General features: G+C 35.8%; 38 protein-coding genes, 3 pseudogenes and 1 riboswitch (2 of these 42 only partly in view). Of the genes and pseudogenes, 22 read left to right on the top strand and 19 right to left on the bottom strand.

Going from position 1 to position 57,671, the window contains the following annotated elements; translation table 11 throughout:
* From LEP1GSC049_RS211665 to LEP1GSC049_RS211705, 9 genes are all read left to right on the top strand, one after another.
* Nucleotides 1-70 carry the final stretch of an LIMLP_04285 family protein gene (locus LEP1GSC049_RS211665; RefSeq protein WP_004755734.1) on the top strand. The gene continues 245 nt to the left of window position 1, outside the view, so only the last 70 of its 315 coding nucleotides appear in the window; the start codon falls outside the window, past its left edge; its stop codon occupies nucleotides 68-70.
* Between the two features lie 155 nt (nucleotides 71-225).
* Nucleotides 226-1,611, top strand: coding sequence for an oxidative stress response protein LipL48 (lipL48, locus tag LEP1GSC049_RS211670; protein WP_004755882.1), 1,386 nt, complete (start codon nucleotides 226-228; stop codon nucleotides 1,609-1,611).
* Between the two features lie 73 nt (nucleotides 1,612-1,684).
* Complete coding sequence (locus LEP1GSC049_RS211675; RefSeq protein ID WP_004782217.1) at nucleotides 1,685-2,383, top strand: LA3241 family PerA/PerB upregulated protein; 699 nt, start codon at nucleotides 1,685-1,687, stop codon at nucleotides 2,381-2,383.
* Complete coding sequence (locus tag LEP1GSC049_RS211680) at nucleotides 2,380-5,340, top strand: TonB-dependent receptor (RefSeq protein WP_004761126.1); 2,961 nt, start codon at nucleotides 2,380-2,382, stop codon at nucleotides 5,338-5,340. The genes LEP1GSC049_RS211675 and LEP1GSC049_RS211680 overlap by 4 nt, the downstream gene beginning before the upstream one ends.
* A 920-nt stretch (nucleotides 5,341-6,260) precedes the next feature.
* The gene (locus tag LEP1GSC049_RS211685) at nucleotides 6,261-6,794 is read left to right on the top strand and encodes a DUF1564 domain-containing protein (RefSeq protein WP_016560964.1); all 534 of its coding nucleotides are present in this window, start codon (nucleotides 6,261-6,263) and stop codon (nucleotides 6,792-6,794) included.
* A gap of 131 nt (nucleotides 6,795-6,925) precedes the next feature.
* The gene (locus LEP1GSC049_RS211690) at nucleotides 6,926-7,729 is read left to right on the top strand and encodes a MotA/TolQ/ExbB proton channel family protein (protein WP_016560935.1); all 804 of its coding nucleotides are present in this window, start codon (nucleotides 6,926-6,928) and stop codon (nucleotides 7,727-7,729) included.
* Nucleotides 7,730-7,755: 26 nt separating this feature from the next.
* Nucleotides 7,756-8,175, top strand: coding sequence for an ExbD/TolR family protein (locus LEP1GSC049_RS211695; protein WP_004755726.1), 420 nt, complete (start codon nucleotides 7,756-7,758; stop codon nucleotides 8,173-8,175).
* A 3-nt stretch (nucleotides 8,176-8,178) separates the two neighbouring features.
* A complete protein-coding gene (locus tag LEP1GSC049_RS211700) occupies nucleotides 8,179-8,589 on the top strand; it encodes an ExbD/TolR family protein (protein WP_004755781.1) in 411 nt (136 codons plus the stop codon).
* 3 nt (nucleotides 8,590-8,592) lie between these two features.
* Complete coding sequence (locus LEP1GSC049_RS211705; protein WP_004770213.1) at nucleotides 8,593-9,183, top strand: energy transducer TonB; 591 nt, start codon at nucleotides 8,593-8,595, stop codon at nucleotides 9,181-9,183.
* Between the two features lie 574 nt (nucleotides 9,184-9,757).
* Here LEP1GSC049_RS211705 and LEP1GSC049_RS211710 read toward each other — a convergent pair.
* The 5 genes from LEP1GSC049_RS211710 to LEP1GSC049_RS211730 all read right to left on the bottom strand — a co-directional run bounded on the left by LEP1GSC049_RS211710 (nucleotide 9,758) and on the right by LEP1GSC049_RS211730 (nucleotide 17,401).
* Nucleotides 9,758-11,293, bottom strand: a complete 1,536-nt coding sequence (locus tag LEP1GSC049_RS211710) for a YceK/YidQ family lipoprotein (RefSeq protein WP_016560988.1) — start codon at nucleotides 11,291-11,293, stop codon at nucleotides 9,758-9,760.
* A gap of 769 nt (nucleotides 11,294-12,062) precedes the next feature.
* On the bottom strand, nucleotides 12,063-12,830 hold the full coding sequence (locus LEP1GSC049_RS211715) for a DUF1554 domain-containing protein (protein WP_004762579.1): 768 nt from the start codon (nucleotides 12,828-12,830) through the stop codon (nucleotides 12,063-12,065).
* Nucleotides 12,827-13,645 carry a fibronectin type III domain-containing protein gene (locus tag LEP1GSC049_RS211720; RefSeq protein ID WP_004755715.1) on the bottom strand — a complete coding sequence of 273 codons (819 nt, stop codon included), beginning with the start codon at nucleotides 13,643-13,645 and terminating at the stop codon, nucleotides 12,827-12,829. The genes LEP1GSC049_RS211715 and LEP1GSC049_RS211720 overlap by 4 nt, the downstream gene beginning before the upstream one ends.
* 4 nt (nucleotides 13,646-13,649) lie before the next feature.
* On the bottom strand, nucleotides 13,650-15,197 hold the full coding sequence (locus tag LEP1GSC049_RS211725; RefSeq protein WP_004755826.1) for a hypothetical protein: 1,548 nt from the start codon (nucleotides 15,195-15,197) through the stop codon (nucleotides 13,650-13,652).
* Nucleotides 15,194-17,401 (bottom strand): adenylate/guanylate cyclase domain-containing protein, encoded by a 2,208-nt coding sequence (locus tag LEP1GSC049_RS211730; RefSeq protein WP_004757058.1) that lies wholly within the window; start codon nucleotides 17,399-17,401, stop codon nucleotides 15,194-15,196. Before LEP1GSC049_RS211730 ends, LEP1GSC049_RS211725 begins: the two co-directional genes overlap by 4 nt.
* A 179-nt stretch (nucleotides 17,402-17,580) precedes the next feature.
* On the opposite strand from LEP1GSC049_RS211730, the gene LEP1GSC049_RS211735 reads away from it, so the two are divergent.
* Nucleotides 17,581-18,591 carry a mechanosensitive ion channel family protein gene (locus tag LEP1GSC049_RS211735; protein WP_016560942.1) on the top strand — a complete coding sequence of 337 codons (1,011 nt, stop codon included), beginning with the start codon at nucleotides 17,581-17,583 and terminating at the stop codon, nucleotides 18,589-18,591.
* Between the two features lie 37 nt (nucleotides 18,592-18,628).
* A complete protein-coding gene (locus LEP1GSC049_RS211740; protein ID WP_004757018.1) occupies nucleotides 18,629-19,465 on the top strand; it encodes an LA_0991 family prenyltransferase-like protein in 837 nt (278 codons plus the stop codon).
* Here the strand turns inward: LEP1GSC049_RS211740 and LEP1GSC049_RS211745 are convergent.
* A complete protein-coding gene (locus LEP1GSC049_RS211745; protein ID WP_004755809.1) occupies nucleotides 19,458-20,156 on the bottom strand; it encodes a fatty acid desaturase CarF family protein in 699 nt (232 codons plus the stop codon). The two genes, LEP1GSC049_RS211740 and LEP1GSC049_RS211745, sit on opposite strands and share 8 nt — an antisense overlap.
* A gap of 543 nt (nucleotides 20,157-20,699) precedes the next feature.
* Here LEP1GSC049_RS211745 and LEP1GSC049_RS211750 point away from each other — a divergent pair.
* Nucleotides 20,700-23,216 carry an extracellular matrix-binding protein Lp95 gene (locus LEP1GSC049_RS211750; RefSeq protein WP_016560925.1) on the top strand — a complete coding sequence of 839 codons (2,517 nt, stop codon included), beginning with the start codon at nucleotides 20,700-20,702 and terminating at the stop codon, nucleotides 23,214-23,216.
* 264 nt (nucleotides 23,217-23,480) lie between these two features.
* On the opposite strand, the gene LEP1GSC049_RS211755 is transcribed toward LEP1GSC049_RS211750, so the two are convergent.
* Together LEP1GSC049_RS211755 and LEP1GSC049_RS211760 are read right to left on the bottom strand one after the other, a co-directional pair.
* Nucleotides 23,481-23,699 carry a hypothetical protein gene (locus tag LEP1GSC049_RS211755; RefSeq protein ID WP_004769232.1) on the bottom strand — a complete coding sequence of 73 codons (219 nt, stop codon included), beginning with the start codon at nucleotides 23,697-23,699 and terminating at the stop codon, nucleotides 23,481-23,483.
* A 98-nt stretch (nucleotides 23,700-23,797) separates the two neighbouring features.
* Nucleotides 23,798-24,376, bottom strand: coding sequence for an LBF_2127 family putative lipoprotein (locus LEP1GSC049_RS211760; protein ID WP_025186077.1), 579 nt, complete (start codon nucleotides 24,374-24,376; stop codon nucleotides 23,798-23,800).
* Between the two features lie 533 nt (nucleotides 24,377-24,909).
* Between LEP1GSC049_RS211760 and LEP1GSC049_RS211765 the strand changes: the two genes are divergently transcribed.
* From LEP1GSC049_RS211765 to thiC, 6 genes and pseudogenes are all read left to right on the top strand, one after another.
* A complete protein-coding gene (locus LEP1GSC049_RS211765; protein ID WP_004755848.1) occupies nucleotides 24,910-26,058 on the top strand; it encodes a DUF4303 domain-containing protein in 1,149 nt (382 codons plus the stop codon).
* Between the two features lie 352 nt (nucleotides 26,059-26,410).
* Nucleotides 26,411-28,384, top strand: coding sequence for a WGR domain-containing protein (locus LEP1GSC049_RS211770; protein WP_004755900.1), 1,974 nt, complete (start codon nucleotides 26,411-26,413; stop codon nucleotides 28,382-28,384).
* A 643-nt stretch (nucleotides 28,385-29,027) separates the two neighbouring features.
* Nucleotides 29,028-30,521, top strand: a complete 1,494-nt coding sequence (locus LEP1GSC049_RS211775; protein WP_004755788.1) for a WGR domain-containing protein — start codon at nucleotides 29,028-29,030, stop codon at nucleotides 30,519-30,521.
* Nucleotides 30,522-30,715: 194 nt separating this feature from the next.
* Nucleotides 30,716-31,633, top strand: a pseudogene (locus LEP1GSC049_RS0206745) (tetratricopeptide repeat protein); the annotation flags it as partial.
* Between the two features lie 519 nt (nucleotides 31,634-32,152).
* Nucleotides 32,153-32,998 carry a hypothetical protein gene (locus LEP1GSC049_RS211785; protein ID WP_004763284.1) on the top strand — a complete coding sequence of 282 codons (846 nt, stop codon included), beginning with the start codon at nucleotides 32,153-32,155 and terminating at the stop codon, nucleotides 32,996-32,998.
* Between the two features lie 527 nt (nucleotides 32,999-33,525).
* Nucleotides 33,526-33,624: riboswitch (TPP riboswitch) on the top strand.
* 120 nt (nucleotides 33,625-33,744) lie between these two features.
* Nucleotides 33,745-35,229, top strand: a complete 1,485-nt coding sequence (gene thiC / locus LEP1GSC049_RS211790) for a phosphomethylpyrimidine synthase ThiC (protein WP_016560896.1) — start codon at nucleotides 33,745-33,747, stop codon at nucleotides 35,227-35,229.
* 126 nt (nucleotides 35,230-35,355) lie between these two features.
* Here thiC and LEP1GSC049_RS2000000225175 read toward each other — a convergent pair.
* A pseudogene (locus LEP1GSC049_RS2000000225175) lies at nucleotides 35,356-36,361 on the bottom strand (hypothetical protein).
* Between the two features lie 400 nt (nucleotides 36,362-36,761).
* Nucleotides 36,762-37,742, bottom strand: coding sequence for a hypothetical protein (locus LEP1GSC049_RS211800; RefSeq protein WP_004757076.1), 981 nt, complete (start codon nucleotides 37,740-37,742; stop codon nucleotides 36,762-36,764).
* A gap of 3 nt (nucleotides 37,743-37,745) precedes the next feature.
* Between LEP1GSC049_RS211800 and LEP1GSC049_RS211805 the strand changes: the two genes are divergently transcribed.
* Nucleotides 37,746-38,273, top strand: a complete 528-nt coding sequence (locus LEP1GSC049_RS211805) for a hypothetical protein (RefSeq protein WP_016560921.1) — start codon at nucleotides 37,746-37,748, stop codon at nucleotides 38,271-38,273.
* 13 nt (nucleotides 38,274-38,286) lie between these two features.
* On the opposite strand, the gene LEP1GSC049_RS211810 is transcribed toward LEP1GSC049_RS211805, so the two are convergent.
* Nucleotides 38,287-39,714, bottom strand: a complete 1,428-nt coding sequence (locus tag LEP1GSC049_RS211810; protein ID WP_004755842.1) for an Lcl C-terminal domain-containing protein — start codon at nucleotides 39,712-39,714, stop codon at nucleotides 38,287-38,289.
* A 371-nt stretch (nucleotides 39,715-40,085) separates the two neighbouring features.
* Here LEP1GSC049_RS211810 and ppnP point away from each other — a divergent pair, with 371 nt between their 5' ends.
* Complete coding sequence (gene ppnP / locus LEP1GSC049_RS211815) at nucleotides 40,086-40,406, top strand: pyrimidine/purine nucleoside phosphorylase (RefSeq protein ID WP_004755798.1); 321 nt, start codon at nucleotides 40,086-40,088, stop codon at nucleotides 40,404-40,406.
* Nucleotides 40,407-40,596: 190 nt separating this feature from the next.
* Here ppnP and LEP1GSC049_RS211820 read toward each other — a convergent pair whose 3' ends face one another.
* The 6 genes from LEP1GSC049_RS211820 to LEP1GSC049_RS211845 all read right to left on the bottom strand — a co-directional run bounded on the left by LEP1GSC049_RS211820 (nucleotide 40,597) and on the right by LEP1GSC049_RS211845 (nucleotide 51,806).
* The gene (locus LEP1GSC049_RS211820) at nucleotides 40,597-41,466 is read right to left on the bottom strand and encodes an SDR family NAD(P)-dependent oxidoreductase (protein WP_004755887.1); all 870 of its coding nucleotides are present in this window, start codon (nucleotides 41,464-41,466) and stop codon (nucleotides 40,597-40,599) included.
* Between the two features lie 9 nt (nucleotides 41,467-41,475).
* On the bottom strand, nucleotides 41,476-42,237 hold the full coding sequence (locus tag LEP1GSC049_RS211825) for an ABC transporter permease (protein WP_004755724.1): 762 nt from the start codon (nucleotides 42,235-42,237) through the stop codon (nucleotides 41,476-41,478).
* Nucleotides 42,234-43,169 (bottom strand): ABC transporter ATP-binding protein, encoded by a 936-nt coding sequence (locus LEP1GSC049_RS211830; RefSeq protein ID WP_016560975.1) that lies wholly within the window; start codon nucleotides 43,167-43,169, stop codon nucleotides 42,234-42,236. Before LEP1GSC049_RS211830 ends, LEP1GSC049_RS211825 begins: the two co-directional genes overlap by 4 nt.
* Nucleotides 43,170-43,451: 282 nt before the next feature.
* The gene (gene recD / locus LEP1GSC049_RS211835) at nucleotides 43,452-45,305 is read right to left on the bottom strand and encodes an exodeoxyribonuclease V subunit alpha (RefSeq protein ID WP_025186076.1); all 1,854 of its coding nucleotides are present in this window, start codon (nucleotides 45,303-45,305) and stop codon (nucleotides 43,452-43,454) included.
* Entirely contained in the window at nucleotides 45,287-48,427 is a 3,141-nt protein-coding gene (locus LEP1GSC049_RS211840) for a UvrD-helicase domain-containing protein (protein ID WP_016560947.1), read from the bottom strand. Before LEP1GSC049_RS211840 ends, recD begins: the two co-directional genes overlap by 19 nt.
* Nucleotides 48,417-51,806: an exodeoxyribonuclease V subunit gamma gene (locus LEP1GSC049_RS211845; RefSeq protein WP_016560943.1), complete on the bottom strand. Its 3,390-nt coding sequence runs from the start codon at nucleotides 51,804-51,806 to the stop codon at nucleotides 48,417-48,419. The genes LEP1GSC049_RS211840 and LEP1GSC049_RS211845 overlap by 11 nt, the downstream gene beginning before the upstream one ends.
* Nucleotides 51,807-51,910: 104 nt before the next feature.
* On the opposite strand from LEP1GSC049_RS211845, the gene LEP1GSC049_RS211850 reads away from it, so the two are divergent.
* Entirely contained in the window at nucleotides 51,911-53,359 is a 1,449-nt protein-coding gene (locus LEP1GSC049_RS211850) for a RecQ family ATP-dependent DNA helicase (RefSeq protein ID WP_004757025.1), read from the top strand.
* Nucleotides 53,360-53,860: 501 nt separating this feature from the next.
* Complete coding sequence (locus LEP1GSC049_RS211855; RefSeq protein WP_004755771.1) at nucleotides 53,861-54,403, top strand: SRPBCC family protein; 543 nt, start codon at nucleotides 53,861-53,863, stop codon at nucleotides 54,401-54,403.
* Nucleotides 54,404-54,765: 362 nt separating this feature from the next.
* Here the strand turns inward: LEP1GSC049_RS211855 and LEP1GSC049_RS211860 are convergent, their stop codons facing one another.
* Nucleotides 54,766-55,806 (bottom strand): DUF3800 domain-containing protein, encoded by a 1,041-nt coding sequence (locus LEP1GSC049_RS211860; RefSeq protein WP_004763281.1) that lies wholly within the window; start codon nucleotides 55,804-55,806, stop codon nucleotides 54,766-54,768.
* 795 nt (nucleotides 55,807-56,601) lie between these two features.
* Nucleotides 56,602-57,671, bottom strand: a pseudogene (locus tag LEP1GSC049_RS211865) (thioredoxin domain-containing protein); its annotated part runs 808 nt beyond the window's last position; the annotation flags it as partial.

Below are 57,671 nucleotides of genomic sequence, written 5' to 3'. Positions count from 1 at the left end.
CAAATCAGATCGTTTTCTTGCTCTGGGATCAATGAGTTTACTTTTAATCTTATTCTTTATACTTCCATAAAAAACCATGTCATTCTACGTTTTTATTCTACAAAAAAACTTCCTTTTAAATTTGACGAAAGTTACGCGAATTATATCAGTTTGTAACTTATACGTAACTCCTTCCCTCTACCTTTGTTTCAGACCTTCTACGGTTTATTTTCAAGGAGTTATAAAATGAAATCAACTTTCCTACAAAGGGCTTTGCTTTTAATCGTAAGTGCGGCCTTATTACTTTCTTCTTTTATCAATTGTAAAGAAGACAAAGACGATAACAGTATGTTGTTGCTTCTTGCTCTCTTATCGGGAGGAAATAGCGACGCCGGAGCCGCTATCTGCGACGGTGCTTCCGTTCAAGGTGGAAACACGGTTCTTTCGGGTAACATCACTTCTAGTCAAAATCTTTCCGCCTACTCTTCTTCTTCGTTAAGTGGAATTGTTAGAGTTAAAAATGGCGCTACTCTTACTTTTGAAAGAGGTTCTGTAATTTTCGGAACTGCTGGTTCCGCTTTAATCATCGAACAAGGAGGAAAGATCGTTACAAACGGAGACGCTGCCGCACCCGTATGTTTTACTTCTTCTAAAGTTTCCGGAAACAGAGCCCCAGGCGATTGGGGTGGTATCTTGATCGTAGGAGACGGTATTGGTTCCAGAGCAGCCGCACAAAACACGGAAGGTGGAACCGGTCTTCAATACAATAGCGGTGCCAATGATAACGGAAGTTCGGGTAACCTTACTTATACGATCGTTGAATTTGCCGGAAACGAAGTTTCTCCCGGTGACGAGTTAAACGGACTTTCTATGTATGTGGTAGGAAGTGGTACTACTTTAGATCACGTTCAAGTTCACAGACATTTGGACGACGGTATAGAAGCTTGGGGTGGCGCTTGGACTGGTAAATATCTTTTGATGACCGGTGGAATGGACGACGATTTAGATTTAGATGAAGCTTTCACTGGAAAAGTTCAGTTCTTAATCGCTCATAAATATCCTACTAGTTGTGGTGGAACCGCATCCACCGACCCACACGGTTTTGAAATGGACGGAACTCATAGCGGTGGTACCGCATCCGCGACTTCTAAAACGGCCACAAACGTAAAACTTTCCAACTTTACTCTTCTTGGAAAAAGCGTTTCCAACGGATTTGGAGCAAGACTGAGAGAAGGACTTCAAGGTAAATTTTCGAACGGAGCCATTTACGGTTTTCAAGCCGGAAACGTTGATTGTGTAGCGAATGCAAGCGTAGGTGGTCCAGTGACCTCTCCTACTTTTGCAAACGTCTTAGTAGAAGCTTCTAAAGGAAACGGAAATACCGCGGCTTGTTCGTTACCTACAAACGGACTTTCTTCCACTCCTGTAATTTCCTTAGGTTCTGGAGATTCGGATAACTGCGAATTTGCGACCAAACCGGATTATCAACCTTCCGGAGAAGCCGCGGCTTTAGCCGGTTCCGCTCTAAGCGCTCAATCCTCGGATTCGTTTTTTACCGATAACACCACTTACGGCGGTATGGTAAACGGTTTGAACTGGGCTTTCGGTTGGACCGTTTATAGAGCAAGATAAACTTATACATTAGGATTCCCTAATTTGGGAATCCTAATTCAAAATTTTTAATCTATTTTAAAATCATTAGAACATGTTTCAAAAAAAATTCGAAAATAAAATCCTCCAAAAACTGTCTTATTGGACAAAAAAAGTAAACGAGGTTATTACATACAATCAATATCATTTTGTTTTTTTTAATATTCTAATATTTATATTTTTATCAGCTTTCTCGTTTGATTGTAAAAAGAGCAATCCCGAACCAAATTTAAATAAAGAACTTACCGACCCTAAATACAAATTAGAAATCCTAAAAGATCAAGAAATTCTAAAATCGGAAATTAAAGAATCTTATAAAATTCAAAACTCTTCTCCTTCGGTTGAAAAAGCCATTCAAATCGCTCTGACGGAAATTAGAGACAACCCAAATAGACAGGACGATTCACTTCGTTATTCCTGCAGCCCAGAAGAAATCAGAAAAATCTATCTTCCCAATAACGTAAATCAAAACAATATAACAGCAAATTCTAAAATAGAAGATTCTATGTATCTGATTCGTTTAAGAAGAACCGCCGGTTTAGATAAAATCAGAAAACAGATTCAAAATACAAATGGGAATTTTAAAATTCTCCCGCTTAGTCAGCCGTATAACATACGTAAGCTGACTAATATCAACGGATATATCATCGGTGAATTCGATCTACAAATAGGATCCAAGACGATCCGAATCGAAGAGATCAAACTCGTTATAGAACATAAAAATCAATTTAAAGTTTGTACGTACGGAACATGAAACATAAAATTCTAAGCTTATTCTTTTTTCTCTCTCTGATGACAAGTCCTGTATTAGGTCAATCCACCGGTAAACTGGTTGGTAAAATCGTGGATTCGGAATCGGGAGATCCTGTTTTTGGAACTGTGATCATCGTTCGATCGATCAAAGCTGCTACTCGAAGCGACTTCGACGGTAAATACGAATTGAATCTTCCACCAGGCGAACATTCTGTAGAATTCCAAATGATAGGATTTGCCACTCAATTTAAAAAAGTTACGATCTCTCCGGGTGCTCGGGTTTCTATGAACGTAGTGATGGGAGCTCAGGTGTTGGATACGGTAGAAGTAAAAGGTAGAGGTCTTGAAAATTCTGAATCCGCCTTATTGGCTTTACAAAGAAAAAGCGGGGTTGTTTCCGATGCGATCAGCGAAGAAGCGATTAAAAAAAGTCCGGATTCTTCCGCTGGAGACGTTCTTAGAAGAGTAACGGGAATCACTCTTGTGGGTGGTAGATTTATTTTCGTACGAGGTTTAGGAGAAAGATATTCAAATACCATTTTAAACGATTCCGTAATACCTTCTCCCGAGCCAGATAAAAGAATCGTTCCTTTAGATTTATTTCCTGCGGGTGTGATTAAAAACATTAGAGTTATTAAAACCGCTTCCGCAGAAGACTCGGCGGAATTTTCCGGCGGTATCGTTAAAATCGAAACCAAAGAATATCCGGACACTCTTTCACTTTCCGTTTCCTTAGGTGTGGGAAAGAACACTCAGGTGGCCGGTCATAAATTCAAAACGTTTGATACCGGAGAAATGAACAATAACTTCGGTTTGGTTTCTAAAAAACAAGAGCTTCCAGATATGATCGCAGGTTTGCCAAAAGTGATTCCATTTGTGGAAGGAGATCGTTTTGGAGGAATTCCTACCAGTCTGATAAAAGTAGGAGCCTTGTCTTTTAACCAAGAATGGTCTCCAAAAGAAGAAGATTCCCCTTTTAACAAATCCTTTAGTATTTCCGCAGGAAATTCGTTTAAGACTGAAAAGTGGGGAAGATTTGGAATCCTTGCAGGAACCACGTATAACAGAAGTTATAACTATAGAGAAGAAGCAAATGCTCGTTTTCAAGCCTCCAATCCTATTTCCATTTATTTAAAAGATTCTAATATGTTACGTCCTCTGAATCAAAACAATCTCAAAATTTACGGGGAGGAAGTTCTTTGGGGTAACAATTTAAATTTAGCTTATGAACCTAAAATCGGACAACAGTTTTTTATAAAAACGTTATATTCGGTGCAGTCCGATAAAATTGTCCGAGAAGGAGACGGCTCCAATTACATTGACAACTTTAATTTTAAATCCACAAACCTAAACTTCATCAGTAGAACCATCTTCAACAACACATTAGGCGGAGAACACGAAGTCAGAGCCTTTAGCGCAAGACCTCATAAAGTGGAATGGAACGTCAATTACGCGTTAGCCGAAAGAGATGAACCAGACGCAAGAAATCAGGCTTGGTCTCAAGGTGGAACCGATCTTGCAAACGGTTATAGAAGATTGGGGAACAATCCGGACGGAACCAGATATTTTTCTAACACCGCAGATACCGTCAGAAGCCAGTCTTTGAAATACGAAATTCCTTTCAATCAATGGGACGGACTTCAAAGTAAGTTGAAGTTCGGAATCAGCAACTTAGATCGTTTTAAACATTTTGAATTTAGAGAAATCGCACAAAGAAACTTCACCGGTAGCGATAGAGACGTGATCTATCCGATTCCTGGAGAAGTAATTTATAATCCTTTGGCCTATGCAAATGGAAATAGAAAAATTTACGAACGTGCGTCCGGAAACAACGCATACGACGCTTCTCAAGCGTTACGCGCCGCTTTCGCTCAGTTAGAAGTTCCGATTCTTGCAAAATTAAAATCGATTGTAGGAGTCAGATACGAAGACAGTTATCAAAAAACCAAAACCTACGATCTTAAAAACAGTTGGAACGGCTTTAATACCAGCTACGGATGTAAAACTAATTCCGAAGAAGAAAGACTATTGTTAGTCAGGGCTAATATTTGCGATGCGACTAATGTTGGAATCGGGGAACTAAGGACAAAGGACAAACTTCCTTCTGCAAACGTGGTTTGGGAATTTGCAAAAGACATGAATCTTAGATTAGGTTATTCTCAAACCCTTACAAGACCGGATCTAAGAGAACTTTCTCCTTTCGGTTTTGCCGCCTACTTTCAAGCAGACAGAATTTTTGGAAATGCAAGTCTTCAAAGGACTTACATTCATAACTACGATCTTAGATGGGAATATTATATTACAAATACAGATTATATCGGAGTCGGTGCCTTTTTTAAAAATCTTTCCAATCCGATCGAGCTGATCGGTCTACCAGTTGCGGGAAGCGCAAGTTTAGTGTATAAATACGCAAACGCCCAACAAGCAACAATCCGAGGAATCGAATTAGATTATCGTAAAGAACTTCTTTGGTGGTTAAGAGTAGAGGCAAACGTTTTCTTTATCAAGTCAAGAGTGGACGTAATCGATTCTAAAATCTACGGTTTGATCACCACTGGACAAGTGGACCCTCTTTCGACATACGCGGCCTACTCCCCTACTACCCTCAATCGACCTCTACAAGGTCAATCTGACTTTGTAGCCAATTTGAAAGTAGACATGTTCGTAAGTAAAAGCAAAAAACATAATGTAGGATTTTATTATAATTACTTTAGCGATAGAATCGCACTGGTAGGATCAGACGGAGTTCCAAACGCAATCCAAAAAGGAACCGGAACCTCCGATGTGGTTTACACTTACAGACATAACGATCGTCTTGATTTTAGATCTTCCGTCAGAAACGTCATGAACACACAATTTAAAATCACACAAACAGATCCTTTAACAGGACAAGAATATGTATTTCAAAAATATAGAACCGGTTTGGACGTTTCCTTTTCCGCAACGTATAAATTATAAATTTCACCAAAGGCGATTTTCTCTTCGCGTATGCGAAGAGAAAATAATTCTGGGACAGACCAAAACACCGAGATGAAATTTGCTTCGTATATATAATTTTAAATTCTATTGATCCTGCTATCTTTAATTTTGATTGCAAAGCGTTGTTTGAATGTAAGCTATTTTGCACTTTGTCATCTAACTTACTACTCGGACGCATGAAAATAGTACTAAGTTATTAACGGCCGAATTTACGAAAAAAATAGTATTACTTAAAAAATACCACAAATTCGGGATTTACTGCATTTTAAAGCAGGACCAAAATATTCAAATTTTTGAAACAATCTAACCCAAGTATTCTATTCATGCGTCCGAGTAGTAACTCTGAACAACTTAAGAACTTGTCTCAAAACCTTATAATGGCATAAGTAAATACTTTATAAATTTATAATAAACTGCTCGAGTTCACTGTCATATCCGGATATTTACAAATTTTTCAGTTATTTTTAAATTCTAAAATAATGTGAGTTCACGTTAAATAAACCTGGGCGAATCCGGTTTGCCACAGGCAGCAAGACCGGACTCTTTAGCTCTGTCAATAAATTGCATTCAGAAAACGTTATATAAGAATCGTCTTTAGTTTTAATATAAAATGCGATCTGTCGAACGTTATGATGGAGAGTGAGACGCTGAGTTTCCAGAGCGACCGAGCGATGCATTGAGTTTCAGGAAAACGTTTTGCTGAGTTACTTCGAGCGCCCGTAGAACGAAACGCTGAGTTCAGAGAGCGAGACGGCCTTAGTTTGAGAGAACGTTCTACTAAAGTTCCCTCGCATTTGATCCCTTTCGCGCTCACTCACGTTAAATTAAAATTTTGTGTTTAGTTCGAAAAAAAATTGATAAAACGCTCCGTTTAGAAAGTTCGAAGAACCGTTTCTGGTATGGATATTCTTTTATTGAATGACTGTCAAAAAATTGAGTCTGCTTTGGTAGAAAATTCTGTTGGAACGGATTCCCTTTTGGTCCCGGATGATTATTGGAATCGTTTGAATTCTCAAGAGAGAAAAGCTCTTCGGAGCAAACTTCCCATTTTATTGAGAAAGTATTCTAAGCGGATCGCTTCGATGGAACGTCTTCATTATAAGGCAGGGAAAATCAAATACAATCGTGGCGTTGGCAAGATGAAAAAGTTTAGCATTCGTGTGAATACTGGGGTTTGGGCGAACTTGGGTGTGTTAGCGGCCGCCCATGGGGTTTCGAGATGTTATCTTTTCAATTACATGCTTTGGTTGGAGGACCTGGGTGGAGAGGAAGATTTTTTTGTGAAAACTTTGAACCAAGGAGTTCCTAGCTTTCATTGGACTTACAAAATGATCTGGAAGATAAACAGGAGACAAAATCTCATTTCGAGAGAATTACAATTCGAACCAAACCCAATGACGAACAAATATCCGTATTATCTTCATACGTCCTAGCAGTAAACATTGGAATACGCCTTGTTTATCATACACAAAGTGTCCTCTAAATCTTAGATCCGTAATCCTTTTGTAATCACTTAGTAACAAATCAAAGATATATTACAGAGACATTTTAATCGGAGACGTCGATGAAATTTTTCTCTATAAAAAAAGAATTCAAATGGGTGTTCGTAGCACAGATCCTTTCTGGAATGATTTCAATTTCCACATCTGTAATATTCGCACAAGATAAAACACCGGAACAAACACAAACCACTCCCACAACTGAAACATCTAAAACCGAAACTCCCAAAGCAGACAAAAGCTGGGGATTTGTAGATCTTTTTCTCTTAGGCGGTTGGACCATGTATCCTTTAGCACTTTCTTCAATCGTAGCGTTAGGAATCATATTTGAAAGAATTTATTTCCTAGCTACAGCAAAACTTCTTCCCAAAGGATACAACATAGACTTAGGCGAAACCATGGACTCAAAAGGTTTGGACTCGGTTCGCGGATTTCTAGACGAAAGAAAAGACTATAAAATCACTCAAGTTTTAGCGGGTGGAATCGAAGTATCTTCCGGAGACGCTGAAATTTTCGCAAAAGGTGTAGAAAGAGAAGCGGCGGAAGTAATTACCGTATTGGAAAGAGGACTTGTAATCCTTGCTGCAGTTTCTACGATCGCTCCTTTGATCGGATTTTTAGGAACCGTTTCCGGTATGATCAACGCATTTGACGCAATCGCAAACGCGGATCAAGTAAACGCAAAAGTAGTCGCTGGTGGTATTAAAGAAGCGTTAATTACAACTGCTGCGGGTTTGATCGTTGCGATCCCTGCAATGACATTCCATCAATACCTGACTTCTAGAATCGACGGTTTTACTTCCGAAATCGAAGAAGCAGCAAACAGGATATATAAGGAATTCTTAAAAAGAAATTCCCAAAAAGTATAATCGTTTTTTTGAATGAAGGTATCCTTATGATCCGAATCAAAAAGAAACGCACCTTAGAGGAAATATCCGCGTCTTCAATGTCGGATATCGCATTTCTATTATTGGTGTTTTTTATGGTGACCGCCGTATTCTTCGTAAAAGAAGGATTGAACATTCAACTTCCCAGAAAGAACTCAAACCCTACGTTGATTTTACGAGAAAACATCTACGAAATTTTGGTAACAGGCGATTTGGTTAAGATGAAAAATAAATCGATTGGAACTAAAGAATATAGGAACCTAATCGATTTTAGACAAGAACTCAATCTGATGGAAATCCCAGATATAGAAAACAAAGTCGCATTAATAAAAACGACCGGAGATACAAAATACGGCAACATGTTAGACGCGTTATCCGCCGTTCAAATTCGAGGATTTAAACAGATCTCCGTAAAAAGGCTGAAATAAAATATGAGTTTAAAAAAGAAAAAAAATCCACCTTCGATCCCAGTCAGCTCAATGGCGGACATCGCATTTTTACTTTTGGTTTTTTTTATGGTTACTTCCGTTTTAGATACGGACCCGGATCTACCGATTGCTCTTCCAGACGTTCCAGGTGGAGAACAGTTAAATAAAAAAATAGCAAACCTATATCTAGGCGCGGATAAAGCGGTATATTTCAATCAAGTCAAAATGCCTTTGAACGAAGCGATTAATCACGTAAGAGCCAAACTTACTACTACTCCCGATCTTAAAGTTCTGATCCACGCAGATAAAAATTTACCATATGCAGAATTAGACGGCACCTTTGAACTTTTGAAAGAAGCAGGTGCATTGAAAATATCCCTAGTCACAAAAACCACTCAAGGCGGAGGCCTTTGATCGATGGTAACATCTAACTCTACAATTACCATCGCGAAAAAGAGTAGGTTCAGAAGATGGATTGATCGTTATCGGATGGAATTTTTTCTTTCCGTCTCCTTTCTTCTACAAATATTCATTCTATTTTTTTGGTACACACCTTCCGTTCAATTCGATCGATTGGATCGGCTTGTAGATGAAGTTGCATTTGTAGACAACTTAGTCATTCAAGAACCAAACGTTGGAGAAGCAGCAGACGACGGAGAATTTGAAGTAACCGATACAATTAAAAAAAAGGAAGATCCTAGAATTGCAGGCGCACAAGACGCAATCATTTCCGGCGCAACCGCTCCGGTAGATCTAACTCCGAATATCACTCCAGATTATCCCGACGAAGCCAGATCTGCAGGTATTACCGGAACCTCTACTTTAGAGGTAATCATTGCAGAGAATGGACAAGTGTTAAGAGTTCGTTCTGTCGGAAAATCCCTTGGGTTCGGTTTAGACGAAGCAGCAATCGAAGCATTCTACAAAAAAAGATATTCTCCTTCCATTTTGGACGGCAAGCCGATCACAGTCAAAGTTTTGATTCCGGTTCGATTTAGTCTTTACTAATATATATAAATTAGAATATTCTATAAAGCAATACAACGGAAACAGATCAAGAATTAACTTTTCAACAACTCTAATGAACAAAAAATATAAACCGCCTTTATTATCAGCTCAGAACTATATAATACAGTACCGATTCAATAGTTTACGCTTTAATAATGTGACTTGGGTATAAGAAAACACGGACTAATGCCTCTCTAAGGATCGGCGTTCAGGGAGTCGTTACATTGAGTTTTATACGCCAAGATTTTCAACCATCGAATTCACGTTGATTTAGGTTCTAAAAAAACAGATAAAAGTAAACATAGTCAACCAACCTTTTTTCTATTTTTTCAAATCTAACTCAATTTGTGTCAAGAACACAAAAAGTCTTGTCTTTATATATTAGAATATCTTATTTTTTTAAAATATATATAAATTACAAAAATGTATTCCGGCAACAATCAGAAACGTTGAGCTTCCAGAACAAACGTATAACTCGTAGCAGCTCGTGATCCGAACCCATTCAATCCTACATTGAAAGACTCTAAAATTTGCGGAGACACGTTTTGTTACCTTTAAAAAGGTAAAACTCACGTTATTTAAATTTCTTTTTCATCCACTCTGTAAATATCTTACGTTTAAGAGAAGAATTAGAATTCTCTAAAGCAGCATGAGGATTGTATAAATATTCTTTTCCAAGAGAATATCTTTTTACAGCTAAATCCGTTTTAGCTCCGTACTTCAATAATAATTGCAATGAATTTATGGATGTTTCTTTACTGTCCTCTAAACAAAGTATTAAAAAAGTATCTTCTTCAATCCCATCGATCCAGCGACCGTTGACGAATACGCTTTTTTTAAATCCATAGATCCGATTGGGATCCAATCCCGCTTGTAACAATTTTTCAAGTATCTTAGAAGATCGGAGCACGGTAAGGATCATCTTTCGATCAGATGCAAAATATATACTAAAATCGGAAATATACTCTCCTACAAACTGTACAGAATCGGGATTATCACTATCTATTGCTTTTTTAAATAAATTTTCGATGGAGATTTTTGTTTCTTTCGGAAATTCTCGAAACACTTTTTCCAAAGCAGTATAATGATAAGATACAACTCCGGATGAAATCGCTTCTTTCCAAACTGGATCCAAACTTTTTTTTAAATGAGTAAAATCCTTACGAATCATTCTATCTAGTTCCAATAAAATTTGAATTTGGTTTTTCCAAAATTCTTGATTTGTTTTTGGAAGTCCTAAGTTTGAACGGACTTCGAAAGATTCAAAAGTACTTTGAGAACTAGGGCTTATGACAAAATCAGGATAAAGTCCATCTCGACTCCGTTCCGAATAAAAAGAAGCAATCTCCTGGAACAAAATGGCTGTGTCTTTTGGATCTGAAAATTCATCTAAAATTTTCTTTAAAACGTCCGGATTACGAATGAGTCCCCCTTTAGAAAAATAATTTCTCCATACGATTTCAAAATAATTTTTCCATAAATCTTCATCATTTATAGATTTTAATTTTGGATGTTCCCTAAATTGTTCATAGACTATACCTACAATTTCAACGTGTTGTTTCAATTGTAATCCTGGGTCTATTTTACCGTTATACGAAACTGACATCAAATATTCTAAATCTTTATTGAGAGCAATTCCTTTCTTTTGTAAATGTAAAACTTTTTCTTCTAAACGTGAGATAGACATTAGCAACTTTATATATATGTATTTACTATCTTTTTCTAGAATTTCTAAAGTCAAACTTAGAATGTCGTTCGAAGAATTCTTTGCTATAAAAGTATAAAGTTTTTCTTTCCGCGTGTTATAATACCAACTTTTAGATCCAGGTGAACCGGATTCCACATATAAGTAATAAGGAAAAGATACCGGTAAAAGAATGGTATCGAACACTAAGGTAAAAGGAAGATCGATTAGAATCAATACGTCCCAAAAACTTTTTGAAAATGGCTTAGGAGGACATGTTTCCCAGATCAAACGTTCAAAAGCAAGTACCGCTCCAGAATACGGATAAAATTTTTCTTTCCCTTTAAAAGTATATACAATAGCCGATGTACTATTGCAACTGAATTGTAATATAATGAAAACCGATACAATAAACTTAATAAACATAAAAAAACCAATTTATCCTATATTATAAAAATAAAATTTAACTCGTTATAAAACTCTATTACTGAGAATTACACAATACGTTGTTGAAAATTTAGCTTCCAAGTAACGATTTGTCAAAAAATTCAAAATTATCCTATTACTCAGACATCTGTAAAAATCTAAAAACAGTTTGGAATCTCCCTAAAATTCTTTCAAAGAAATACGCTCATTCAAAATATATTCAACAAATTGAAAATAAAAACATTGAATCTATTTAAGTTCATTTTCATACTATAAGTCATAACGCGAAAGGGATCGATGCGGGGGAACTAAAGCAGAACGCTCTCTATGGATCGCGTTCTAAATTGTAAATTAAGACGATATATTGCATTACGTTTCTTTTATACAATTTATTGACCAGAGCTAAAGAGCCCGGTCCGGTTTGCTTGTGGCAAGCCGGATTCGCCTCGATTTTCTTACGTCGATCTCACTTACATTAGAATTATCACAAAATCGGCCCTCTTCCGTTTTTTTCATCAAACCGAATCAACAGTTAATCGTAGATACGTTTTTTCAAAAACTCCATTTATACACAGTTCATTCTTAATCTCAAATAACATTCAAAAAAAATATAAAGAACCTAATATGTTTTTGTTTTATTCATCCTATTGCTGATCTCTATAAAAATAAGCATCGTTAATTCTATCACAAAACGCCGATTCCATGTAAAACATTAGGTACTTATTATATAGTTATGAGTAATATCATTGTTCCAAGTTCGTTTGTTTTTTTATTGCCTAACACAGACTAGTTTTCTGGAAATACTACAATCCAAAGTGAATCCTGACCCGATAGAAGCATTAGAAATGGTATTTCCGATACCGAACTGTCCATTACTAACGGCAGTTCCATCCGTCCAGTTAGCACAGTGATCCGGACTGGAAATCCAATCGTTTTCTATTCCCGTCCACCAAGTAGTAGCAGCATTAGAATCAATCGAACTAAGAGATGGAAAAATTACAATCCCCGCAGGATTAGTAGTAAATACTTTTACAGGAGAAGTGACCGTTCCCTTATAATATTCTTGATTAGGCAAAAGAACCCAATTTGTATTTTCCACAGAGTTGGTACAATTAGGAGTAGCATTACAAGCTCTTCGTATAGGAGCCACCGTCGAAGCAATCAAAGCCTTATAGTCGGTCCCGTTTCCGGGTAAAGAAGTAAAGTTCGTGTTTTTTTCGTTCGTACAAATGTTGTCCGCCCCGGTCACGGCCCCCGCACCTAATTGTCCGGTTGTTCCTGTAACGGTGACAAAAATATATTTCAATTCGAGATTAGGATCAGAAACGTTATTTGTATTGTTTGCATTCAACAAAGGTAACAACAAAAGGCTCGAATTAAAATCCGGAAACGGAACCGAACAACTCGATAAGAAACAAAACATAATCAAAAAAGAATATATTATTTTTTGAATGTTTTTAATCCAATTACTAAAAATATAAATTTCATTCCACAAAGAGGGAACCTTTTTTAAGAAATCGATTTTTTGTGCGATCATTCTAATTCCCTCCTAAAACTGATTTCAAACCTTCCCAAAGAAAACAAAACGTTTGGTTGTATATAAGAATCGTTTCCTCTGAATATACTTTCCGGTTTGGATTCTATCAAAACGGTAGTAGAATGAAAAGAACGTTTTTCCAACCATACATTTAAACCGTAACTCAAAATAGCTAAAAGACCTATACTCACCTGATTATTTTGATGTCTTTCATATTCCTTTTTATCTCCGTCTCTTTGATGAAGAAAATAGATCGATAACGGCAAGGGCGCATAAAAAGAAACTAATGTTAAAAACGTGGGATCATTCGTGGCGGATTGTGCAAAAGAATTACCTGCGACTCTTTCCGCGTTACCCGCAACTGCGAGCGCACCAAACCACAAAAAGATCAAAGAGGTCTTGATATATTCTTTTCTTTCGATCGGTAACAAACCAGGAACCCATACCTTCCAAGTGGAAACACCCGTGGCAGCCAATTTTTTTTCCGCCTCCACAACACTCTTGGGCCTGTCTTGTTCCACTTGAAAAGAAGACCACTGACTCCAAGAAGACGGTTTTCCGAAACGGTTCAGAGCCGAAATTCTAAATTCGTATTCACCCGCAGGAATTAAAAATTCCAAACTACTAGTAGCCGTTTTTTCTTCGGCTACAAGGGTTTCAGGACTGGAAACCTTTCTGACTTCCACCTTATAACCGTTATTCCCTTTCACTTCGTTCCATTCTATGTAATAGGTATACTTTCTTTCTTCTGAATATGCAGAATAACTAATAAACAAACAAAAAAGAACCAAAATTTTTAAGACTACAGATCTCAATCCGTCACTCTCCTTTTTTACCAGTTGTTTTCGTTTCGGGAGTCGCTAAGTCCTCTCTCAAAACGATCGTAAATTCCGCCTTGTTTTGATTGGATTCGTTTCCTTCTTGAATCAATGCCCACCGAAATTTTCCAACGTCTAAAATACTTAGATCCGTTAAGCGAAAAGATTCTCCATTTACAGATCTTTTGAATATAGGCTCCCCGTTTTTTCCATAAAGATTTAGATTCCATTTCTCCGTTTTAGAATTAGAGTTATGTTTCCATCTAAATACGATCGAATTTCGTCCCGTCATATCCACGGTCCCACCGTGAATAGGATATACCAATTTAGGAATTCTCTCTATCTCATTTCCGTTAAAATCATCTTTATTTTTTTGAACTGCTTCAATAGAAATAGTTTCAGAACTTATAATAGACTTTATATCCTCTATAGAAAAAGATCTAACTTCGGATACAGAAGACATATTTGATAAATTAGAAAAAGTTTTTACTCTCCAATGATACCTACCTACGGACAAAGGAATAGAAATCGAAGTTTTAAAAACCGTAATTTTTTTGAGTTCAGATTTAAAATCAGAAGATTGCGAAATTTCTAAAATATAACCGGTAGCCAACTGTGAAGGTTTCCAACGAAAAGATTGTAACGCGCTTCCTTCCAGAGTTGTATTTTTCAAAGGAAACAATAAGGTCACGGGAGGATTAGGAAGAATTCTGAATTTACGAACTTCGGAAAATTTTTTCCTATCAGAAGAAACGAGTCTCCAATAATAAATCCCTTCCGGAAAACTTTCCTCCGTAAAATCCCCTTTAATTTCCTTTTTAAAAATCAAAGAATTAAAATTTCGGTTTAATGAAATTTCTAATAAACCGACAAAGCCAGAATCGGATTTCCAACGAAACCTAATTTTGGCATCTCCGGTTTCCGGAAAAAACCGATTATTATCCACGGGCTCCAATAATTTCCATTCTTGCTGGATCGGTATAACTGTATCCTTCCCTACTCTGACAGATTCTCCTTCCCGGATCAAACCCATATGTCCTTCGGAATCGGTCCATCTTAGATTTCCTTTGGTGGATTCCACAACGTCGTTATCATTTCGCGTTATACGAAATATACCGTGTTCGTCGCTGGACTTTAAAACGGTTTTTCCGGAAATCAAACTCATGGAATGATCGGTTTGTATTTTTACAGAACCTTCTTCCAGTTTTAAAAGTTCCTCTTCTTCCTTAAGATGAATCACGATCATAGATCTAGGATCTAACTCAAACTTAGTTCCAGATTTTAAAGTAACGATCGCTTCCGAAAGTTCGTCGGTTCTGACAGAATCCTGATTAAAAATAGGAAAGTTTTGTTCCACATCTTGCCAGATCATATGATCCGAAAATTTTCTCTGAGCGGTTCTGTATTTAAAAGTGATGTTTCCGACCGCCTCTCTTTTTCCGAAATCCACGGCACCTTCTTTCCAAAAAAGAAAAAAAGAACCTCCTAAAACAAGCAGAGACAGAATCCCTACAAGAATTTCCTTGTTGAATTTAGAATAAAAATTCATGCCAAAGACCGAGAAGGATTTTCAGGGTCCGGAATTCCGCATAACGTTCGTAATTCTTCTAAAGACTTAGGACAATCCTGATCTTCTTTCCAGCCTAACACCGCATAGACGATCTGTGGTTTTTCCTTGCCTCGGATCCAAACGGCCGGAAGTTCCACAAAATTAAAATGATCCTTTGCTTGTTGATACGTACTTTCTGAAATTAAGATGTCCGTACCAAATTCCTTATTTAAATATTCGATTCTAGAGGCGAGATTGACCGTATCTCCGATGACCGTAAATTCTAACTTCTTTTCGGAACCAATCTGCCCAACGATCACCGGTCCGGAATTGATACCACAACCAAAACGAGTAAAAGGGCGACCGATCTCTTTTCCTTTTAGATTAAATTCTATCAACGCCCTTCTCATCAACAAAGCGGCGTTAATCGAATTTTTAGCCTCATTTCCATCGTGGACCAAAGCTCCCCAGTGAGCCATCACGGCGTCGCCTATAAATTTATCCACAATTCCTTGAGTTAGATAAATACATTCCACCATTTCAGTGAAGTACTGATTTAAGAATTCAACCACCTCTTCCGGTTTCATCTTTTCAGACATTCCGGTAAAATTTCTAAGATCGGAAAAAAATACCGTAACTTCCCTATTTTCTCCTCCCAATTTTAAATCGGAAGATAACGCGCGTTCGGCGATCTCTTTATTTACAAATTTTCCGAACGTATTTTTAATTTTTTCCCTTTCTTCCAATCCTCTCGCCATTCTTAAAAACGAATTGGTTAAAACTCCCACTTCGTCGTGTGTAGTTGCACGAATATCCACGGCATAATTCCCTTGTTCTACCTTCTTAGTCGCGGAAAGAAGTTGAATGATCGGAATCGTAAGAGTTCTTGAAAAAATGAACACTACAAAAAACGCAACCGACAAAACAGAAATCATAATCAAAAGATTTTGTCTTCTGATCTTATACACCGCTTCAAAGGCAATATCAGCGTCTAACGTGGAAATAATCCCTAAACCACCTACTTCCAATTGTTGATAAGAACCTAATACTTCTCTACCTTCGAAATCGAATCGTTGAGAACCGTTGTCCGAAGGACTACGTAACATATTTTCCACAAGAGGATGTTTTTTATAATCCTTTCCAGAAACCGCCTCCTTATCGTTAGAATGAGCGATCAAGTTTCCGGAAGAATCCACTACGATCATTTGAAAAAAATCGGTTTGTCTAACACTGAGAAAAGAACCTAAAAATTCGGAAGCGGAAAAAACCAAACCTGAAATTTCGGCTCCCACTGGAAGTAAAACGGCAACCGCGGGAAAACCAAACTCAGAAGAAACATTCAATATTTCTAATGTATTAGGTAAACGGGAAAAAGATTTTTCCAACGTTTTTTTTAGATTTGTAGGATCAGGTGCAACCGAATTAGACTTTAAGAATTTTGAATTCCAAAAAAGGGAATCGATCTCCAAAGTGGAATTTAAGGTTTTGTTTTTAAAACGTACATATGCCACCGCGTTGGAATTGGTTCTAAAAAACTTTTCGGAATCTTCGGAACGAAAATCCTGAATTTTACGTGTGGTTTCTTTCAATTGTCCGCTCAACTGAATACCCGTCATCCTAGCAAGAGATAGATTGTATTCCTGAATGAGAATTTCGCTGTATTTCCTAAAAAAATACGTGGCCATCGTAATCATCAGACTCATACTAAGAGTGATGATCGCGGAAACGATAGAAAGTAGTTTTACACGAATCGTAAACCTGGATGGGCGAAACGGTTCGAATTCGTTACCGTGTATCTGTCGGAAATGATTTAGAAAATCATAATATTTTGATTCGATTTGGGAAAGTTCCGGACCTTCGGTCCAAACCAAACAGTTTGCGTTTCTGGAACGGCTTTCCAGATAACGAAAAAATTTAGAAGAAGATTCTACGTTTGTGGAAAGTATTTTATCCTTGTCCGCGGATGAAATAGTAAAACCGGCTTGTTTGAAATCTTTTATAAGTTTTAAAAAGTCTCCAGACTTTTTTAGAGATAGAGCTTGTTCCGCAGAAAGACAAAAAATGATTTCTCGAATTCCAAAAGAAAGTTTTTCCGAAATCAGACTTCGTATGATCAGATCCAGATCCTGCAAATCGGAATGAAGATTTGGTAGTTCTTCCCAACGAACCGATTTGTCACTTTTATTTTTCCACCGATTCAACATCCCAGTCTGGAGCAGAATAAGAAGGTTTTATCTTCTGTCATTCTAAAATCTAAAATTTGAATCAAAGACCTTGGAAAGAATTTGAACGAAATAGACACGATACTCCTTAAACCTTATATCAAAATGAAATCAAACGATTTGATCTTGCATGATTGGGATTTTACATAAAAAATGTTCTCATGAATTGGAACGAAGTTCAAGACTGGTTTTCTGAAGACTTTCTCTGGGAATTAGGAAAAGCGACCGGAGTTTTTATTTTCGTATCGTTTTTGGGTTATTTATTAAGCGACAGAATCAGCCCTAAATTGTTCGGAGTTTTTTTCGGAAATAAAATTCTAACCTCTCATCCTATTTACAAAGCAGGAAGAAAAATCATCCGTTTATTTTTCTTTTTACTTTCTTTGTTTTTATTTCTTAAATTCTTAAAACTCAATTCGGTAGAATCCGTTTTTTTAAGTTTCAAAATTCTTTCGATCGTACTTTGTACGATTTCACTCTCTCATCTTTTTTCGGCGATATTAGAAACCAACACAGAAGGAATGGTTTCCTCCGCTTCCATCATAGGCAACGCGATCCGGATCATATTGTTTACAGTTTGTATTTTATTGATTCTTCAATCCTTAGGAATTTCAATCGTTCCCATATTAGGAGCTTTAGGAGTAGGAGGTATTGCAGTCGCTCTCGGTTTACAACCTACACTTTCGAATTTATTTTCCGGCTTAGGAATCCTTCTAGGAAAACAACTCAAAAAAGGTGACTACGTTCGAATGCAAGGAGAAGGATTAGAAGGTTACGTCGAAGACATCACTTGGAGAAGCACTACAATTCGAAAACGTAACGATAGTATAATCGTAGTTCCGAACTCTGTGATGGCTTCCTCCGTAGTCACTACTTTAGAATTGTCTAAAAAATGTTTTTCGATTTCGATCGAAGCAAGTATAACCTATCAAACCGATCTGGAAAAAGTGGAATCACTCGCCGTAAACATAGGAAATGAAGTCTTAAAAAAGTTTTACCCATCCGATTCGCTCGGAGAAATTTCTTTCTCTTATCAAAAATTTGGACCTAGTGCGGTAGGATTTCAAATGGATCTACCCTGTTTAGAATTTTCGGATCAATTTTTGATTCGACACGAATTGATCAAAAGACTACATTCTCAATTTCAAAAAGAAGGAATCGAGTTCAAGTGATGAAATATGTTATCCTCCGGTTGAAAAGGACAATTCCATGTTTTACAGAATATTCTACTATTGGAATGTATTAAGTATTGATATAGTATGCGGAGCGGTTTCTTCGGCCTGGTTCGCTTCTTACGTTTTAAATTCAGATCTAAAGACGGAATTCTGGATATTACTTCCCGTCACGGTTTGGGTAATTTACAGCGCGGATCATTGGATAGACGGCTGGAAACTTGGAGATAAAAGTGCAAATCCAAGACACGAATTTTATTATAAAAACAGAATATTCTTAATTGTTATCACCGGTTTAGCAGCGATTTTTTCTTTTGTATCCGGAATAACATTCCTAAAGGAAAAAATTCTATTGGCAACCTTAGTTATAGGAATTTTTATAGTGATACACTTCGTACTTTCTTATTTACAAGTTTCTTTTTTTTGGAAAGAATGTTCCGTTTCTATCCTTTATACGGCTGGAGTTTGGTTCGGTCCAATTTTATATACTTCTAAAACGGGATGGGGAATTTGGTGTGGTTTATTTTTTTTGACAACACTTTGTAATTCATTCGTAAATTCTTATATGGAAATAGAGATAGATAAAAAAGAAGACGCAGAATCGATCCTAAAATGGATTTCGCAAAAGACGTTGAAAAAGTTGGTTATCGCGTTATCCGGAATCGGAACCGTATTCAATCTGATTTGGTTTTGGAAAAACCAGTGGATAATTTTACCTGAATTTTTTTATCTGAGTATAGGCTATTTAGTTCCGGTAAATATTCTATTTTTTGAATCTTTTTTTCAAAAAAAACAGCTCTATAGAATTTTAGGGGAAGGTTATTTCATCCTTGCCTGTATTCCGGTCATTTTTCGGAAATTGTACCCTATTTGACCACGGGAGGGATTCTCAACATCCAACGAAGAATTTCATAGAACTTTAAGTATTTTAAAATCGGATTTAACCAACCCGTAGTGATACAAAAATAAGTATCATGAGGAGCGGTATGATGAACTCCGTGGTGTTTTGGTCCCAAAATCAATTTATATTTTTGTAATATTCTTATGAACACCGCAGGAGAATCTTGATGCGCCCATTTATGAATTTGATTGGTGGCAAAAATCCCCAAAAGAAGAAAAAACCAAAAAGAAGCGAGTAAATAGCTAAACGTTCCCCCAGACTCCCAAAAGAAAACATAATATACTAAAATAGGTAAAGAAACCAGACAGTTGTTTCCGTTGGTTTCTATAAAATCATGTCTGGTAATTCCTTTCGGATCCACGTGATGATCCCTAAATGGAAATATAAATGCAGGCCCGAAAATCGGAGTGTTTTCCGAACCTACACTATCCCCTAAAAAATGAACAAGTCCCGAAAGAAAATCGGCCCCGAGCCAAGAAAACAAAACCACAAGAGGGATCGCCACAGCCAAATAGGAATGAGTAATAAAATAATCTAAAAATAAGAGAGTAAGTTGATAACCGAAATAAATCGAAAGTAAAATAAAAGCTACAACGCTTAATGTCTCGAAAATTCTGTGAATCGTTAAATTTGGTTTTTGAAGCTGAGTTGGTTCTGTTTTCATAGGACTTCCTAAGTGTAGTCTTATTATAGATAAGAATTCAGGCGAGATTTTTTCAGGAACGAAAGTATGGATTTGAAAAAAAATGAAACTTTACAAACCAAAAATTTTCGCCCAAACGGACCCATTTTTTTAAGATGTTTCAGTTCTATTTTTTTAAGTGATTTTCGAGATCCATAATTCTATAAAAACACAATTCCTAAAATATTCGGATCGAAGTCTAAAAACACCTAACGACACTTTTACGGTCCTTAGTGTTAAATCAGAGATTTCGTCTAAATACCAACAGCATAAAACAAAGCAGTAGTAAAAGACCATACATTTTGAACCGGTATCAAAGTTAAAAACAACCCCCGTAATTCCGTTCAGAATATAATGATAGTTATATTTTTTTATGATAAAATTATTATATAAAATTTATTTACTTAAATCTTTTATATTTTTTTTCGGTTTCATAAAAAAGCAGGCAAACTTTAGCAATTCAAATGTCAAAACTTACACTAAAAATTTAGGAAGATTCAAAATTTTTAATTTAAGGAGAATGAAATGAAACAGATACTTTTATGTTTGATAATCGTATATACATTGTTAGGTTGTATAAAAAATCAAAATGAGGAACTCGGATTTTTATCCGGGACCGCCGATTCGATTTTAAATTTGACCCGAACCACGACCAGTACCCAACTACTTACGATTCCTGCCTGCGCTCCCACTCACGACCCTTCTAAAGGTTATATTTATATACTAAACGCACACGGGCCCTCGTGTGAACCGGTCTCAATTCCTTCCGGAACAACAGTCAACGTTTTGTTTTATCCTCCAGCTAACACTCGTTTTAAGACCTATATGGGAATTTGGAAAGATCTTACGCCTCAAGAACTTTCAGACTTTCAAAATCAAGAAAAACTTCCGACACAAACCAAACATATGGATTCAAAAGATATTACGGAAAAATCCGATTTGATAGCAGCGGGAATACCCTATCAAATGTCATTTTCCACTCTCAATTGGCCTACCGGTACCTATACGTTTACCACGGAAGGAAATCCTGATACTCAGTATCCTACCGTAACCGACAACATCACGATTACTCCCGTAGAAGATCCTAAATTTAATAACGTAATCAACGATATGGTGACAAACAATCGAGACGTATCTCTTTACTTAAACGGATCTCCGATTTCAAGTATAGCGAGTCTCTATCGCGGAAAAACTTACATTTTTGCATTGAATTTAAACAAAATTAAATCCTTACATAAACGGATTTTTGTGGATTTGCTAGATGTTTCGGGAAAGGAACTTCAGTTTTCAGTTCTTACTTTATTCATGATTCCGAATACTACTTCTAAGTACCGAGTCAGTACGGTATGTACTACTGAGAATGATTTCCCGATTTCCATTTCCGATTATCCTCAGGGAATTTTTACCATGCGTTTCCAAGTTCCAGCTTCGGTTAAATTCAAACATTCAAATGATATGAAGTTTAAATTTAAAATCGAATATTATGAAGACTGTTCTTCCGGCGCAGGCACTTCAAAAAAGATGGAAGTCATAAGAGACGTCAAAGATCTTCATAATCCGGAAGCTCCGGTTCCCGTAAATGCCACTACATCTCTAGATACGATCAAAATCCACATCGTACGATTTGGAGATACTCAATATACAACGACAAGTTCTTTGGTTAACTGGGGAAACATTCTAACTTCTGAATTTTATGAAGCCACTAAAAAATACTTCAAACTGGAAATTCAAGGAATCCAATCTCTTTCGATGATTCAGCCGAATATCAACCAGGTCGCGGTTGAAAACTGGTACAACTCAAAACCAAAAACTCCGGGAAAAACTCCTTTAAATTTAAACAATCCAGATGAACGACTTCTGGCGACGATGTTGTATTACGAACAAAATCAATCTAAGTTATGGCCGGATTTGTTAAAAGTTTATACACCCCGGCAAAACGGAGAAGACGTTACGGTGTATCTCTCTGATTTTTTTATGATCTCTAATAATAGTGCCATGTCCATTTCCGAATCGGGTTATTCGATCGTTCCAATTACAGATATTTATTTTGATGATTATTACGGAAATTCAGACGTTTTTTTTAGCACGACAAACGGGGTCACTACCTATCACTTCAATCCTTCTGCGTATAAAGCTTGTAACGGTTGTAGTCCTACCATTGCAAACGCTACACAGTACGTTCAAGTGATGAGACAACAAAATCTATATTATAATTCTCAAAACGTCACTCTACACGAGTTGGGACATACGTCTTGGCATCACAAAATGGGTGGAATCCGGGTTGATGATTTTCCGAAACCAGGCAGACCCTTCGATGAATCTTATCAAGGATCACAACTACTAGGAAATATATACGAAGACTCTTCGATACACTACTTTAGAAATGATGAATATATGTCTGGCTTTAGAAATAGAAATACACTCGATCAGACATACGGAGACATTTTAATCGAAAGATTGCTTTCGAGATATGGAGTAAACTATTGTAATTATAAATACGTCTTTGTTCCACAAATGGGGCATAACGCGAACTTCGGAGGAATCGCTCAAGCGGACGCTTATTGTAATCTGGATTCCAATAAGCCGGAAAAACTTCTTTCTTTGGGAGCTGACTATAAAGCGATGCTCGTAGGTGATACACGTCGCGCTTCCGTTAGTCCAAACGCGGGAGACGGACAGATCGACTGGGTTTTACAACCTCTCCAAGAATACAAACGCGCAGACGAAACCGTGATCGGTACAACCAATTCGGCGGGACTTTTTACGTTTCCCTTGCAGAATTTTTTTGATGGAAATTATACGATTTGGACGGGACTGGATCAAACCTGGAGAAATCAAATTGTCAATGGCAAACAAATCAACTGTCTCAATTGGACTTCTTCTAACACTGGAGAATCGGGTGCATTTGGACTTGCAAATAAGAAATATGCCAGTTCCATTTATAACACTCAGGACACCTGTTCAAAGTTAATCTTGCCCGATCATATGGATCCTTACAACTGGAAAGATTATCCCGCCAGCATTCTATGCGTGGAACAATAACATCTGAGAACAAAAATTAAAAAAAACGCATCCCAAAAAACGGATGCGCTCTTCGAAGTTTATTCTAAAACTTAGATTTATGTTCGGTGACACAAGATTATATATCGAAAAAAGATACAAAGTATGGCTCTCAAATTTCATAACTAAAATAACTTGCTTTCGCATTGGATTCTTCGAACTCACGCTAACTATTCTAAAAAGTTGTCATACCCAATAACAATAATCAAACTTATAAACCGGATATCTAAAACGTGGGAACTCATACTACTTGCTGTTTTCAATCGGAGCTTCAGATGAATTTGTACAATACTCCTTCTCCCACTCCTCCCGGATTTCATCGGTTTTCTTTTTATTACGGTATTGTGTGTATGGAAGTACAATCAAAGGAACAAACCCAATAGGACCGACCCAAAAACCAACCCCAAAAGAAATCAAAACAATAACTGCAGTAAAGTTCTTATTTTGAATTTGGATTTCTCTCATTCTTCTTTTTACGTTATAATAATGTGCAATACATCGCTCGAAACCATTGTTAGGCACCTCCGGAATGGAAATACACGTATAGAATACAAGTGTCCCGATTAAAACGATTTGCTTAAAATATCTTTGATCCATCTTTCCAAAATTACCAAATTGGTATTTTCAACCATTTCCTCGATTTCACTCGTGCGATAAAATCCATATATATAAATGTTTTCTTGACCTGATTGTTCAAGCTCCGATTGAAGTAGAATTTTATTACTTCTTGATATTGTGGTAGCAATCCTAACAGTATATTCTGCTTTTCTAATTTGTAAAGGCCAATAGCCGGGAAACGGATAAATAGCCGGCCATGTCCACCAGTAGTTATATTCTTCCTTATAATCAGGACTGATTTCAACATCAAGAATATACGAATCTGGTTGAAATTCTTCTCCGTCTTTTATTTCGGAAAAAGCCCTATTGCTTTTGATAACAGATTTTAAAGTGGCCTTCCAGGCTTTAGTTTCCTGTAACGAATTGGATTTGAAAACTTCAAATTTACCGATATAAATCGGAGCATTAAAAACGCTTGTTTTTAACTCGTTATATTCCCTAGGAGGGATCTGTCTTATATCTACCTTACAGTGAGCCAAAAAATATAGTAAAACCAGTAAATACGATTTGATTTTATTATTCAAATTCAAACGATTGATTCTTTTAAAACGTATTTTAAAAACGCCTTCTAAATCAAGGTCCGATAAAATTGATTTTGTAAATGATAAGCCTAAATACGTTATGAAACTTTACACTGTCAAAACATTCCAATCCTATTCTAAATTGAAAGATTCTGTCGATTAGAAATGATTTAAACTAACATTATTCATACTATTTTTTCTTTTAGAGAAAATCCTATAAAATGAATTTTTAATATGATGATAACTACAGAATGACAATTTATATAGAAATCTAATGATTAGGCTCGTTATCTTTGATTTTTATAGAAGTTCCTTCGATAAAAATCAAAGATTTCCACTATACAAAAAAAGGAATTAAAAATCATCGTTTTAAAAATATAAAAATTTAATCCGCTTCTTGAACAAAGATCTGCACTGAGTATGATTTGAATCGGATCTAAGTTCTTAATGTAATCCTAAATTTTCGAGTCATTTGATAATGCGGGTTGAAATAAAATCAATTATCCATTCTAATAAAGTCCGTTAGTAATCCTACAATGAATCAAATCAAACTGATACAAAAACACAACATTACAAATCGTATAGAATTGAATTTGGAAAAAGAACAAATTACGATACAACAATATGAGAACAACAATCGGATTCTTTCCCAAACATACGAATATGAAAATCCAAACGTAGCTCATAAAGAGTTTGAAACTTTCGTAAAATGGAAAGCCTGGGAAGGATATTATCCAGAAGAAGAAGGTCCCGATTACGCAGATCGATGGCGCAATTATTGGCTGAACAATTTTCCGGAAAAAAACATTTCTCCGAAACGCCCCACTTATCAACTTTTGATCGAAACGGTAAACAATAGAGATATCGAATTTTTTATCGCAAATAAAAACACACCTGGAATAGAGTTAAAAACGAATTCGGCAAAATTTGGAGATCCGATCCTAATCTACGCAATTAAAACGAAATCGATTGCAATCGTAGATTATCTTTTACATACGATGTGGATAGATCATTCGGTAAAAGATCAAAACGAACGTTCCGCATGGGATCATATTTTCCAGACAAAAGATTCTTTCTTAGGAAATTTATTTTTAAACAACATTGTTCTCCTTGGAACCGAAGACGAAATAAAAAAATACAGAATAGAACTAGGACTTCCCACAGAAGAAGAAACTAGTTCTTCTAAAACCGAAGAAAAAGAGAATCATAAAAATAAACAAGGATTTGAAGTTGACGTTTTAACAAATTTTGCAATTCAAAAAATCAAATCTTTTGCGAAAGCCCACGTAGATGAAACTTTTTACGGTTTTGCAATCGATGCCTCTTATATCAAGATGAACAGTATCGAAGCCTTTGAAAAAACTTTACAAGAATATCAATCAAAATGGCCGAACAACTACAACACTCCTGAGAAAATTCAAAAGTTAAAAAATAACGTAGGAGACTGGAAATATACTCTCGCTGATTTTATAGAAACGTACGACGAAAATGAAGACGAAGACGATTGCCCCTTTGACGAGGAACTCTACGATAAACATTATAACGCAGACGACCTAGAACAAAAAAACAGCGAGTATGCGCAGGCAATGAATTCAATTTTAAATAATCTAATACAGCAAGAGGTTTTTCGAAATTTAAAAACCTCAGCCGATTTCAATTGTTTGAGAGCAGAACATAATTATTGAATCTTTAATTTAAGCAATGTATTAAAAGTTAACATTGATCTATCAGGGAAATATAGAACTCCTCACAGACTCTATTTACTCCGAAACTTATGTCTTTTTTGAGAGAAATAGTCTCAAGTTTTTGAAGTAAACCAAAAGGTTCAGCGAGGATCACTTATTTAACGTGAGTTCGACATAAGAAAATTTTACTCACACCGTTTTATACACTTCAAAATTTGTCTCAAAAAAAACGACAGAAGATACAAATATATAGATTCAACCGTTTTTTCAGAATATCTTGGAAAAAGAATCAGATTTAAATCAAAGATGTATTCATTAAATAGAATATACTAAATCAATTTCGGATAGAAATATGAACCACCACCTAACATTCAAAGACGATAAATCTGATAAATTCTGGAACATAGAAGTTTCCGGAAATTCTTTTACGGTTACTTACGGTAAAACCGGTACAGCCGGTACTTCTCAAACCAAAACTTTTGATAACGAAGAAATTTGCGTCAAAGAAGCTCAAAAGTTACTTTCAGAAAAATTAAAAAAAGGTTATATAGAAGGAAACACACAAACTTTTTCCCAAAAAGAAAAAACTTCCGCACAAACGCCCAACGATTTTCGCCAAGAATGGGAAAAAATTGTAAATTCTAAAGATCTACAGAAAGATTTAATAAAACACTTTTCTTATCTAGTCGACTCTACCGGCTTTGAACCGGTATTACATAAAATTTTCGAACATGCGACGGGGGCAAAAATAAACGGAAATACTTTGATCGTAGAATTTAAAAACGGAAACACTCTTACGGCCGAACCTCCTGGTAATTCAAATTCTTACAAGAAATTTCCAAAGTCATTCTTAAAACTAATTGAAAAACATAACACGTTAAAAACAAATCGAATAGAATTAGGAAAATGTTATTTCGATTTTGATATTTTCGATGATGGAGATCGGGTCTATGAAATCTTCGATGGTAAAGAAAGTAACGTATTCTGTCCTCTCAAGTTTACGGACAATTCAGATTGGATCTATCACCCAACCGAAAAAAATAAAGAAGGAGAACCTGCCATTTTTCCAGTTATTCACGAATTGGAGGATGAAATCAATCTAGAATATTATAATATTGGCTCACTGTTTCTAAAAGAACTTTGTGACGAATTCGAAATAGAAATCGAAATCCCGATTGCCGAACGCCCTGCAGATCCTTTTGCAGACTTAAAAACAAACTGGTGGAATAATCTCAGCGAAGTTTGGAAACAAACTTTCCGCAGTCAATCTGAAAACAAAGATAAGGAACCTACATTTGAATCAATACTAACTTTAGAAAAATTGAATTTAACCGATTCCGCAATTTCTGATCTAAAACCTTTAGAAGCGCTTTTGGCCGAAAAAAAATTCAAGTTAGAAATCATACGTTTAGCCGACACTTCCGTTTCTGATATTGCGATTTTGGCATTAGCTAAAAAAAAGCTATTTAGTGTGGATATTTCCGGAACTCCGGTCAAAGACGTTTCTATGCTAAAAGAAATTAATTTCTTAACCGCAGACAGATGTACAGAGTTAGATTTTTCCACCGTAACGAAATTGAAAAAGTTACGCCAACTTTCTCTGCAAGACACAAAATTGAACGACCTTGAATTTCTACACGACTTTACAGAACTAGAACAACTGAATATCAACGGCACTCCTCTTACTGACGAACAGATTCAAAAATTTCAGATACGTTTCAATAAAGATCGATTGGAAAAAAACAAAACGGTTTCCTACGGACGTGATCCTTTAAAACTAGATATTCATCCAGAAATTAAAGATCCGTTGTTACGAGCGCTTGCGGATAATAGCGATTACAAACCAGAACTTGCTTTGGAAGTTGGCGAAAAACTTTTAGCACAAAGTGCGGAGAGAAAAGATATAAAACAAATCCTCAAGGATATGATTTCTATCTGTGATAAACAATGGCGCAAGTATCTTTACATTAAAACCCCCGAAGGTGAAAAAAAATACGAATTCTTTAACCAAAAAGAAAAACGATTCCAATATATTCTTGAAACGGATGATTTTAGCACTCCTGTCTCCATCATGAGTGTCTCCGATCCTATTGCAGAGATAACCAGTCTGATTCCATTTATCTATGAAAATAAAAAGAAGTACAAAGCGTTCTGTACTATCAAAGACGATTCATTTTATCACGTTAACGCCATTTTAGAAATCATCTCTAAAACAAAATACCACGACGTAACTCTGGCTCAGATAGAAGAGGCTGTAAAAAAATCGAACTATGTGGAATATAAAATTAAAGAAAACGGAGATATGTATATCAAAGTAAAAAAATAAGATCGGACAATACAAGGACAGAGTTTGAATTTGTATTCAAAGACTACTTACTACTTTATTTAAAATGAGTTTGGCTAAGAAAGAATTTTCTAAAAGTATGAGTCTCTACGATTTTAGAATTGATTCGTAAAACCATGATTTGTGGTAGTTCCCACATTTTAAAAATCAATCTGCAGGATTCAGATTCTAATTTTTTTAGAAAAATGAATCCTTACCAGAACTCACGTTATTTAGAAGTTGTATAAAATTCAATCATGTAGAAACTCTTATAATTTTTAAATTCTACTAAAAACGTATCTATTGTAGTATAAAGCGTAATGTATAAAAGTTACTACGGTTTGTTATCAACCATGTTATGACTTAATTTTAAAGTTTTAGAGAAGACTCTGATTGATTTCTATTGGTTAGAGTAACTTTCATTCTAAAAAAAATAAAACCGTGAGGTATAAAATTGAATACTGTAAGTTTTTATGAAAAAGCGCGCGTTTCAGTAGAAAATTTTGAGTATTCATTTGAATAGTGAGCTTTACTAACCACCGAGATACAAAAAACACATATCAATCGATTAAAAATATTATTCAACCTTAATATACTGATAAACTAATCAATAAATCTATATTTCAAAGAATCTAGGATCCATCAAATGAACCACCACCTAACATTCAAAGACGATAAATCTGATAAATTCTGGAACATAGAAGTTTCCGGAAATTCTTTTACGGTTACTTACGGTAAAACCGGTACAGCCGGTATTTCTCAAACCAAAACTTTTGATAACGAAGAAATTTGCGTCAAAGAAGCTCAAAAGTTACTTTCAGAAAAATTAAAAAAAGGTTATATAGAAGGAAACAAATCTCCGAAAGAAGTTCAACAAGAAGTTAATAAAATTATAATTTCTAAACCTGAAGAGAAAACAAAATCCAGTCGGCAAGAAACAGATAAAATCGTAATTTCAAAATCTGAAAAAAATTTAAAACCAACCGAACCACACTCTCAAAAAACTGAGACTAAAAAAGAAAATTTAAAACAAAACTCTAAAGTTCAAGAACGAAATTTAGAAACCTCTCCTTCGGAAAATTCTACAGAGTTAAATAAAATCAGCCTTTATTATCAAGGGGATGGTAGCGATAAAGTTTATCATGTAAATATAGATCCGGAAGGTGACGGTTACGTAGTTCATTTTGCGTTCGGCAGAAGGGGAAGCTCTCTCCAAACCGGAAGCAAAACCTCAAAGCCAGTATCTTATGAGGCCGCACAAAAAATTATGCGTCAGCTCGTAAATTCCAAGATGGCCAAAGGATACACGGAAATAGAATCCGGTACTCCTTATCTACATTCTACAAAAGAAGAACGAATCAGTGGAGTTCATTGTCAACTACTCAACCCTATCGACGAAGAAGAACTTTCCTCATATATCGAAAATGATCAATATGGTGCCCAAGAAAAATTAGACGGAAATCGTATGATGATTCGTAAAATCGGCAACAACATAGAAGGAATCAATCGTAAAGGTTTGATCATTGCAATTTCTCAAATTTTACACGATCATTCTCTTGATTTTACAGAAGATTTTATTTTAGACGGAGAAGCAATCGGAGACGTGTTTTATCCTTTCGACATTTTTTCTAAAGACGGAAACGATATTCAACATCTTCCCTATCAAGAACGTTATACGATACTGGAATCTATTTTAAAAGCCCCAGATGATACCTTTCGTATCGTAAAATTGGTCACGTCCACAAAAGACAAAAAACTTATGTTCGAAGAATTACAAACAAAACAAAAAGAAGGAATCGTATTCAAAGATTTGAATGCTCCTTATAAAGCGGGTCGTCCCGCAAGCAGAGGCTCTCAGATTAAATTTAAATTTTATGAAACCGCAACGGTAAGCGTAGAAACGGTAAATTTAAAACGTAGCGTTAGTATGCGTCTCTACGACGGTAACGATTGGGTTTCAGTCGGTAACGTTACCATACCGATCAACTTTGAAATGCCGGAAGAAAAAGATATAATCGAAGTTCGTTATTTATATGCATACAGAGGAGGCTCCTTGTATCAACCTACTTATCTTGGAGTTCGAACCGACGCAGACGAAAACGACTGTGATCTAAAACAGCTTAAGTATAAAAGTGCTTAATAAAAGCTTAATACAATTCGCTTTTGTTTTTAGTTATGCAATATTTTCTATCAGATCAATTTGATAAATTATGAATCAAAATTTTCTTTTAGAAAGAATCAAAAACAATCCATCGATGTAAGTGGGAATCCGATTCCAAACGAAAACAAGGGAAAATTAGTGCAAAACCTAAAACAAAAAAATCGAAAGCTTCAAATCAATTTCAAAAAATCGAAGCAGACAAAGGAAACATTTATACAAATGTTCTAGTTGCGTATTTTCTAATACAACAATATTCAGAAGCAATCGCAGAATTAGGAAATCCCTGGGAAATTCAAACCGATTTAGGATCTTTTTTTCTCAATCTGGCCTGCGTTTATGTAAAACTAGAAGATACAACGTCTGCAATTAGAGCCGTGATGGAAGCGTTAAATCGCGGTTATACGGTCGAAAAGTTAGCTAAAGACAATGATCTAAAACCTTTGATCGACCTAACGGTATTTCAATTTTTATTAAAAAACGGTTCCAATGAATTTGTAAGCGAGACGTTTTTCAAAGAGCAAGATTGTATAGAGTTGATTCGAAATCGATCCGAAATTATAGAACGAGATATGTTTGCCACGAAAAATATCACACAATCTAATTTTAAATTAGAAACACCTCATCAAATAGCGTTTAAATTCGCAGAGCTAAAGGATCTACACACTCAGTCTGGCTGGAAATCCGATCCTAAAAAACTTTCTCCCATCGAGGAAAATTTAGCAAAAGAAATCGATTCTATTCTAAACGAGTTTAGTGTTTCTAAAAATTCAGATTCTAAAGTAGGTGCAATTCTTATGGAATGGGATTACGACGACGATGGATTTTCGTACTATCTTTGTATCGAAACTTACAAAAACGTTGAAAAAGCGAAAATAAAATACAGAACCTATCATGGTACGGATAAAGATACAATCTATGAAAACGATTTAGAACACAGAGATAGAATTTACTCGCAGGAGTCTTTTGAAAGAATAGTAAATCGTCTAACGCAGGAAGAAAGTTTTCAGAAAATAAAAAAGCTGCCTTTACTTTTTTTCGTTCACGCCGAACATGATTCGGGAAACGAATTTATAGTCGAACACGAAATTTGATAGCCTAGATGTATATATTATTTTTTAAATATTCAAAAATAATAATTTTTGGCATGTACAAATTTTTTAAGTTTGATTTAAAAAAAATAGAGTTGTTGAAAAATGAATCCTTCATATATTTCTGTTTTACGGGAACGGTCGACTGAAGCATTTTGTTAATCTGAACTATGGAATTTTTCAACAACTCTAATTTAGATCTATTCGTTTCTATTAGAAACTTCTAAATAAACTATAAATTAGCTCATCAATATGGCATAAAATATATCAACATACGGAGACAAAGTAATAAATTTTTATCACAACTCTATTTAACCTAAATTTCATGGAGAAAATTTTAGCGAATTAAAAATTCAATGAAACAAATCGCGTAAACTCAGCAAAATGCTCTCTACGAACCGCGCTTTAGGCACAACATAAGAATCGCTTTCGCATTGATTATGCCAAACTTACGTTATTTAAATAAAAAAATGTTGAATATCTTATTACATAATTCCGAGCAATACCCCGATAATTAAAATCATGAAAGATCGCCTAACATTCAACTTTTATAAATTTCTAAATACTAAAATATCAAACAAATCCTTTCTTTTATTGGCTTTGATTATACTATCGAACTTATACTGTCAAAAGATAGACATCGATTCCAGAAAGATATTTATTGCAAAAGGAAACAAAAAACTTCCCTTTTACATAGAAATTGAAGGTCGTAACTACACTTTTGATCCGGAACAAAAACTTTTAAAGGTTCGTTATCCTATCTGGTATAAAGATCCGTTTTGTACTACTGAAGCCTGTGCACAAATGATCCGAGTTGCAGAAGCAGAAATCTCATTTCGAGATCAACCCATTCTCACCAAACGCTCTTTATACGAAGTCAGAAAAACAGATTCTTGGAAAGAATGGTTTCCAAATGAAGATAATAAATTTTTTCAACCCGATCAGAATCTGTCCAACTTGGAACCGGAATTAAAAAAACAAATCAAACAAAGAATTAGATTCCCAGAACTTTCCATTAACTTATTGATGAATTATAAAATCGACTCGGAAGTTAAATTGATTCTTTATCTTGCCGTTTCGAAACATAGTACGACGGATCATAAAGAACTTTGTTTAGTTCGAAAATCTAATATTTTAGATTGTTTTTCAGTATCTCAATCCAATTTTGATTTTCTTTCTTTAGGAAATAATCGGTTTCTTCTGGCTGAATCTTATCGAGGTACAGATTTTAGATATTTTGAAATTCATAAGGATCGATTTGTTCTAGAAGATAAATCGATTGAAAATTTTTCTTTCTGTATAAATGAACTTGTCTGTGAAAACAATCAAATTCATTTTAATGAATGGGAAATAGAACATTTTGACTAGAACCAAATAACTTCACCATTCCAAACTATATAAAAAGTTAATCTATTACACAAACATCAATAGAAAAATCTAAAAAATATCAATATGAGTAAGATATTCTACTATGTTGAAATCAAATTTCAAAAATAGAGTTGTTGAAAAATTCTATAATTCGATCAAAAAAAACTGTATCAATCGACCGTTTCCATGAAGCAGAAGTTGATGGAGACTAATTTTCAACAATTCTAATATAGAAAACTAAACGGATTATAAACTTACCGAGCAGAAAAAACTTTTATAAAATAAATTTTAAATTAGATAACAATCACTAAACAACGATTTTATGAAAAAACTTGATTGGATGATCACCAATTTTAAATTTTATAGAGATTCTTTAAGATCTATTTTGGGACAGGTTTTAAAGAAAAAACTCAACCTTTCTCAAAATGCCATAAATTCAAAAATAGGTAGAACACTTCAAACAATCTAAAGATAAACAATCAAAACTTTTTCTACTTGCCTTAAAATACTTAAGAACAAAATCTTTACCTGGACGTTGGGGGTGGGGTTCACTGGATGAACCTCTGAGAGAGTCCCCGGAACCTGATCAGGATAAAACCTGCGTAGGAAAACGGACCTGTAAAATTTATATATTCAATTTTTTGAATGTATTTTCAAATTTCGTCTATATAAATTCTTACAAGACCTTATCTTTAAGGTTATATTCCTACCTCGGTTCCAACTCCAAACTAACGCCAGGAGAATCTATGGAACCTGTTCAAAAATTACAAATTCCTTATAAACCAATCCGACTAAGCGACGGAACCGAATATCAATCCTATCACACTGAAGGAGGTCTTTCTGGAAAACAACCTTCGGATTATAAAAACGGAATCCCGGCTTTTAGAAAAGAATGGATTCAAAAACGTTTCAATCACTCAAACCATTCTCAGATGTATTTTGCTAAAAAAGGTATTATCACCGAAGAAATGCGTTACGCAGCATTTAGAGAGAATATGGAACCAGAATTCGTCCGTTCAGAAATCGCCCGTGGCAGAGCAATTCTACCTTCCAATCGGAATCATCCCGAACTCGAACCGATGGTTATCGGTAAAAATTTTTTAGTAAAAATCAATGCAAATATTGGCAACTCCACATTCGGTTCCTCGATCGAAGAAGAAGTCGAAAAGTTACACTGGGCGATCAAATGGGGTGCAGACACAGTCATGGATCTTTCTACGGGAAAAAACATACACGAAACCAGAGAACGAATTTTGAGAAATTCACCCGTCCCAATCGGGACCGTTCCTATATATCAGGCCCTAGAAAAGGTAAAGGGGAAAACAGAAAATTTGAATATTCAAATTTTCTTAGAAACTTTAGAAGAACAGGCAGAACAAGGAGTAGATTATTTTACAATTCATGCGGGAGTACTTTTGAGATACATTCCGCTTACTACAAATCGAGTAACCGGAATCGTTTCTAGGGGAGGTTCTATACTTGCAAAATGGTGCCAGACACATCACAAAGAGAATTTTTTATATACTCATTTTGACGAAATTCTAAAGGTAATGAAAAAATACGGCGTTTCCATTTCACTGGGAGACGGCCTTAGACCTGGTTCGATCGCAGATGCGAATGATAAGGCTCAATTTTCAGAATTAGAAACCCTAGGTGAATTGACTCAACTTGCTTGGAAAGAAGACGTCCAAGTTATGATAGAAGGCCCCGGACATGTTCCTATGAATTTAATCAAGGAAAACGTAGATCTTCAAACAAAACTTTGTCAAGAAGCGCCTTTTTATACGTTAGGCCCTCTTGTAACGGATATAGCACCAGGCTACGATCATATCACTTCTGCGATCGGTGCCGCCATGATAGGTTGGTACGGAACAGCTATGCTCTGTTATGTGACCCCCAAAGAACATCTGGGACTTCCCAATAAAGAAGACGTCAAACAAGGAGTAATCGCATACAAGATTGCCGCCCACGCCGCCGATTTAGCAAAAGGACATCCTGGAGCGATCGATAGGGACAATCTTTTAAGCAAAGCTCGTTTTGAATTTCGCTGGGAAGATCAATTCTCGCTTTCTTTGGATCCCGAAACCGCAAAAACATTTCACGACGAAATGCTTCCACAAGATCGGATGAAAACAGCACATTTCTGCTCTATGTGTGGTCCTCATTTCTGCTCGATGAATCTAACTCAAGACTTAAGGAAATCTGCAGAAGAAGAAATCCAAGAATCCTAAACGATCCAAGTAGAACTTCGAAGGAATTTTTGGAAGGAGGGGCGGAAATCTACGGAAATTCTTAAAGAGTTATCTCGATAGAGCCATGCCAAATATGTATTCTTCAACTAAGAGCCGGTTATCTTTTTAATGCCCCCTCCTCCACCACCTAGCATAACCTTGAAATATACCAGTAACGATATCGAGAGTCAGTGTAAACGGCAAAAGGACCCAACGCATTCCATAGACAATTACGTTACCTGGGCTGAATTGTTTGGCCTCAGGCAAAAATTCAATATCCACAATGGAGAAACCTTTCTGGGTCGATTTTGGTTCGTACAACCAAACGGCTATCGCCATCGTCAGGAAAACGGTCTTCCCTGTCTTACGATCCTTTTCGCCCGATCCGCCCCATCTCTTAACTATAAAAATGGTAGGAGGGGTTCTAGGAATTTCCGATAAAGAAAGCAATTTTGAAGTAGGTGGTTGGGAACAATCCGCAGACGTCTGAATACATACATTTCGACGAAAATCAGAGCCGACATCAAATTTAGTACAGTCAAGTACAAGGATTCTATTTTTAGAATCAGAGAGACAGAGTCTTTCATCCGATCCCCAACCTACACCACGCTTTTTGAATATCGGAAATCGTTTTTCGAATCGGAGTACCTCGATAGATTGTAATAACCGAATGCTGCCATGGTAAGACGATCGCGGTTCCTATATCAGGAAGAAATAATTTCCTGGATACATTTTCTACTCGGATCCGAGAAATGTCTGTGTCGCCCTCTTTCCAATCGCATTCATTTTTCAATTTAAGGTGGCGTATATCGTAGGAATATTCTTTGTTAGAGTTTTCACTCGACGACAAAGCGTCCGCACAGTAGTAGTGAAATTTAGATTTTCCATCCGCTATATACGATAATTCTAGAATGGGACGTTTCTCATTCTGCAATAGACGCAGTTGATCTAAAGGCGGATCTACGGACTCATAAAACGAAGTTTCTTTTTGTATCTTTATCAACTCCATCGTCGCACAGTTTAGAAAAGGAAAACAAGAGAAAAAGACGATCAGAAACCAAATCCATTGACTTGGATGCGAGAAAAGAACGATAGGTTTTTTAAACCGAAATGAAAGAATATTTCTATTCATGGGATGACTTGTATTCGATTGTATTGGATCGGTAAAGAGTTTTATACAACATTATACGCTTCCTTTAGTGAGTGCGACTTTAGAAACCGGTTCTGAACTGAAAAGATTGTTCCACTCTCAAACGAATTTTTGATAAATGCTTACAGCGCGTCCCAAAACTTACTGAGCAATTCATAAAGAACGAAGCGGCTTGAGTTTCTTTTACTTTGTCAAAAAGGGTAAGCTGCGGAAACTCAACAAAACGCTTTTCATAGAGCACGTTCTGGGTTCTGTCCAGCATGCAAGAGTTGGATAAGTTCTTATTAAAAGATTTTGAATTTTCGGAAAAAGGTTAGTTCCTTGCACTCTTTTAAGATTTCTTTGTCAGATGGATAATACTTTTTAGAAGATCCATCCCCACTTAATAATAACGGTGAAAATATAAGTAAAAAGCAACGATATCGATAGCCAGTGTAAACGGCAAAAGGAGCCAACGCATTCCATAACCAATTACATTCCCCGGACTGAATTGTTTGGCCTCAGGCAAAAATTCGATTTCTATAATGGAGGAACCTTTCTGAGTCGATTTTGGTTCGTACAACCAAACGGCTATCGCCACCAACTCGGGAAAAGTTTTTCCATCCTTCTTATCGTCCCATACTTTAGCTATAAAATAGGTAGGAGGGGTTCTAGGAATTGCCAATAAAGGAAGTGATTTTGAAGTGGATGTTTTAGAACAGTCCGTGGAAGTTCGAACGCATACACGTCGTCGACCGAAAGTGTAATTTTCTTTTTCTTCTTTGGAACAGTCGAGTGCAAGGGTTCTATTTTTAGAATCAGAGAGACAGAGTCTTTCATCCGACCCCCATCCTACAGTCCATGCTTCTTGAATATTGGAAATCGTTTTTCGAATCGGAGTACCTCGATAGAGAATGATATTTGCACCATTTAGATCCCACCATGGTAAGACGATTGCGGTTCCTATATCAGGAAGAAATAATTTCCCAAATGGGTTTTCTACTCGGATCCGAGAAATGTCTTCGTCACCCCCTTTCAAATCGCATTCATCATCCAGTTTAAGGCGGTGTATATCGTAGGAATATTCTTTGTTAGAATTTCCACTCGACGAAGGACTCGCGCAATAGTAGCGAAATTTAGGCTTTCCATCCACTATATACGATAATTCTAGAATGGGACGTTTCTCATTCTGCAATAGACGCAGTTGAAGTTTTACGTATTCATCAAACGAAGTTTCGCTTTGTTTGTTTAATAGGAGTGTAGTTGCACAGTTTAGAAAAGGAAAACAAAAGAAAAAAAGAATCAGAAACCAAATCCATTGACTTGGATACGAGAAAAGAACGATAGTTTTTTTAAACCGAAATGAAAGAATATTTCTATTCATGGGATGATTTTTATTCGATTGTATTGGATCGGTAAAGAATTTTATACGCTTCCTTTAGTGAGTGCGACTTTAGAAACCGGTTCTGAACTACAAGGAAAGAGTAGCAGAGATCTATGGAAATTCTTAAAGAGTTTATTTTTAGGATCGGTGTATGTCGCTGGAAGAAACCGTTCCAACAAAATTAAATCCGCCACCGAAACCTATTTCAATTTAGAAATCGTATATTCCCGTACCGGAAATAAAAAGTGGGCGATCGAAAATTATCAGAGATTCATAGAAGCTACTCCCACGAAGTACGAAAAATCGGAACAAGACGTAAGAGCGAAAATAGAAGAGCTGAAGAAAATATTACTGATAGGGAAAAATATTGAGTTAGAGAGCGATCCCGGCTCAGTTTTTTTCGTTCGGCATTTCCACAAAGCCGAAACCTTTGGACTTCCCGGAAGAATAACGGTTCCGACCAAGTTCAAATCTATCGGAAATTTTTCTGAAAGTTTACCAACACACTCACAAATAAATAATGAATTTTAACCGGAAAAATTGTTCAAGGTCCGTCACTGACACAACGTAAATAACTTTGGGTACTCAAAGCGGTAGTATTAATTGTAGCATCTGTAAAATTAACTTTAAACACTTGTGCATGCGGAATGGAATTGCTAGCGTTATATTGTGATGATATGGCGGGAGTATTGGGAAAAGCAACCGGATCAATTTTTGCTCCTGCCGAAGAAGAAAAATCTAATAAACTTCTTAGTTCGTGAACGTTAGGAAGTCTCCAAGTACGATCCGCTAAATTCAAATTTCGACATGTATATAAAGCCGAAACAAAATTATGAATCGTTGGACTTCCTAAAGTACAATCGGGAGAATTAGGAGACCAGGTCTGTCCAACGGAACATTTCTGCCAAACTAAATTGGTTCTATCATCCCGAACGGTTCCATTATTTAAATCGGAGTAAATTTGATCAGGCATTCTACCACCAGAAACACAACGAACATTCTGATTTCCCCAAGACTTGGGTACCAAAGTATTCAATCCGGAAGCGAAATTAAACACCCAGGCCTCGGTCACATTCAGTGCGTTAGTCGTGTTTGACCAAAATTGTTCGTCTCCAATCGGAAACTCAGTAAGATCTATATATACTCCGCTCGGAGTTTTATACGTACTGAGAGTCATTAGCTCTTCAATTTCTGGAAGCCTCCAACCTTGAATACCTGCATATCCTAACCCGGCATTCATCTGATTCAAATCACTGCAATAAGTCACCGCTAACGAATGTGTATAAGCGTAGGTAGGCAAAGTACAAGTACTACTACTCATAGTGACTGGACAATATTTCCAAATCAAACCAGTTTGCCGATCAAAAGTCACAGGTTGTGGGGTATAACCTGGCATAATTACATTGGATTGAAAAGTGGATGGAGTTCCCGTAAAATAATCAGCGTCCTGACCAGGATCGTCAAAACAATTTGAATAACAACTAGTCTGTCCCGCATCCGTTAGACGAAATATAGGAAGAACCTGAACCGTATAATCCCGAAAACTTTCATCACTTGCAATCACTCTATAAATCAATGGAGAAGAAAAATCATTTATAGTTTGTCCACTGGATTGAGAAACACCGTTTATTTCTACTCTTGTCCCTGTGGTTACAAAAGTGGCTTTCAAACGAGAAACCGCACCGAACGGAACTAAAATTGCAATTCTATTTTCAAAAACTTCTCCTACAGAGTCGAGGGCAAAAAAATGATCTGCGGCTTGAAAACGAAAAGAGGTAATTTCTTTTGGTTCTTCGGAAAGAACTGGAGAATCGTTTTGGTTTTGGCTCTCCATGAGTAAGGCTTCCATACCACTTTGAAAAAGAAGACCAGCCGTTGAAGAAGAGTCTATACTGATCCGATCGGCTTGAGAACAAAATACAAAGAACGATGTTGCTGCGAACATCAAAGATAAGCCAAGGCGCCGATTCATAAAAAGATCATTTTTCCTTAATAGGAAAACTATAATTGGTATTCCAAAATAAATCCTATCAAGTTATAAGCTAATCAATGAAAGAATTCGAATCTATAAGAATCAGATAAGTATTTTTTTGCAGAAAACGAACAGAATTTTCAGATCAAAAATTTTAAAATTTCCGAAACTATGCCCGGTCCATTTTACAATTTGTTTTTGATAAAAATCCCTAAACTAATCCAGAAACATAGAACGTCTTTAAAGTTGCGTTTCACCGTAAAAATTGTATCTTTCCTGACTTATTTTGTAAGTCTTGCGAAAAGAAACCTTCCCAAACAAGTTTTAGATTTTTTTGAAGTTTAAATTTATGTTCGATCGATGGAGTAAATATGTCACAGTTTGAAAACGTAACGGTCCTAAAAAAAGCAAACGTATATTACGATGGTAAGGTGACAAGTAGAAGCATCTTGTTTCAAGACGGTAGTAAAAAGACTCTTGGAATTTTAATGCCGGGTCAATACGACTTTGGAACGGACGAAAAAGAGATTATGGAAATTTTAGACGGAGAACTTTTAGTGAAACTTCCAGGACAAGAAGTTTGGAAAGAAATCAAAGGTGGTCAAAGTTTTGAAGTTCCCGCAAAATCCAGATTTCAAATGGATGTGAAAAAAATTAGCGACTATTGTTGTTCCTATATTCAAAATTCCTAATTCTAAAAACAAAAACGTTTCAATTCAGCGGAAAAAAGACTTATAAACGAAGACCGTATCCTCAAGATTATCCACCAAATCGATCCGTGCGAGTTCCCACAGATTCTGTCTCTTGGTATCCAGAAAAATGATCTGATTCATTTGTTTAAACGAATAAAAACTCTTTTAAAGAAAATTCGCCTTTTTAAAATTAAAGATGGGTATTAGTAATTATTTTTTGTTCTAGTCTTTTTTGTGCGGCCCTAAGTTCACCGTCTGCAATTCTCAGCGTCCATTCCGGAAAATGTCTCGTTAAAAAATATTGAAGCCAAGAATCCCAGGTGGCATAACCTAAAAATTTCTTTTTAGGAAACCAATTCATAAATGAGTCCACTACTTTTCCTACGGAATGAACCGAATTGATCGCCGAACCCATCTCCATTTCTTTTACGAGATCTGGTTTATCCAGATTTTCTTTTTCTAAACCGGGAGTATCCGTAGTCGGAGGTAGAAAAACTTTCACCCTCACTCCATGAAACACCATTTCTTGTCGCAAGGATTGTGCAAAACCAATAATCGCAAACTTACTAGCAGAATACGCTCCATAACCGTAAATAGAAAACGTAGCAAGCATGGAAGAAACAAAAACAATATCTCCGAAACCTTGTTTTAGAAAATGACCGTGAAAGGCACGGACCAAGTTCACATGTCCAAAAAAATTCACGTCCATCAGTGTTCTAAAATCAGATTCGCTTAAATCCTCAACCTTACCTACTTTCGCATAACCGCTGTTACATATTAGAAGATCCAAATCTTTTAAAGTTTTGAGAACCTTTTTTGAGGCCCTTTGTATTTGTAAAACGTCGGAAACATCCGCAACTACAAAATCAAAGATTGCGTTTTTAAAACCGATCGTTTTTAACTCGGCAACGGTTGTTTCCAAAGCTTTTTTATTTCTAGCAGCAACAACTACGTTTGCCCCTTGTTTTGCAAACTCCAGTGCAAGTCCTTTTCCAATTCCAGCCGAACCGCCGACAATAAAAACGTTTCTACCTTCAAATCGTAGATGATTTGATTTCATATTCAAAATTTATTTTTTAATTTTGTAACCGGTTTTAAAAATTATCCAAACCAGACCCAAACAAATCGAAAGAAAAATAAAAACCATCGTAAGACTTACTCCCACGCTTACATCAGAGATCTCGTAAAAGCTCCAACGAAACCCGCTCACTAAATAAAGAACAGGGTTAAAGAAAGTCACCTTTTGCCAAAAAGGAGGAAGCATATTCGCAGAATAAAAACTGCCGCCTAAAAATACTAAAGGAGTTATGATGAGTAAAGGAATCACTTGCAATTTTTCGAAACTATCCGCCCAGATCCCTATAATAAATCCGAACAAACTGAAAGAAATAGAAGTTAAAAGAAGAAAAAGAACCATCACAAACGGATGTGCAATTTTTATCGGAACAAATAAAGAAGCTGTGGCAAGCATAATCGTTCCCAAGATCACCGATTTTGTAGCCGCAGCACCCACAAAACCAATCACGATCTCCATCATAGAAATTGGCGCCGCTAAAATTTCATAAATCGTTCCAGTAAACTTAGGAAAATAAATTCCAAAAGAAGAATTAGAAATACTCTCCGTCAACAAAGACAACATAATTAAACCGGGAACGATAAACGAACCGTAACCTACTCCATCCACTTCTTGGATTCTAGAACCGATCGCAGAACCGAAGACCACGAAATACAAAGAAGTAGAAATAACTGGGGAAGCAATACTTTGAAAAAGTGTTCTCCACGTTCTGGACATTTCAAAAATATAAATAGATTTGATCGCGTATAGATTCATTTTGATACCAACTGAACGAATATTTCTTCCAAAGAACTTTGAGTAGTATTCAAATCTTTGAAATCAATTTTAGCTTTTTTTAAATCCTGAAGAAGAGTGGAAATCCCGGTCTGAGTGCCATGAGAATCGTATGTATAAAGAAGTTGTCTTCCGTTTCCAACGATTTCCAGTCCCTTTGATTTTAAAGCCGCTGGAATTTTTTTTAAGGTTCGATTTAGATCAATCGTAAGTTGTTTTTTTCCTAACTTCTGCATAAGTTCTTTTTTATCTTCTACGAGAATCAACTCTCCTTTGTTGATCACTCCGATACGATCCGCAATTTCTTCCGCCTCTTCTATATAATGTGTAGTCAGAATGATTGTGACTCCGTTTTCCCGTAGATTGCGAACTATATTCCACATATCCTTTCTAAGTTCTACGTCCACTCCCGCGGTTGGCTCGTCCAAAAATAAAATTCTAGGTTCATGAGAAAGTGCCTTTGCAATCAGAACCCTTCGTTTCATTCCTCCGGAAAGTGTAAGTATCATCTGATCCTTCTTATCCCAAAGAGAAAGTGATTTTAAAAGTTTCTCAATATAATCGGGATTAGGTGATTTTCCGTATAAACCTCTCGTAAAACTCACCGTAGCCCATACGGATTCGAACGCGTGAACACTGAGTTCCTGAGGAACAAGGCCGACTTGGGATCTGGTAAATCTAAAATCCTGTAAAATGTCTTTTCCGGAAACATGAACAAAACCTTCACTTGGATTTACAATTCCACAAATGATCGAAATCAAAGTCGTTTTACCCGCTCCGTTTGGACCAAGTAGAGCAATGATTTCTTCTTCTTGAATTTCCAAAGAAACGTCTTTTAACGCCTGAAATCCATTTGCATAATATTTAGAAAGACCATTTACGGATACAATGGGCGATTTCATTTTCGGTCTCATATTCTTCCTTATTGTATGAACGTCTTAGAATCGACTCGATAGAAAGCCCAAAATACACAAAACATTTTCTTCGTACAGCATGATTTTACTTTTTTTGAATCGATTTTCATACTTTACTTGAAACTTAAAATTGATTTACAGCGCCTTTCTAAGTTTAAACGCGGTTCGTAGAACAAACTACACGCAAAAGGTGCCAAGTGTTTAAATCCATTCAGAAGATTGAAGTTTTTTTAAAAAAGAAATCAATTATATTCTAATTTACTTACAATCAATTTTTTTATTTTAGATTCTAAACCCAGTATTTCTATTTTGAGAATTGGCGATTCCGATTTCCCAGGTCTGTGGATTTCCGGCCAAGATTACTTGTTTTTTAGCTCTTGTAATTGCAGTATAAAGAACCTGACGATTGAGTAGTCCATGAGACTTTTCCTCTTCTATAGAATCTGGGAGGTACATTAGGATTGTATCATATTCAGATCCCTGACTTTTATGTACACTCATCACAAACGCCGGTTCGTGTTCTGGAAGAGTGTCTAACGCAAACTGAAAGAGTTTTCCTTCAACAGGAAATACTGCCCTAAGTTCTCCAGTAGATTCCGTTTTTAATACGATTCCAATATCTCCGTTGAAAAGTTTTCTGTTTTTATCGTTTCGAGTAATTAAAATGGGAAGACCCACAAAATAAATTCCCTTGGAAAGTCGTTTTGCGAAAAAGTTTCCGCCTTTTCCGAGAAAAAAATTTTGAGCGGCCAAGTTCATAATCTTTGTCTGAATCGCATCCACTCCCCAATAACCACTTCTAAAAATCGTAAGACAACGAAATCGTTTCAGTTCTTCTTGAAATTTTTGAATAAAATCCGGTTTATTAAAACAAAAAGAATCCTGAATTTTCCAAGAAGCAATTCTATCAATTTGAGGATAAAAAATTTCTTTCCAAAGTTTTTCGACTAACTCGTCCCTAGAAAAATAATCCGAAGTAGTATTTTCAATATTTTGTAACCATACTACTTCACTTTTATATTGAATATTCTCCTTGATTTGAATCGTTTTTGGAAAATTTTCATCTATCTTAGTTCCTAAGTTTAGGTTTTCAGGGGAATATCTTAAAATTTCTTCGGCGAGTGTTACAATCTTTGAAACTTTTCCGTTTGCGTTCGGTTGTTGACGATTACTTTCTTCTAATTTAGAAACAAAACGAGTTCGTTTAGATTCTAACGCGGATAAAAAATCGCTTAACACGGCTCCTTTTTCGACAGAAGGAAGTTGATGTGGATCTCCGATCAATATAAACCGAAATGGTATCGTTTTTTCTTTAATCGTCTCATTTTTAGGAATCGAGCTCCAAAGAGAAAGCATCAGATTCAAATCCACCATAGAAACTTCGTCCACGATAATTAGTCTATGTGGAAGGTATCTTTCTTGATTATAATAAAACCCACCTAACGACTGTTTGTAGTTTAAAAGTCCGTGAATCGTCTGCCCCCTTAAAAATCCGTTTTCGAGAGACGTGGAAATTTTTTTTAAATTTTCCTGAACCGATTCCGTTAGTCTCTGCGCCGCTCTTCCTGTCGGTGCGACAAGTGCAATTTTTTCCGGAGAAGGAAGTTGTCCCAGTTCATTCAAAATTTGTAATAAAAATGCTACTACGGTCGTTTTTCCAGTACCAGGTCCTCCGCTTACAATTTGAAAAGATGAGTTTAAACAAGAAAAGATCGCTTTTTTTTGATTTTTTTTTAGTGAAAAACTTTTTGATTCCAAATCTTTTAGAATCTTGTCGACTCGACCCGTATCTACATTAACCGAAATTTCATTTTCGATCCTTTCTTTTAAAAGACGTTCCAATTCGATCTTAGAATAATAGTTTTTTTCGAAATACACCCATTCCGTATTTTCGAACCGATCCACAACCAGACCGGGAAGTTTTATTTTTAAAATTTTCCTCCACTCTTGTTTTACGGGAACACATAAACTTCCTTCCTGAGTGGCGCTCCAAAGAGAATTCAATATTTCTAATATATAGTTTGAGTCTTCTTCAGATACTTTTATCGAATTTTTCTTTTCGAGTTCCGACAATTTTACCAGTTCTAAAATATCCGTTCTTAATTTTTCGATAAAAGTCAATTGGATTCCTCCCATTGAAACGTAGTCGATTCTATAACGGTTTTACGAATTGTCTCTATTCTTTCCAAACTCCAAAAAAAGTCCGAATAAGTTCCAGAACTTTCTCCGTATTTCATCCCTCTTAGAAAAAAATAATATACTCCTCCGATTTTTTGTAAGGCTTCCTTTGGACCAAACAAACCATTTAAATATTCATAAAGTACTAATGCGTAAATATCTCTTTGAAGGTCATATCTACTTTCCGAATTTTCCACGTTTCTTTTTAAAGAAAGAGTAGAATAATCTTCAAGTAGATTGGATTTATAATCCGCCAAATAAAATTTATCATCGACCTGAAACACCAAATCGATGGAACCTCTTAAAAAATTTCCAGGACTAGTATTTAAATCCAAATGAAAATCCATTTCAGAAATCCTATTTTTTTTGGATAGATCCACAAGTCGAAATGAAGTTCCTTTCTGATCTGGAATATCTGCGTTCAATAGATTCCATAAAATTTCTACGCTCCTTTTTTGAACCGTTTCCTTTTCTAAAATAGGGCGGCCTTCTTCTCTTTTTAAAATTCGAAAGTAGTCCAAATGAAAATCCATTCTGGAAATAATTTTTTCGTTTTTTAAAAGCTCCTTAGGTGTAGTAGTTTTAAAAATGGAAAAATCCAATTCTTCCAAAAGAGAATGTAAAAAAGAACCGATAGAAGCAGAAGATGGAAGTACATCTTTGATTTCCGTTTCGGAGTTTTCCACGTCGTCTGACTGCATACGGTTTTTTTCTTCTAATACGGAAAGAGATGTTTCTTCCGAAAAATTCATTCTAGTCCTCAAAGAAGAATAACTATTGAGACGAATCGTTTGAAAAGTTTCCGATTCTTTATAGAGTAAGGGCGTAAAACATATTTCTGGATCTAAATTCCGATCAATTCGGTTAGGATCGGTAGAATCAAAAGGTGTAGGAGTCCAAGAAATCACATGAAATAAGTCCGTATCGATTTTATTCTCTAATATATTTTGAAGCCTAGGATAAAGAATTTTATAATATGCTGAATCTCTTGCTTTCCAATTGTTCAATGGAGTATAAAACGGTAGATAAAGTCTCACCTTGGATCTAGTGATCCCCACGTATAAAAGTCTTTTGTTTTCGTTCAAAGATTGATTAGAATATATTTCTTTACTAATTTTCTTTTCTTCTTCATCATCCCAAAGACTCAACTTCCAAGATCGTATTCCATCCTTATCCACAAAAGGATAGTCGTAGACCTCCGGAATATAATTTCCGGAAAGATTAAACAAAAAAACGACTGGCCATTCCAAACCTTTAGAAGCGTGTAAAGTTAGTATCTGAACCGCATCTTTTTCTGTTTCTTTTTCAAACAAAGGAAGTTCTTCTTCGTTTTTAGAACTACTCTGTAGTAGTTTCAATTCTTCTAATACTTCTTCCAGATCGGCTTGGTTTACAATTTGAAACTGAAGTAACCTTTTAAAAATCTGTCTGTAGTTGGTCAGTTTTCTTTCCCAGTCTATATCCGTTTCGTCTTCGGTCAAAAAAATCCTGCTGTCTTCTTCTATGGAACGGAATAACTCAGAAAATTTACGTTCCATAGAAAGAGTTTTCCAACGATCTAATATACTTTTTTCGGACGAATCAATCGAATGTTCATCAAAATAAGTAAGATGTGCCGGATGAATTTGAAACAAATCTCCCAATAAAAGTTTTCGATAAGAGGAAGGTTTATTCGGATCTAAAAGACATTCGAATATATTAGAAATTTGATATGATTCCGCGGATTGATAGATTCCTTCTTGTTTGTAAAAGGAACAAGGAATCCCTCTGAGTTTTAAAAATTGTTCCGCCAGCTTTCCTTCCGACTTACTTTTTACTAAAACTGCTATTTCACGGAGTTGTAGTTTTTTTTCCACATAATACAAATCCCCTTCAGAAACTTGATAAGTAAACGGATTCTTTTTGTGAATGAGTTTTAATATTTCCTCCGAGATAAATTGTCCCCAGGCGTTTTTTGCGTCTTGAGTATTCCAAAAATCTTTTCCGGTAAATCGTACAATCTGAATCGGACCTTGTTTCTGTTTGTCGCTTAATAAAATCTTAATATTTTCTTTGGGGGCAAATACGGGCTCGTATTGGATCGGAATCGATTGTTCTAAGATCGGGAAAAAACTCTGTTTCCCAGATTCTCCACCAAAAATTTCATTATAGGCTCGAATCAACTCAGGAACCGATCTATAATTGACGTTCAACGAAATTTCTTCTGCTTTATGTTTTTTTAATTCTTCTTTTGCTTGAAGATAAATTCCTATGTCCGCTCCTCTAAATCCGTAGATGGACTGTTTCGGATCTCCGATCAGATACAACGCTCTACCATCGTTAGATTCTAAAAAAAGTCTTTTGAAAATTTCATATTGAGCCCCATCCGTGTCTTGAAATTCGTCCAAGATCCCTACTTTGTATCTACTTTGAAGCGCTTTTCTAAGACGAGGGTTTTCCAAAGAATCCCTGGTTTTTAAAATCATCTGGTCGTAACTCATCCACTCCGAAGTTTTAAACTCCTTCGAAACCATCTCCGCAATGATCAATGCGGTTTTTTGAAGAAAAGTCTCCGAACTCATGGTAGTTGTTTCGTTAGAATAAGTGTATTTTTTTCCGCTCAAAAGTTTAGATGCAGAAATTAGAATATTGTCTTTTTTGAATCTATATTTCGAAGCCAAAATGAACTTTTCCAACTTTTCGGGGTCCACCCAAGAACTCCATTCCTCGTGTTGAAGTTTATACAGAGCAACGTTCAACCTTTCCAGAGAGTCGGTTAAGATCCAGTTTGTAGGAGTTTCCGTTTCTACCGGATATTCCTTTAAAATCATATTACAAAATCCGTGTATTGTGGAAATCGTAACCTGATCCAGTTCCCTGGCTTCTTTGGTCAGTCCGGAACTGATCAGTTTTTTTCTAAGTCTTTCTTTGAGTTCTCCCGCCGCCTTTTCTGTATAGGTCAAAATCAAAATCTGAGTCAAAGGAACTTTATGTTCTAAAATCAGATCTCCTACGATTTCCATAATCGTATAGGTCTTTCCGGTTCCGGCAGACGCTTCTATAAAACTGGATTTGAGTTTATAAGGACGACTAACGTTCATGGATCCTCTTCCAATTCAAGAGAGGTTTGTAAAAATGTTTGGCCCATCGGATTTGGGACCGTAAAATCAATTCAGGTGTTTTCGGATACAGTTTCACCAGCGGGGATAAGTCCTCCTTAATTCCGCTCAATTCCTCTTTGAGAAAACGGATCCAAACGTTTTCGTCTTCAAATTTCGACAAGTCTTCGGTCGTCTTATTTTTACCAGAACTTACCTGTATATTTTTAACGTAATAACTTAGAAATGCTTTACGCGGAAAAAAGATAGGTTCTTCTTTCAAATATTCAGTCAATATTTTAGAAAGATATTCCATTCCTAAAGAAGAATTTTCTATTTTATATTCAAATTCTAGAATATTCTTTTTTTTAGATTCTTCCGAGGGCCTAGGTTTAAAAGAATAGATTTTAAAATTTTTGTTAGATGAAGCAAATGCGACCCCGGTTAAAAAGGGGAAACTCATCACCTTCCAATAATCCTTATAACCGAAGTAATCCTCGCTAGGTTTTTCTTCTAAACTTTTGGAAAACAACCAGTATAAACTCCCTTCTTTTTCGATGACGTGTTCCCATTCTCCTTGAAGAAAAAAATCCCCGGATTCTAAAGGAACTTTTAGCGCGGGAAGTTTTTTACAGATTGTATCGGGCAATCCTGTATCTCCTAAACTCAAATACGGATAATACTTCCCTCCTTGAAAAAGAGGTTTCCATTCCGAAAGGTGTTCACTAGTTGTTACTAAATATCGAACCAGATCGGCTTCTTGTATTTTCCCAAATACGGATGCAGGAAACTTTGCAGAAAATTTTTCCTTTTCTAAAATCGGAGAAACTGCTTGAACGATTTTTTCTTGATCCCAGACCCACGGTTTTTCTGAAACCAGATCTGGAATCATCAGTGCATGCACTTTTTTTAATATATAGGTTTCCTCGATCGCGTCCAGATAAAAAGGTTCCTTTTCGTTTTCTTCGACGTTTTCCTCTTCTAAATACATCGCCAATTTTCTTTTGAGATACGTGTCCAAAGGGTCGCTTAAAAACTGAGAAAGTTCTTTTACGTCGATCGTAGACTGAGAAAGATCAGAATGATTTTTTATCAGTTCGTCCGGATCTTGAAATCGATTCAAAACAGGATGATCTTTTCGGTTTCCATTAACCCAGACTCTTGCAAAATCATAACTTACCAAACCTTGTCTTAAATCCTGGGGAGTATGTTCGTATTTTATACTATACGAATGTAATGGAATACGAACAACGTTCTTAACTTCCAAAAATTCCATGATTTCAAGAAAATGGGAACAAGGTTCGAACGTCTTATCTTCTTGTAGATTTTTACCTACGTAGCTGAAAGTGATCGATTCTCTTGCGGAATGAATCGTCTCCCATAAAAGGGATTCTTGAATTTCCCTTTTGGAAATATCCCATTCCTCTCGAAAATGTTTTCTTAAATTCAATTGTGAAATATCGTCAGAACCTGGAAACTTTCCTTCTCCCAATCCTAAAACATAAATATGTTTAAAAGGAATGGGACGCATCGGTTGCAAAAGAGAAATTGTAACTCCTCCGGTTAGATAGGCTCCTTTACGATAAGGTATTTGATCGAAAATTTGTTCCGTAAGAAATTTCAAAAGAGAAATTCCTTGTTCCGAATTTTGTAATTGGATTCCTTCCCATTCAGAAAGCGACTGGAACCAACCGTGAAAAAGTTTGGCTTCTTGTTCGTATTCTTCTGGGAACTCAAAAAGTTCTTCGATAGAAGTTCTTACTAACTTTAGATATTCGGAAGTCCATCGAGCCGTTCCGTTTACGGAGAAAGAAAGAATATCTTTTTTTACTTTGAGAACCGTTTCCCAAAAAACCGTTAAGTGCAGAGAAGATTCTTCAGATTCTAGAGGAACCTGAGAAATTTTATATTTTGTCCAAGCGGTATCTCGAGAAAGAATCGAAGACAATCGAATCCTTTTGAGTCCATTCGAAATTTGGAATGTATCTTTTTCTCTTCCAGATTCTTCGTATCTGACTCCGGAAGTTTCGATCAACCTTTCCAGTTCCTGCACATCTTCAGAATGAATACGAATCCTTTTCTGTAAAAGAGGATTTCTAAGAAGTTTTAAGAGATCGTTTTTACGAACGGAAATTCCCGAACAAATTTCCCAAATACTCATCAAACCTCGATACAAAAGAGAAGCTTCGTTCGCGTTTATGTCCGTCAAAGAATAGGGAATTTTTTTTCGAACCGGGTCCGAGTCCGCTCTAGTCTGTAAAAGAATTCCTCCATCTAACACCCATTCTACGGCGGGACGATAAACCTTCATATCCGTGACCAAAACCGCAAAATCCAGATACGTCAGTGTACTGTCCTGGTTCATCTTATAGAGAATATCGTTTGCAACCGATTCCATTTCTCGATAGGAAGAAGGAGCGTTCCAAAAACGGACTGACACGTCTTCTGAAAAAATTTTTACGTTATGCGATATTGTATCTCCTTTGAGAAGATTTCTAAGTGCGGAAAGTTTTTCTGGATAAACACGAGTATCTTCTAAATTTTTAGAAACAACCCCCGCCATTCTAGAAGAGATATGAATCTGAGGATTGGACCATCTTTGTGGTCCTAAAGATTCTGTCTTAGTAGAAGCACCGGTGTGAAATTGATAGAGATAGATCGGAAGTTCGTCTTTTTTAGAAATGGATTCTAAAATTCCTAAATACGTATCTGCAAGATTAGAAAGACAAAAAAGATGCAGGGAACCTTGAGGAGAACATTTTGGATCTTTAAAAACTTCTTTGAGAAAAAATTGAATGAGAGTGTTCGGCTGATTCGAATTTAAAAGAACTTTTTGATATAACTTCTTTTGAAAAAGGTAATATTCGTCTTCCTTTGGAAACGGTGTTGGTCTATGAGAAATAGAAGGAATATCCAAACCTTTTTCGTTTGCCCAACTCTGAATCCAAGAAGATCGGTTTAATTCGTAATCTTTATAAAGCGAAGTCAGTTTTGCGCTTAAAGAAAACGCTCTCGGAATACTTTCTAAAAAAGAACCCAAAAATTTAGTTTCTTTAGAATTTGAGTTTTCGATTAGAAAAGTTAAAATTTTTCTTTGAATCGCATCTTGGCTGAGGAATGTCTTTTGAAACGGATCGTATTCTAAACCCGCTCTGAGATAAAAATATTCTTCGAGCGCTTTTTCTAGAAAAAGAAATTTAAGATTAGCGCAAAGTCCGGAGATACGAGCAAGATTCAGATTTAGCCAAAACCTCATATTCACACTAGGTACTACGATCATAGTAGAACGAAGTGGGAAATTTTTTCTTTCCTTAAGTATGTTCTGAGAAAGTTCCGAAGTTATATCTTCAAGAGATAGACTTGTAATATGAGTGATCGACAAACAATTTTCTCCGGTCGAAATACGAACATCCTAAGAATTCAACCTTGTGGCAAGTAATTACATTTTATCTTGCACTCGAAGATCATTGACAAATCCTGATCGTAATGGCCTCTCTTTCCGAACTCAAAACCCTTTTCGGAATTTCTTCTTTTAGAACCTCTCAAGAAAAAATCATTACGGATGTTCTTTCCGGAAAAAATTGTATGGTGATCATGCCTACCGGAATGGGAAAATCGATCTGTTATCAAATTCCAGCGCTTATTTTAGAGGGATTAACAATCGTCATCTCTCCTCTGATCGCGCTCATGCAAGATCAAGTGTTAAAACTGAAACGACTCGGAATCGAAGCTGGTTATATCAATTCTTCCCTTTCTAAACAAGATAGGCTTCAAAGTTATCAATACCTAAAAGAAGGTAAATACAAGATCATATACGTTTCTCCAGAACGTTTTCGTAAGAATGAATTTTTAGATTGTCTTAAAAACAGAAAAATTTCTCTTCTTGCAATTGACGAAGCACATTGTATCAGCCAGTGGGGTCATGACTTCAGACCAGATTACACTAAAATTTCCGAGTTCCGAGAAATTTTAGGTAAACCGACCACGATTGCGTTAACCGCAACAGCTACGACCGAAATCCAAAAAGACATGATTCTTCAAATGGGACTAGAAAATTCGGAAATCATAATATACAACGAAGGGATTTGCAGACCAAATCTTTTTTTAGACGTAAGAACGTTTGTAGACGAACCTTCTAAATCAGATGGAATTCTAAAGCTTTTAAAAAAACAAAACGGAAGTACGATCGTTTATTTCAACCTCATCCAGAGTTTGGAAAAATTCTGCGAAAAACTAGATATTCAAAAAATTGAATATTCTGTTTATCACGGAAAGCTAAATGCTGACCAAAGAAAAAAAATACAAAACCGATTTTTAAAATCGGATGATAAAATTCTACTCGCTACAAACGCGTTCGGGATGGGAGTAGATAAACCGAACATTAGAACGATCATCCATGCAGAACTTCCTTCTTCTTTAGAAAGTTATTATCAGGAAATTGGAAGAGCGGGAAGAGACGGTAAACCTTCCGATTGTCATGTGTTTTACAACCAAGACGACCTTTCTGTATTGATGGATTTTATAGAATGGCAAAATCCGGACGCGGCGTTTATCTCCCGTACATTTCAGACCTTGGAACATTTAGGAGAAAAATTATCTTCGATCGATTACGAAGATTTACAATCTAAGATCGTTTCTAAAAACAGAGGAGATCACAGACTTCAAACCGTTCTCAATCTATTTGATAGATACGGAGTCACTTCAGGAGAATTGGAAAAAAATTCTTTAAAATTAATTTCCACTTTGCCCAAAGCTTTGTGTTCTACAGAATCGCTAGAACTTAAAAAGAAAACCAGTTTAAAACGTCTGTATCAAATGCTTCTTTATTTAAAATCAGAAAAATGCAGAAGAGAATTCGTTTACCAATACTTTGACGCGAAATTTTCAGAATGCGGGAACTGCGATATTTGCAAAAATTCTAATGAATCAAATTAGAACTTTTGATCAAAAATAGAGTCGGTGAAATAAAAGTTTTCTGATAAAACATGGTATTAAAATCAAATTATTTGTATTTAAGAAAAGCATCATATAATCTAGTAACTTTCAACAACTTGGAGTCCGGAGTTTAGTCTCGCATAAGTTCGATAAAACCAATCCGAAAGGGAACTTTAGCAAAACGCTCTCTCAAACTAAAGACGATATTTTGTATTACGTTTTCTGCACGCAATTTATTAACCAGGGTTAAAAAGCCTGGTCCGGATTTGCCTAAATTATCTTTTCGCAAAACTTATATTATTCAGAGTTATATAGTAGAATACCGCAAGTCTTTATCGCAAAAGCACTTTGAATGTAAACTTTTAGGTACTGTGTTATATAGCCTTATCAATAAAATAATCTTTGTTTAAAAAATGATTAGAAGTATAAAACTATTTTCGTTTTTTCATTTACAAAATCTAAATTATCACGATTTCTATGCTAGCAATAGGAGAATAGAATATGAAAATTTTATCATATATTCTAGGTGGGATTGTGGCATTGATTATAATTCTTGCAATCATTTCCCCCAAGGAATTCAAATTAGAAAGAGAAGTTGTCATCAATCGACCTAAAAGTATAGTTTTTGCAGAACTTAAGTTTCTAAAAAACCACGAACAATGGAATGCTTGGTCTAAAAAAGACCCTCAAATGAAAAAACAATTCCAAGGAACGGATGGTAGCGTTGGATTTATTTCTTCTTGGGAAAGTGAAAACCCAGAAGTGGGAACCGCTGAACAGGAAATCACGAACATTATAGACGGTGAAAGGCTCGACACTCAGATTCGTTTTCAAAAACCTTTCGAAGGAAGTTTTAATTCCTACATTACGACTCAATCCGTAAATGAAAAACAAACAAAAGTTTTGATCGGTATGTCGGACAAAATGTCCTTTCCTATGACAGTGATCAGTTTTATAGTTAATGTTTGTTTTGATCAACAACAGAAAATTATCCGGAACATGGACGATAGTCTAAACAATCTGAAAATTCTTCTGGAAAAATAACAACCTATCTGAAAAACTTGCGCGCTGGGAATAACACAAGGTTCAAACAAGCAGCTCGCAAGTAGAGGAACAAAATAGGGGCTACGTTAAATGATTTCATGTAGAAGTTTTGATTGTACAATCATTATATTTGAATTTTATAAAGATTGTTTAAAGAAAATCGCTTTTTTTATTTTTTAAGCAAACTCTATATATTTCGGATAACGTAATAAAATTTCTGACATCCGTAGCTCTGATACGCTTGTGTACAACTGGTTTGTTTATCTTTAAACATGAAAGTGTCTATATGCAAAGACCGTAATAAATTCCAAGCGGGAGCCGCAAATGGTGAAGAAAAAAGTGTCCGTTACTCCGCTATTGTTTTAATAGGGAAAAATTTTTGTAAAAATACACTTCTCTTCAATAAGCTCAAATAAATTATTTTTATTTTTCATTTGATTTTTTAAAACTCCAGCAATCAGATCGGCAACTTGGATAAAAGGATGATCACTACTTTGAAACATTTCTAATTGTTCAACCTTTTTGAAATAATATTCAGTATTCTTTTTTGTTATGTAATCTTTAAATTCTTTTTGAAATTTAGAATTTTTACCTGAATACTCATCGAAATAAAGATTTATACTACCTCCTAAATATTCTAAAAGTTCTTTTAAGAGTTTATCAAAAGCAAACTTATAAAATGACTTTGAATGTTTAAATCCTGCGCCCGTTAATTTGGTTTTTACAAAAATGACACTAGCAAATTCATAATCGACAGTCGACAATTCTGTTAAAACTTTCTCATATTCGGTTAACTTTAATTTTGTCGATTTAAATTCAAAGTCTACTTGTTTACCTAATAAATCTCTAATGAATCGAAACCGTTTATCCAATTCATAGATCGGTTTATTTCTTTTTGATTCAATGACGACAGCTGTAACTATGAAGAAAGGATCATTTTCAATATTTTTTAGCGAAGGAGTTCCTGATTCATCAAAATATACATTTACAGTTGTTTTCTCTTTTTTAGTGTGCTCAAGTTGCGCAAATAAGTCATTTTTACGAATAATCTTCTTCAAGTTTCTTAAATGCTTTTGCTCTGACCGTATTCGATTTGTGTAAAAGTCTAAAGTATTTTTTGCATCTGCCGAACTTTCAATAAAATATATACCTTTTTGGGAAGTTCCTATAAAGACCTTGTCACTTTCTCTAAATGGCACAATAATTTGATGTTGAAACGCCTCTTTACTATAATCGTATTTAAAGTTCCCGTTCCTAATAATAGTTTTAATTGATTGGCCATTTTTAAATCCTTTACAATTATGTATGAGATATTCAATAAACTTTTTCCTATCTTCACCATATCTATCTCCATTTTCAGGAGACCATGACAAAGCAATTTCCTCTAATGTTCTGTTTTTCATTTTGGATATTCAAATTCAATTAGCGCATATTCGTCCACTCAAATTTTCTAATGAATTCTAAAAACAAAATATACAAATATTCTTAAATACTAAATCATAAATCGAATTTCAGAAGCAGTATAAACTGACGTTCAGTGCGAGAAACTAAGTTTTTAGAAAGGGGTATTCTCAAAATCTGGAAATATCGGAACTACTATATTTAACTTGTTACTCAGAACTATTACAATAGATTACCTGCCATTTTTCACTCAAACAGAACTTTGCGACAAAAATTCACGTCATTTAATTTCATCCCGACTATTATCAAATGACCAATGTAGGAACTACCTCCTAAATATTCTAAAAGCTCTTTAAACTTGTCGCAAAACCCAGACGATCTTCTTTAGAAATTTCTAATAATTGCGCGAGTTCCAACAGACCATTGCATCTAGATATTTACGAACGTTCCAGTAATTCTTTGTCATCAAAATCCCTGCAATCTTTAAGGTTTTAGAGGTTCTATGTAAAAACGTGAGTCCGAGGTAAGGAATCCTCTTTATGAAAGTCAATCTTTATACAAAAAATAAAATGGGGAACTATTACAAATCTGAATTTTACAGAACCGAAGAACTTTCAAAAAGAGTAATAAATCGCAAATGCGACTTAATCTGTGGGAACTCTCACAAATTCGAAATTTAACATGAATTCAGAGTAACCAATACGAAAGTGATATATGTTGAGACCATGGAAACAAACAATATTGAATTTTTGTTTGCCAAGACTTTCTTACTTCGAACTCAAGGTAAATTAAGAAAATCACATATATTTCTCAAGATCAGAAACGTTATCAATCGGAAGTTTACAGGAAAAATTCTCACAAACATAAACAAGAGCATTCCCGCCACTGTCTCTGGAATCAAAAAGAGAGGAAAGTTTTCTTGCCTCCTCTAACTCATCTTCGTTCACAACTGCAAAAACTGAGTCAGGTAAAAACCGAGACTGAATCCAAGCGAGAAGATCTCTACCCGCTTCTGAATTTTTGCGAATCAAAACGATTTCCCTAGAATGATATTTATAAGACCAATAGGCGGAAAGCAAAAACGGATAATTAAGAGCATAAGAATATAATTCTTTTCTAAAATATAAAAAGATCGATTCTGCAACTTCACGATAACGATCCGAATTCACTCCCAAAAAAGATAACTTAACCAAAGAATGAGCAAGAGAACTGTTTGCGGAAGGTTCCACACCGTCGTAACCGTCCACACTCCTTCTCAATAAAACTTCACCGTCGATTCCGGTATCAAAGAACACACCCGCGGTAGAACGAAACAAACGAATCGTTTCTTCCATCCAAAGAACCGCGTTTTGTAGATAACGAACTCCCCTACCAGCCTCAAACAATACAATCGAAGAAGCAATCATCTCCGCATAATCATTCGAATATCCTAATATTCCAGATTCTCCTTCTCGGAATCTTCTCAAAATTCTACCTTTAGAATCGATTAGATTTTTTTCGATAAAAGAATACGTTTCTTCTGCGAGTTTCAGAAAGTCTTCTCTCTGAAACGCGATTCCGGTTTTTACGAGCGCCTTGATATAAAGACCATTCCAAGAAGTCAAAATTTTATCGTCTCTAAGAGGGCGAATTCTTTTACTTCTTCTTTCCAAAAGTTTGGCTTTTCCTCTCGTCAAAGCTCCATCTAAATGTTTGGATTCTTCTTCCGTAAAATTGGAACCGCGAAAATTTTCGTGTAGTATATTTTTGCCTTCAAAGTTACCTTCTTTTGTAACGTTCCAAAATTTTTCCAAAAGGGAAGAATCGTCTCCACAGACTTCCCTAAATTCTTCTAAATCCCAGATATAAAAAAGCCCCTCTTCTCCTT

The organism is Leptospira kirschneri serovar Cynopteri str. 3522 CT, from assembly GCF_000243695.2.
Taxonomy (GTDB): Bacteria; Spirochaetota; Leptospiria; order Leptospirales; family Leptospiraceae; genus Leptospira; species Leptospira kirschneri.
The sequence above is the reverse complement of the archived record's forward strand: the minus strand, read 5'-3'. Positions and strand labels throughout refer to the sequence as shown.

Bases quoted from the DNA above. Each gene is read 5' to 3' on its own strand.
- LEP1GSC049_RS211730 (WP_004757058.1), bottom strand. From the start codon at position 17,401: ATGTTGAATCGGTGGAAAAATAAAAGTGACAAATCGGTTCGTTGGGAA.
- LEP1GSC049_RS211850 (WP_004757025.1), top strand. From the start codon at position 51,911: ATGGCCTCTCTTTCCGAACTCAAAACCCTTTTCGGAATTTCTTCTTTT.
- LEP1GSC049_RS211755 (WP_004769232.1), bottom strand. From the start codon at position 23,699: ATGAGAGAAATCCAAATTCAAAATAAGAACTTTACTGCAGTTATTGTT.
- LEP1GSC049_RS211855 (WP_004755771.1), top strand. From the start codon at position 53,861: ATGAAAATTTTATCATATATTCTAGGTGGGATTGTGGCATTGATTATA.
- LEP1GSC049_RS211820 (WP_004755887.1), bottom strand. From the start codon at position 41,466: ATGAAATCAAATCATCTACGATTTGAAGGTAGAAACGTTTTTATTGTC.
- lipL48 (WP_004755882.1), top strand. From the start codon at position 226: ATGAAATCAACTTTCCTACAAAGGGCTTTGCTTTTAATCGTAAGTGCG.
- LEP1GSC049_RS211715 (WP_004762579.1), bottom strand. From the start codon at position 12,830: ATGATCGCACAAAAAATCGATTTCTTAAAAAAGGTTCCCTCTTTGTGG.
- LEP1GSC049_RS211775 (WP_004755788.1), top strand. From the start codon at position 29,028: ATGAACCACCACCTAACATTCAAAGACGATAAATCTGATAAATTCTGG.
- thiC (WP_016560896.1), top strand. From the start codon at position 33,745: ATGGAACCTGTTCAAAAATTACAAATTCCTTATAAACCAATCCGACTA.
- LEP1GSC049_RS211725 (WP_004755826.1), bottom strand. From the start codon at position 15,197: ATGAATTTTTATTCTAAATTCAACAAGGAAATTCTTGTAGGGATTCTG.
- LEP1GSC049_RS211830 (WP_016560975.1), bottom strand. From the start codon at position 43,169: ATGAGACCGAAAATGAAATCGCCCATTGTATCCGTAAATGGTCTTTCT.
- recD (WP_025186076.1), bottom strand. From the start codon at position 45,305: ATGGGAGGAATCCAATTGACTTTTATCGAAAAATTAAGAACGGATATT.
- LEP1GSC049_RS211745 (WP_004755809.1), bottom strand. From the start codon at position 20,156: ATGAAAACAGAACCAACTCAGCTTCAAAAACCAAATTTAACGATTCAC.
- LEP1GSC049_RS211675 (WP_004782217.1), top strand. From the start codon at position 1,685: ATGTTTCAAAAAAAATTCGAAAATAAAATCCTCCAAAAACTGTCTTAT.
- LEP1GSC049_RS211840 (WP_016560947.1), bottom strand. From the start codon at position 48,427: ATGAACGTTAGTCGTCCTTATAAACTCAAATCCAGTTTTATAGAAGCG.
- LEP1GSC049_RS211690 (WP_016560935.1), top strand. From the start codon at position 6,926: ATGAAATTTTTCTCTATAAAAAAAGAATTCAAATGGGTGTTCGTAGCA.
- LEP1GSC049_RS211785 (WP_004763284.1), top strand. From the start codon at position 32,153: ATGAAAGATCGCCTAACATTCAACTTTTATAAATTTCTAAATACTAAA.
- LEP1GSC049_RS211810 (WP_004755842.1), bottom strand. From the start codon at position 39,714: ATGAATCGGCGCCTTGGCTTATCTTTGATGTTCGCAGCAACATCGTTC.
- LEP1GSC049_RS211765 (WP_004755848.1), top strand. From the start codon at position 24,910: ATGAATCAAATCAAACTGATACAAAAACACAACATTACAAATCGTATA.
- LEP1GSC049_RS211710 (WP_016560988.1), bottom strand. From the start codon at position 11,293: ATGTTTATTAAGTTTATTGTATCGGTTTTCATTATATTACAATTCAGT.
- LEP1GSC049_RS211735 (WP_016560942.1), top strand. From the start codon at position 17,581: ATGAATTGGAACGAAGTTCAAGACTGGTTTTCTGAAGACTTTCTCTGG.
- ppnP (WP_004755798.1), top strand. From the start codon at position 40,086: ATGTCACAGTTTGAAAACGTAACGGTCCTAAAAAAAGCAAACGTATAT.
- LEP1GSC049_RS211770 (WP_004755900.1), top strand. From the start codon at position 26,411: ATGAACCACCACCTAACATTCAAAGACGATAAATCTGATAAATTCTGG.
- LEP1GSC049_RS211685 (WP_016560964.1), top strand. From the start codon at position 6,261: ATGGATATTCTTTTATTGAATGACTGTCAAAAAATTGAGTCTGCTTTG.
- LEP1GSC049_RS211700 (WP_004755781.1), top strand. From the start codon at position 8,179: ATGAGTTTAAAAAAGAAAAAAAATCCACCTTCGATCCCAGTCAGCTCA.
- LEP1GSC049_RS211705 (WP_004770213.1), top strand. From the start codon at position 8,593: ATGGTAACATCTAACTCTACAATTACCATCGCGAAAAAGAGTAGGTTC.
- LEP1GSC049_RS211750 (WP_016560925.1), top strand. From the start codon at position 20,700: ATGAAACAGATACTTTTATGTTTGATAATCGTATATACATTGTTAGGT.
- LEP1GSC049_RS211805 (WP_016560921.1), top strand. From the start codon at position 37,746: ATGATTTTTATTCGATTGTATTGGATCGGTAAAGAATTTTATACGCTT.
- LEP1GSC049_RS211680 (WP_004761126.1), top strand. From the start codon at position 2,380: ATGAAACATAAAATTCTAAGCTTATTCTTTTTTCTCTCTCTGATGACA.
- LEP1GSC049_RS211695 (WP_004755726.1), top strand. From the start codon at position 7,756: ATGATCCGAATCAAAAAGAAACGCACCTTAGAGGAAATATCCGCGTCT.
- LEP1GSC049_RS211825 (WP_004755724.1), bottom strand. From the start codon at position 42,237: ATGAATCTATACGCGATCAAATCTATTTATATTTTTGAAATGTCCAGA.
- LEP1GSC049_RS211860 (WP_004763281.1), bottom strand. From the start codon at position 55,806: ATGAAAAACAGAACATTAGAGGAAATTGCTTTGTCATGGTCTCCTGAA.
- LEP1GSC049_RS211800 (WP_004757076.1), bottom strand. From the start codon at position 37,742: ATGAATAGAAATATTCTTTCATTTCGGTTTAAAAAAACTATCGTTCTT.
- LEP1GSC049_RS211740 (WP_004757018.1), top strand. From the start codon at position 18,629: ATGTTTTACAGAATATTCTACTATTGGAATGTATTAAGTATTGATATA.